Raw genomic sequence first — 49686 nt, 5'->3', positions numbered from 1 at the left:
GCATTTACTAATTAAGTTTAAACATACTGACAGTGGTGAAAGAAGTTTCTGCAGTCCTCATTAGTCAAAGAATCAAAACAGTCTGAAACTGCAATGATAAGATCATCCCATGTTCTTTTAGCTTCTTTGCGTCATAGAGCTTTAAATTTAGCAAAGGCCATTTCAATTGGATTAAGATCGGGGCTATAAGCCGGAAGATACACAAGTTCTCCACCCACAGCTTCTATTGCCTCCCTAGCACCTTTGACTTTATGGGCAGGCAGGTTATCACAGATAACGATATCACCCTCTTTTAAAGTGGGGCAAAGGTGTTGTTCGATGTAGCCCACAAACATTTTACCATCCATTGCTCCATCGATAAGTAATGGCGCAGTCATAGCGTTATATCTTAGAGCTGCCAGAAATGTAGAGCTATTCCAGTGACCATGAGCAACTTGATCATGACACCGCTCTGTTCTCAGAGCTCTTCCATAGAGACGGCTCATTTTAGTGTTTACTCCAGTCTCATCCAAGAAAACTAGTTTCCGGGGATTCCATAGGAGCTGGTCCCATCTCCATTGCTTACGCCTTGCTTCTATATCAGCACGTCCACGTTCGCTGGCCCGAAACGTTTTTTTTAAAGCTGTAGCCCATGTTAATGAGGTGATAGTGCAATGTGGCCAAACTAATGCTTAGCTCACATTGCTCTAAGAGTTTCTCTTGCATCTCTTCCAAAGTTATTCCTGGAGACTCTTTGATCCATTCTATGAGCTTGTTTTTGTAGGGTTGAAGTTTACTTTGAAGGTGGCCTCCATGTTGTTTGTAGTAAACTTCTCCTTTTTCATTATATCTTTTCCAGTAACCACAGACCGTTGTGCGGTTTACTCCAAATGTCATTGCGGCTCGGGTTTGACTCATCCCACCCATCAAGGCCTGTATAATTTTCTCTCTTAGATCTCTACTATAAGCTTTCATTTTTAAGCTTATATATCTCATTACGGAAAATGTACAGATTGTTGTTACTTAATTGAAAATTGCTCTAGTATAAGCTCAAGGATCCCAAATCCCGGAATGATTTGATTGAGATTGTTTTGGTCGCGGTTAAGGAATACAAGTGGCGTATTTTCTAATAGATTGGCAAATGTTCCTGATCGAACCTGTCCGTTATCCGAACTGACCAATCAAAACTTCTAGAAACCTGTGCCTAGTCCTGATGATACACTGATTCAGTCTTGATATCTGGAAATCAATACCCAGCAGAAAAATTATGAATACTTAGGCTCCCTGGGCACCTGGGGGTATGACGAACGTAAAGGTCAAATTTTAATTTAATTACGCCCCAAATACTAGTTTAGGTGGCCATGATAAAATATTTAACTAGACAATAAAGAAAGGGTTGAAGCTTAGGTTATCTCTAAAAGATTATCAATTGATAGCATTCTTGGGTATCTGAGGCACTCTAACCTTTATTAATAAACTTAATAGGCGAACCCTGCTGCCTTTGCATTTCTAGATGCTCCTCATCAGTGCACCCTCGATCTGTCGGAACGTCAGCTTGGGCATCAACCGGTTTTACAATTCCTTTTTCGAGCATGTAAGCTTCCACTTCTTCACCACTCACATCTGCTAAGATATGACCGTCAATTTCCACACAAGGTGACAATTCCTGGCCAGTTTTTTGAATCATTTCCATACGCTGTTCGGGACTGCCTATGATGTCTCGATCCTCAAACTCAAACTCATACTTTTTCATAATGGCTCTTACACCGTTACTCCATCCGCACCAAGGCTTAAGATAACAAATAATTTTTGGCTGACTCATATTATGTATATATTAACGCGCTTTTAGAAAAAAGCTAGCTTCGGATTGTTACTCTAAGATTTCAGTTACATAACGACGGACTGTTTTATAATCCGGCGCAGACAAAAACCTATGAATTTTAACATTCGAAAGTTTTCCATCCGCATAAATAGACTCAGAGAGAACATAGACACCCTTTAAATCGGGATTCTGCTGCCTGAGGATTGAAGCTTCTTCAGCTGGTGCGGGTGTAAAATCAAGCTTCCTGCTGATGTTGGTTGGACTATCTTTCAGTAGAAACCTCCAAACGGGGTCTAGCTTACCAACTGTATAATCGAAATACTCCTGTGAAGAAATCTTTCTACCCCCTGACAGTGGAATGAGTTCTCTTTCAAAGCTAGCCATGACATTTAGTCTGGAATCTTTACCCTCATTCTTTAAAGTTCTAAGACGCGCAATAAGTCTTTCAGCTTCGTCATGATTTCCTTTTCCTTGGTGCGACTTAATTCCAGCAATAAGACCTTCGGAATTCCTAGGCTCTAACTTTAAAAATGGATCTATGTTCTCTACAGCTTCCTCAAATTGTCCAAGCTCAACATAAGCAACCGCTGACATAAGCAATGAACCCTTAGCATTTGGATCTTCTCTAAGATTAGATTTAAAGAAAGATAAGGCATCAACGTACTTGCCCTGCTGCATAAACTGTAGGCCTTGCATAAATTGACCCCTTAGCTCCTCCTTTTTCTCCTCGCTAATGGGCTTCATGAAATCGCCTTGCGCTGCAGCTAAATTGTTAAAAGCGAAGAAACCAATTAAAGTAATAAGCACGCTAGAACGACTGCTAGCTTCCTTCCAAGTCTTGTATTGATGAATCAGTGTCAAGGTGTTTTCGTTTTGTTAGTTTTACGAGCTCCAACCCGAGCTTTCATATTAAGCCAACGATTGTAAGCATTCAAGTACGCTTGTGCACTTGCTTCTATGACATCTGTTGAAGCAGCTTTACCAGTAACCAAGTCTCCATCTTGAGTAAAATCAACCTTCAAAGTCACATCTCCGATAGCATCTTTACCCCTTGTTACAGCTCGAACTTGATAGTCTACCAAGACTCCTCGTTGACCCGTAATACGGTCAATGGTTTTCATGGCGGCATCAACAGCACCATCTCCAGTGCCAGCTTCCTTAAAAAGCTCTTTTCCTTTTTTCAAATTGACTGTAGCGGTTGGAATCATTCCGATACCCGAGCTAACCGTTAAGTACTCTAAGGTATAGGTCTCCTTAACAACCGCCATTTGGTTATCTACCAAGGCAATTAAATCCTCATCGTAGACAAATTTCTTTTTATCTCCTATTATCTTAAAATCTGCAAAAATCTTATCTATTTCTTTTTCTGAAAGCTGGAACGCCATCTGTTGAAGACGCCTCTTTAACGCATTGCGGCCACTATGCTTAGTGAGGGGCAGCTCTGTCTCACCCCAACCAATCTTCTTAGGGTCCATAATCTCATAGGTTTCGCGCTTTTTAATGATCCCATCTTGATGAATACCCGCACTATGAGCAAAAGCATTAGCTCCTACGATTGCTTTGTTACGTTGGACCAACATACCAGACATGCGTGAAACAAGTTTTGAGGTCTTGACTGTCTCCTTAAAGTTAACGTTGACCTTGTACCTTTTGTAACTATCGCGTCTTGTTTTTAGAGCCATGACCACTTCCTCTAGGGCCACATTACCTGCTCGTTCGCCAATTCCATTGATAGTACCTTCAACTTGCCTAGCCCCATTTTGGATAGCAGCTAGTGAGTTCGCAACCGCCAAACCTAAGTCGTCATGACAATGAACACTGATGATTGCATCGTCAACATTCTTTACATTATCCATCAAATACTTGATCAAAGCACCAAACTCATCTGGCACCGCATAGCCAACAGTGTCGGGAATATTTACCGTAGAAGCTCCAGCTGATATAACGGCTTCAGTAACTCTAGCTAAAAATTCAGGCTCGGTCCTAGATGCATCTTCTGGCGAAAATTCAACGTCTTTTACATATTTGCGAGCCCTCTTAACTCCTTCAACCGCAAGACGAATAATTTCATCTTGCGCCTTCTTGAATTTAAATTCGCGATGTATCTTAGAAGTCGCCAAAAAAACGTGGATACGACCCCGCTCTTTAGCAGGCTTAATAGCTAAGCCAGCTGCATCGATATCCTTATTCACGCAGCGGGCTAAGCCGGCAATTATAGGGCCCTTAATCTCTGTTGCTATCTGCTGAACGGATTCAAAATCACCATCACTGATAACGGGAAAGCCAGCTTCAATCACATCCACATTCCACCTGGCAAGCTGATGAGCAATTTCCATTTTCTGTCTGGGGTTCATACTTGCCCCAGGGCACTGCTCACCATCTCTTAATGTGGTGTCAAAGATGCGTATATTATCCATTGTAAAGATTTCTTAGTAGTCAGCTTGCGATCCTTTAAGATTCTTCTTGCTCATCCACGTCATCATAGAGCGCAACTTGGTGCCCACTTTTTCGATTGGATGCTTTGCTCCGGCTTTCATCAAAGCGTTATAGTTTTTACGACCTGACTTGTGCTCCTCTATCCATTCATTAGCAAACTGACCCTTTTGAATTTCCTTCAAAATCTTTTTCATACTCTTCTTCGTCTGACTAGTTACCACGCGAGGACCTCTCGTCACGTCACCATATTTGGCTGTCTCAGAGATTGAAAAACGCATCCCGCTAATCCCAGACTCATTGATCATATCGACAATCAATTTCAATTCATGAAGCACTTCAAAGTAGGCCATTTCGGGCTGATAACCCGCTTCTATTAAAGTTTCGTAACCCGCTTGAATTAATGCAGAAGTTCCTCCACACAGAACAGCTTGTTCACCAAATAAGTCAGTTTCCGTTTCCTCTTGGAAAGTGGTTTGAAAAACACCTGCACGAGTCCCTCCAATACCTTTTGCCCAAGCTAATGCAATTTTCTTCGCTTTGCGTGTTGCGTCCTGGTGAATCGCAATCAAGGTAGGAACTCCACGACCCATTTCATATTGGCTGCGAACAGTATGACCAGGTCCTTTAGGTGCCACCATAACCACATTCACATCTACGGGCGGGACAATCGTCTTATATAAAATAGCGAAACCGTGTGAGAATAACAGAGTCTTACCTTTGCTCAAGTTGGGCTCGATATCCTTGGTATAGACATCAGCTTGCAACATATCTGGCACAGCAATAAATATAACATCAGCTTTTTTCACTGCTTCTGCAGTTTCGTAAACTTTGAACCCTTTCTTCTTGGCTACTGCTGCTGACTTGCTTTTAGCATAGAGCCCAATGATCACATGAACGCCGCTTTCTTTTAAATTGAGCGCGTGCGCATGCCCCTGCGAACCAAAGCCGACTACTGCCATGGTCTTTCCTTTGAAGATGCTTAGATCAGCATCTTTTTCCTTATAGATTTTTGCTGCCATTTTCTTTCTTTCTAACTTTATTTACTGATAGTTAACTTGATAAATCCATTAGCTCCGTTCCAGGACAACTTGACCTGTTCGGACTAGATCAATAATCCCAAAATTAGACATCAAAGAGATAAATTTGGTGATCTTTCCTCCATTGCCTGTCATTTCTAAGGTCAATGATTCCGGCTGCACATCATCGATCTTTGCTCTAAAGATGTCACTGATCTGGATAACTTCAGAGCGCGTCTTACTGCTTACTTTGACCTTGCACAAGATCAACTCTCTATCCAAAAACTCACCATCCTTGTAGTCCTCTACGCGAATTACATCTACGAGGCGATTCAGTTGCTTGAGCACCTGATCCAATACTTGGTCATCCCCCACTACAACAATTGTCATGCGAGAATACTTGTCATCATGTGTTGGGCCAACATTAAGCGTATCAATGTTAAATCCGCGTCCACTAAATAGTCCTGTAATTCTGGTGAGGACTCCAAACTTATTTTCCACTAAAACTGATATTGTATGTCTCATTAAAAACCTGTCTTTCACTCATAAAAACAAAAAACCCATCCGCAGCTCTCTAGATGTCGGATGGGAACTCATTGACTTAGCAAGAGGTGACCCATCCTCGTCAGACGACGAGGAATAATTCCACCTTCACTTGCACATCAATATTCATGAATGAAACAGATTATCCAACACTCAAGGACAGTCAAACAAAAATATGGTAGTGTCCTCATTTCAATTACCCTTATTTCTTTAGCTCCGAAACAAAAAATACTCTCAAAGCAGTGGCCAGAGATTCAACAGGGGGAACATTTAGGACAGTGGCAACTCGTTTTTCTCCCTTATCATCAAATTCCCATACATAGATTTCAGATGCTTTCGCATTTCCATCTAGGTCAGATACGATTATATCACCATCCCGAAACTGTTCACCCTGAAAGGACTCATGAACACGCACCTTTTCGCTAAAAGAGCAGCGACAGGATTCATTATGTCCTATGGCTTTTTCTAATGCTTTAATATCCATAGCTATTTCAATGGTGATCATTACCTTCTTCCAGAGCACAACAGAGACTCTGTCAAGGTAACCAGCACCATACTCATGACACCCATTTGAAGGTTGAAGAAGACCGAAGCGTAGCGGAGGGTGACTTCAACCTTCAGAATCCCTTAACCCTTATAAGGTGTATCATTTTTAAATGATTGCTAGTGGGTCAAATCTACATGATTTTTACCGGGCTGTATTTGCCTTGCGCTCTAAAATCCGTAACAGAGTAAGTCTTTACAATCTGGCCGTAATCGACTTCAGAACTAAAGCTTGCTTCTATGGCATCGCCATAAGTTCGAAGTGAATCAGAACTTATTTGCATGCGATTCTTAACTCGACTAGCTAGATCATAGAGAAATGACTTGGCGTGGTATGTGTCACGCTTTCCAATAAAATAACTTAGAACAATTATATTTCCCCCGTTTAAGAGCTATGTAAGCTTAAGAGAGAACTGGTTGCAACTGCTTCGCCGCATTAAAAAAGACTTGAGATACCCGATTTTTTTGATCCTTCAGAACTATTGGCATACCTGAATCCCCGGCCTCCCGGGAAGGAATATCGATCGGCACCTGGGCTAGCAAAGGCACTTTGAGTCTTGCAGCTTCTGCTTTACCCCCGCCTTCTCCAAAAATGTAATATTCTTTATGATCACTTGGGCACAGAAAATAGCTCATATTCTCAATCATACCCAACACCCTCACATTCACCTTTTCGAACATCTTCACCGCTTTGCGCGCATCGATCAATGCCACCTCTTGAGGTGTCGAGACTACCACAGCTCCTGTTAGAGCTACTGTCTGGACAATAGTGAGTTGTATATCTCCAGTCCCGGGGGGCAAATCTAAAACCAAAATATCGAGTTGCCCCCATTCCACACTATTTAAAAACTGCTGGGTATATCGAGTGACCATTGGGCCTCGCAGAATCACAGGCGAATCATCTTCCACTAAGAACCCCATACTCATCAGGCGAATGCCATTTTTTACCACCGGGTTGATCTTGTCTTCTCCTGCCATAGTTGGGCGCTCATCAGCGCCAAACATCAGTCCCATGCTGGGACCATACATATCACAATCACAGAGCCCCACCTTTAGACCAAGAGTGTGAAAAGCCGCAGTAAGATTGGCTGCTACCGTGGACTTCCCTACTCCACCTTTTCCACTGCCAACTGCAATGATATGCTTTACACCTTCTATTCTATTTTTTTCAGCCTGCCCAGTTTGGGCAGCGACTTTAACAGGTGCCTGAACATTTGCATGCACTAATACCTCAGAAACCCCTTCTAATTTGCCTACTGCTTGCTTAACTCCTTCATCCAAGCTTCTGACTACAGCATCATCAGATGTCGTAACCTTGAGAGTCAAAGCAACCTGTTCCCCTGTAATTTTAACATCCTTTACTAAACCAAAGGAAATAATATCTCTGCTAAAGCCTGGATACTTGACGTCCTTCAAGGCTCCCATCACTTGTTCTTCCGTTACCATAAATTTTAGATCTTAAAGACTCCATAGGCTTTCGCTAGACAAATCACACGAATTTTTGATTTATTCAGAAGTAGTTGAGTAAAACATGCTTGAAGGCTGAAATTAAATACTGCATCCGAAACTAACAAAAATACAGGCCTTAGCTAAAACTGCAGCCTACTTGCTTATCTGACTAGTTTCTATTTTTACCACACTTAAAGATGCTAAAATAAATAGCGCCCATAATAACAATGGAAAAAGTCATGAGCGTACCTTTCAAATCGTACTTAATACCAGAGATAACTAGAAAAATACAGGATGCACAAAAGATGAAGGGTATAAAAGGATACAGCCACACTCGATATGGTCTGTCTGCCTTTTTGTCCTTCCAGCGAAATATGAATACGCTCAAACCTACCAATAAATAATAAAACCAAACAACAGCCGTCGTATAAACAAGCACCTTTTCGAAGGAGCCGGCTACTACAACAAATAAAGTGCTGAATACCCCTTGAACAATTAGAGCATTGACAGGGCTGTTTCGCTTTTCATTCCAGACTCCCAGTTTTGAAAAATGATGAAAGTCACCTCCTAGAGCATGAGAAATTCTCGCACCAGCTAAGATTAAGGCATTCAGTGAGCTCAAACAGCATAAAGCAATAACCCCTCCTACAATCACCTGGCCACCGACTGGCATCAATGCAGCCGCAGGAGCATCTGCACTCATCAAACACTGAAAGCCTAACGTCTGAATGTAAGAAAAATTAACAAGAAGATATAAGATAAGAACCAACGTTAAGCCGATTACAAGCGATCGTAATATTTTTTTCTCGGTTGAATAATTTCACCTGCTACAACGGCCAGCTCGCTCCATCCGCCATAACAAAATAAAACCAAAATCAGTGCTAACCCATAATTGAACTCAGGCGGTTTGATTTCAACAATATCCCTTTCCCCACTACCGATAACGCTTATGATCGCTATTCCAACCAAAAGCAAATAAGAAATGCTAGAAAAGAAGCGTTGAATTCCGCTGCCCCAAACAGCCTTACCTGTATTGAGTAGAGTTAGTATCAATATAGCAATTCCACAGATTACAATATCTGGTATTCCCTGAAGCCATTGCGGATAGAACACTTTGAAATAAGATGCAAATGGAAAAGATACCGCTGCAATAGACCCGGGGCGGATGAGTACTAGTTGCGCAAACCCGTAAGAAAACCTCAAAGTCGGACCATAAGCCTTGGTTAAAAAATAGTAGTCTCCACCATTATATGGATAGGTACTTGCTAACTCTGCATAGCATAATACACCAGCTAAGCTTAAAAGCGCACCAACTATCCATATGCTATAAAAAATAAATTCACTTCCAGAATTAGCTGCGACTATGGGAGAAACCTGAAAAATACCAATACCAAGCACAAGTCCTACTACCAGACTCAGCCCATCAAAAGTTGATAAATGCTTCTGGATCGACACATTCACCAAACTAATCAGAATCTAGAGAACTTATGGCCTTAATCTTAACAGCGACCTGCATGCCATCGCCTTTGGTATAACCTATGTAATCATACTCAACCTTATATTTTTCAACGAACTCCTGAAAAGCCCTAAACTCACCGTTATGCTTCCAATTAGGGAAATTGAAATACTCATCAAACTGAATGATTGTTCCAGGAGTCATTCTATCCGCCAAAAGATCAAGGACTGTTTTTGTTGATGAATATAGATCTGCATCGATGTGTAAAAACAAAATCGGACCTCTATATTTATTGATCCATGTAGGTAAAAATTCGCTAAACCAACCCTTGTGAAGAATGACATTATCTCGAACCCTAGGAAGCCCATTCATTTTAAACGCCACTTTTTGTACAGTAGATGTCCAGCTCTCTGGCAGCCCCTCAAAAGAATCAAACCCATTTATTTCCTTATCTATTCGGGCGGCGATAAAATTGATAGTTCCACCCGTATAAACGCCAAACTCACATAGTAGCCCCTCTTGAGTTACCTCAATGGCATCAATTGATTTCTCTTAATAACTGCAGTTTTCTTTCACCGATGAATTTCTTTTTCTGCTACTGGTTTTCTGATGCCAGCTACAAGCACGAAAACAGCTGCAAAGACTAAACCTCCAACTTCTCGTGTTCGCTCATCATCAATAGAAAAGTTGTCTATCTTAAAACTAATAGCGACCGCAATACAGAGACTGATGAAAGCAAAAATAAATGACAGCCATTTGATTGGGAGACTGAAGAAACCCAAAAGTAGAATAATGATAGCACTGGCATAGATAAGAACCCAAAGCCAAGTATCTACATCGTTAAACTGCACCCAGATGAAATAACAGAGAAAGATAGAAAAAATTAAATTAATATGTCGCGTCATCTTTAACTTTCTATCAATTCTTTTACAATAGCATAAACTTCTGTGGAAACTAGATAGTCTTTTCCTACTTGAGAGAACTCATTCTGGCTAATGAATAAAGGAAAATCACTCTTCTGTTGTGGAATAGCTCCGTGCGAACCCTTAACTAAAGACGCATCAAGTGGAACAATGTTCAGCAATCCACGCATCCCCAATGTTCTTCTCAGTAAGAAGTAAGCAACTTTAAGTTTCGGTAGCCCTATGCTGGGATTTATGAATAACTCGGCAGGGTCGTAACCAATTTTTCGATGGATATCAATGGCCCTAGCAAAATCTGGAGCAAATTGGTCGTTCTCCCAGTAATAATAAGTAAACCAAGCATAGCTCTTTGCCACAGCAATTAAATCTCCACTCCGCTTATGATTCATCCCGCAATCCGCAATTTCTTGGCTATCAAGAACTATCTCTATATCCTCATGCTCTAGTAAGCATGCGCGAACCTTATCCTTAATCTCAGAATTGTTGATATAGACATGTGCAATCTGATGATCCGTTAGGGCAAAAGTTTGGCTAGCCCCTTTATCCAAATATTCAAGATCCAAATCCTTCTTCAGTGCTAGCCATCCTTGCTCACGAAATAGCCGATTCAAATGAATTGGCTTATTGACTGAAACGATGCCATACTCTGATAAGAGAATTACTTGCACCGAATTTTTTTCAAAGAAGGTGATAAGCTCCCCGATGACCTGATCAATTTCACCCAAATCTTTGTTTATATCTGAATAACTTGGTCCTAAGCGTTGAAGATTATAATCTAAATGGGGTAGATAGATCAAACTTAGATGAGGAGAATATTTCTCCTCTATCCATTGTGAAGCTTGAGCAATCCATCTAGAAGATTTAATGTCAGCGAATGGCCCCCAAAAATTCATAAAAGGGAAATCACCTAGTTCCTTTTGTATCTCAAAACGAATTGGCGCAGGAGAAGTATAGATATCAAATACTTTTCCTCCGTCAGCCAAATAAATGGGACGTGGAGTAATCGAGTAGTCAGCTGAAGAATACATATTAAACCACCAAAAGAGTTTGGCACAGGTGAAATCGGGATGAGTCTCTCGTAACTCCTCCCACAATTTTTTGTGAGTAACTAAATGATTAGACTGGTTCCAGAAAAAATGCTCAGCATAGTCACGATCATACCAACCATTAGCAACTATGCCATGCTCATTGGGTCGAACGCCTGTAAGATAATCAGCTTGAGCAGTGCATGTGACAGCTGGGAATGCTGGCTTAATGATGGTGTGGAAGCCCTTCTCTAAAAAATTCCTGATATGAGGAGTGTGACTTCCAATGAGTGCTGAGGAAAGTCCTACTACATTAAGAATAGCTGTTCTTTTCATTTGCATAGAGTGTTCTGGGTCCAATTTTTCAAAAACTCCACAGAACTTACGATCTTTTCTGAGATCATTTGATGCGTTTCATAAGACTTTCCTAAATCATCCAGTAGAGTAATCGTCAGCTCCCCTCCAATGTGCTCTTGAAATTCCAATAAACCCTCTAGCAATTCTCCTTGCCCCAATTCTTCACAAAACAAGGGGAACCCAAGCTTAGACAACAAGGACAAAACCCTATTGAGCTTTCCCTCATTAAGATTTCCTAGAAGATGCCCGTAGATCGTGTCTAGAGCAATGCCGATTGCTACTGCATCGCCGTGACTCATTTCAAAGTCTGACATTTGCTCAAGTTTATGTGCTGACCAATGCCCAAAGTCCAAAGGCCTCGCAGAACCTGTTTCAAAAGGATCGCCATTACCTGTAATGTGTCGAATATGCAGCTCTGCGCTTCTTTGTATGAGATAAGCTATCGCTTTACCTTCAAAAGACTTAAGTTCATGAAGATTGTCTTCGATCCATTCAAAAAATTTAATGTCTTTGATGAGAGCAACTTTTATAGCTTCCGAAAGTCCTCCACGAGCATCTTTTTGTGGTAAAGTTTTGAGAAAATCAAGATCGTTAATAATAGCGTAGGGAGGAGCAAAGCTTCCAATAAAGTTTTTCTTATGGTTAAAATTGATGCCGTTTTTGACACCTACCCCTCCATCACCCTGGCTTAAACTGGTGGTAGGCATACGGAGGTGTCTTACCCCCCTATGAGCAGTCGCTGCAGCATAACCTACGAGATCAAGCAAAGCCCCCCCTCCTAATGCAATTACATAGGAATGTCGGCATAATCTAGCATCTTCAATTTTATGATATAGCAGCTTTAGATATTTATCATCGTTTTTCAGCAACTCACCGCCTGGCATAAGAATGAGATCTCTCAACTCCAATAAATCAGCGTTACTCTCCATATATGAATGGATAGACTGGAGTAGTTCAGAGCTTGCCCGTGCGACCTTTTCATCTACTGCAATAAGCACTTTACTTTTTTGATCAGCTTCACAAATCAAGTCTTGTAGAAGACTATTCTTGGCATTAAAGCTGTCTCTAGTGAAATACAACCGATGTTCATAAGTAACCGTAAATTTCTCACTAAAAAAGGCATCTATCATCTTACACTATCCTATTAATTGGCAGGAATCTTTCTTTGCGCCAATAAGCTAAGCAAAAAAAGCCCTATGAATATACTCCCAAAAGTTATCTCGATGCCTACAGACCACGATACTTTCAAAAAATCTAGCAAAATAATACCTGCAAGTAGCCCTTCTACAATTGTTCCCACAGAAATAGGCCTAGTCACAAAAAGAAAATATCCAGCACCCAATAGTAGAGCCACTAAAGAAATTATGCTCATCCCACTGATTTGCAAATCAGCAGTCAAAAAGACCAAAGTAATTGAAACTAAAATGAAACCAACGGAGACTATCTTTAAAACAGGTTGTGCATTAGAACTTCTTGCAACTCCAGAGAGACCAACAATATACAAAAACATCCCCAACCCTGCCCAAAAAATCTTCACTGAAACTTCAGCGCTAAAAATGCTTGCTGTCATGGGATAAATAAGGAATCGACACCCACCCATTGCCAAAATAGCCAAAGGAGTTTTTTTATGTATCCAGTTATAAATACAAACCATTGCAACCAATAGCGCCAGCCATGTCACACTAGTGTGTTCAAATAGAATCATAGTGATCAGAATAGCGCCAACCATCCAGAGCAAGCCAAGTACAAGCACCATAAGCTTATTGATTTTACCTGATGGGATAGGCCGTTCAGAACAATGTATTTCATCAAAATCTGCATCAAGATAATCGTTAAGATACATACCACCGATGTAAACGAGACTGATGATTAGAGCTATAAAAAAGAGATCTCTGGAAATAATTTGCTCACACAAAAACCAAGCACAGAGAATATTTGACCAAACTGTGGGAAGATTGGATATACGTCCAAGTATCAACAATGTGTGTAGCAACTTCATTTTTGATGACACGAGACCTAAACACAAAATTTATAGTTTCAATTTCTCCAAACACCATTGATATTCAGCAACCAGTTGTTCGACAACATCTGCACTTTTCATCTCTTGAGGTAATACTTCCCATGTATATGTTTCAAATTCCAGGTGCGAACACAGAGAGACGTTCTCTTTCAAAAGATATATCACTTTTAGTAAATGATCTGATGTATTTTTTAGAATTGGGTGATCTGGTGTATGCAAAGGAATGTGAAAATGGATCCGCCATTCTTCATGATTACTATATTCCTCTGGAGATAATAATAACGCTTCATCTAAATCAAAATATCGAGTAAGGCCACCTTCATTGTCTCTAGCTATTACCTGGTGTAAATAAACTTCATCTAGAAAATTTTGTAAATGTGCGATTGATTCCTGGTTTGGTCGCAATTTCAACGCAGAACTTAGGTGAATCTTGCTTAGACGAATTTGCTCATTATGTAGAGTTTCTATAGCCTGATTTGCATCCTCATACTCAATTGCCATATGGCACGTATCATAATTTACCCCTACCCGAAACCAAAGCTCCTCAGGTAATTGCTGACGCAGTCGTTCGAAAAATTGCTTGGTTTCATCAACCGTTTCTATCCATCCCAAAGGCTCAGGTTCTAAACCTAGATGTAAATCCGAGCCTTTGGAAATTTTGTCTATGTATTGAGCACAAGTGCTGATCTGACGATAGATCGCTTCTTCTTGTTCGCTTCTACGGATAAAAGATTTAAATGAACCAGGAACTGTGCTGACACTACCGCTCAATCCACTAGGCAATAACTCGACGAGAATATCAAACAAAGTTTTGGTGTACTCCAAACGTTCGTGGGTTGTCCAATCAGGTACATAGACCTTTTCTTTTACGCGTGAACCGTGAAAATTTCCATATGGGAAACCGTTTATTGTAAAGACATAACAACGATTCTTCTCCAACCACTTTTGAAAATTTAGCAACTCCTTGCCGTCACTTAGTTGGAATGCAGCTTGTGCGCTCAAGCGAAGGCCAATTGCATACCACTCATCTTGTGAACATACACGCTCTCTGACAGCGAGTGTGTATTTATCTAAGTTATTTAAGGTTTCTTCCCAGTCTTCGCCTCGGTGGATATTGGTGCAATAGGCCAGATGTTGTGTAGTAGCTAATCTCATAGGTATCAGACATAATTACTTATCCACCTCGGATCTACAAAATTAGACGACTGGCCAAGAAACTCGCAAGGATTATGCAAAACAAGTTTTTCGATGCTATCATTACCAAATCCACGCTTACGCATTTCCATCACGGCTTTAGGAACAGCTATTGGATCACTCACTCCCCAGTCACAAGCAGAATTCATCCAAATTCGCTCTTTGCCATATTGCTCAATCATATCCACTGCACGAGGAAACGTGCACTTAGATTCAGGATACAACGTAATCCCAGCCCAAAACCCTTTATCTAAAACTAATTGAACTGTATGTTCCTCAACGTGATCGATGATCACCTGCTCAGGCTTTACCTTAGAATAACTTAGTAGACAATCTATGATCAGCTTAGTTCCCTTGAGTTTATCTTCCAGATGAGGGGTATGAACCAGTATCAACTGGTCATACTTAATTGCTATCTCGATTTGCCTTTCAAGAATTTTTAATTCGTTTTTAGAATTTTTATTGAGACCTATTTCACCAATACCGAGTACATTGGACGCACCTATAAATTCTTGCATAACTTCCAATACCTCTTTCGCCAAAACTAAATTTTCAGCTTCTTTAGGATTTAGACACAGCCAGCAATAGTGAGGCAATCCAAATTTCGCTGCGCGCTGAGGCTCATACTTCGTTAACTGACAAAAATAATCATAGAATCCTGCTGATGAGCTTCTATCAAAACCCGCCCAAAAAGCCGGTTCGCAAACAGCCAAACAACCAGCCGTAACTAAAGAAACATAATCATCAGTCGTTCTGCTAACCATGTGCGCATGAGGCTCTATGTAATTCATGAAAAGTAATTCGCTTTATTTGGATTTGCCATCACTTTCAGGGTTCCATGCACCAGCTGCGCCTTTCATCCCTGCTTGGTCAATTGGCTCTATTGTGCGATCACTGAATATCTCTAAGACTTTCTTGGTTCTTGCCCCCTTGGACTCTCCGATTATAGCTTTTAAGGCTTGTTGGAAAGCTTCAAACCTGTAGTCATTTTCGCCTTTCAGCTCTACACGGTCCATAAATGCCGCTATATCAATCAATTTTGAACGAGCATCCATGAAATAGATATCTAAGTTTTTAGTCGTAGACATAATTCTCCTTTCACCCCTTTTTCAACTATATGATAGTATATCTTAAAACATAATAAAAATGTTCAATCTAACCAAACATCTTTACATCGAGACGTAACGAATGCTTCGAGCTAAAAAACTAGACCCAGACCCGAAATGCCACCACCTTAGCTAAGGCTATTTTACTACTAAAAGATTCCCTATCGAAACCACTTTAGTCGTCATTTTTTATTATTCTGGCATTTGTGAAGAATGGTGCTCTACGATTTTCCATCGCATTCCATTCCAGCGGTATACAAAAGTAAATCTCGCCTGCACAGATTGCCCATCCTTAAACGTAAAAGTGTAAACACCCGAATGAATGGCCATTTCACCAAAAGTTCTAATATTTGATTCATCAATTTTTCCCTTAGGACCCTTAGCCAGAAATTGAACAAAGTAATCTTCAATCTCTTCGTGGTTATGACGTACTTTATTGGAGACAGTCGGAAGTAATATTCCGTTACCTTCATAAAGAGCCGAAACCTTTTTGGGATCACCAGTCTGAAGTGCCTCATTCCAATTATCAAATAATTCGATAATCTCATTCTCAACCATAATGCTTGCCTTATTTCCTCCTTATCTATTCTGAAAATGATGATTACCATCAGAACATCGAATGTCAAAGCAAGATATAAATGAGATTAGATAAATTTCATGATTTCTAACCCTGTCTTTAAACTCAGCACCTCACCAACTTGGACCATGAGCCTAATCAATAAATAAATGGCCCCAAGTTCGTTTATTCGGCAAGCCTAAAGAATACGAATTTAAATCCACATTGTTTCTTAGAAATTGATCGAGATGAGGAAAGCTTGAGAGATCGAGTATTTGGAGACGAAGAGGTGCTATCAATCAAAATGTCTCGACATAGCTCTTACGGGAAAACGAAGGAGCAACTACTAAGCTCTGCCCAACGTCGACGTTTGTAGAGTAAGAACATGAGATCTAAAAGCTAATAACAGTAAAAGTAATTGAAGGGGCCGAAGTTCCATTTCTGGAACAGTCTGCAGAAATAGACGATTTTTGTTTTAAACACCAATATAAGTGGAAAGAAAGAGACCTACCATCAAGCAAAAGTCTAAAAAATAGAAGCAGGAGGCTAGGACTCCGTTTGAGTCATCTATCATCCAAAATTTTTCAACAAATTTTTTAAAAAATTAGTGCGAAAATAATGAAGCTCATTATGTGATTGTTCGGGCTACAATCTGTAAGACCAAATAAAACCCACCTGTTACTAAGATAATCATAGGACCTGTCGGCCATTGATAGCCAAAAATCATTCCCAAGAAAACAGATAAACTACAGATTAAGCTGGCCAGTGCTGCCATATGCCAAAGCTTTTTAGTAAATAAACCCGCTGCCGCCGCAGGAATAGTAAGTAGCGCAATAACCATGACAATCCCTACAATCTGGACCATAAGGGTTACGGTGATGGAAATCAATGCCATAAGCAAAAAGTATATCCACTTAACTGAAAGACCTCTGAGCCGGGCTTCGTCTTCATCAAAACAGGTCGTTATAATTTGATTCTGAAATAAAAGAAACAATAGAAGTATAGCGACATCTAGAATTAAAACACACCACAAGTCTTGGGAAGTTACTAGCAAGATATCTCCAAACAGATAGCTCATAGGGTCTACATATTTTGGAGTAAAATGAAAAAAAAGTAAACCGGCTGCCATGCCTACTGACCATAAGCAACTGATAGCTGTATCTTCGCGAACACCTCGAAACTTTAGCCATGTTAATATCGCTGCAGCTACTAACCCCATGGCTAAAGCACCGAATAAAGTTGAGACCCAACTGATCTGGTGGACCGCTTGCAAGTACTGAGCAAAACCTATTCCTGCTAATAGGCTATGAGAAATAGCGCCCGTGGTTGTAGTCAAGCGTCGAGTTACAACAAGCACCCCAACCAAACCAAATGCCACGCTGCCTAATAAACCTACCAAAAGTGCATTTCTCAAGAAAGCTAATGATGGATCAAACAGGTCTTGAAAAAACTCAGTAATGATCATGGTCGTGCTCTGTTGGAGGTAAGTGTCGCTCGTGGATCACTCTCCTCACTTTTGTTCCTAGAATATGGGCAATCTTATTAGCTCCTGTTTCTTCAGTGGGATGAACTTCAACCGTTCCATGCACACATACCACTTCCTTAACCAATGATGTCACGAACTCAACTTCGTGAGACACCAATACACAAGTCATATCATTCTTGATAGTGTGCAGCGTTTCATAAAGCTTCTCAGCATTGAGTGGATCAATATTGGCCGTTGGTTCATCAAGAAGCACTAAGTTGGGATGATTCACCAATGCTCTAGCAATCAAGACACGTTGTCTTTGACCTCCTGAAATCTCTGCAAATGGTTGATGAATACTATCTATGAGATCGACTTTTGCTAAGGCATCTTTTGCAGCCTGCTTGTCTGCAGAACGGTACCACCCCCACTTTCTGGTGCCGGATAATCCCATTAAGACTACATCTTCAACGCTCACCGGAAAGGCTAAGTCAAAGCGTAATTGCTGAGGCACATAACCTATCTGATTTCGTTGCTTCTGCGGACTTTCTCCAAAAATAGAGATGCTTCCCTTAGAGGGCTTTAAGAGTCCTAGTAGAAGTCTAAGCAGAGTTGTTTTGCCTCCTCCATTTGGCCCCACTACACAAGTCAATTCATTAGCAGGTAAATCTAGATTCACATCTTTGAGAACCCAGTTCTGTCCATAGGAAAAAGAAACATGATCTAAACAAATCGCAGGCGCATTCATCTCATAAAAGAGATACTATTAGATACCTTTCAATCCCGAGCAACACTAAATGAAAATAGGCTATGGCTCATATCATTCTTCATCTTGTAAACTTGAGTAATACCTAAAATGTGCAATCCTCGAATCACATGTTTTTACGCCTCATCATCGGGTCTCTATGGCTAGCTCTATCCTATCAAGCACTACATGGACAGGAATGGGCAAGGGCAATTGAACCAAGGGAGTGGACGTTTCCTAGGGATCACGGAGCTCACCCTGAATTTAAAACGGAATGGTGGTATTACACGGGAAATCTGAAATGCAGTGCTTCAGACAAACATTTCGGCTATCAACTAACATTCTTTCGTCAAGGCGTTCAACCGAGCCCCAGTGTCCTAGATAGCAGCTGGTCTTTACGAGACATTTACTTTGCTCACTTCGCAATTACAGACGTGTCCGACCAAAAGTTTTATTCAGCAGAAAAAGTATCACGAGGCAATTTAGATCAAGCAGCGTATAGTCAGGAGCAAATGGATATCCGTCTGAATAATTGGCAAATTCAACAACTTGATAAAGATCAATTTAAGCTAAGGGCTAAAGAGTCGGAATTTGCTCTAGAGCTTGAAGTAAACTCGGCAAAACCTATGGTCTTGCAAGGCCAGCGAGGTCTCAGCCGTAAGACCGATATTGAAGGAGAGGCCTCCTATTATTACTCCTACACGCGTTTACTAAGCCAAGGAACCATAAGAATTGGTGATCAAAACTACGAAGTACAAGGAAACAGTTGGTTCGATCACGAATTCATGACTAACGTTCTTTCAAGCAGTATAGTCGGCTGGGACTGGTTTTCTATCCAACTCGACAGTAATCAAGAGCTAATGCTTTACCAACTGCGAAACGATCTAGGCCAAGTAAAAAAATGGTCAAAGGGCGTTTTGATTCAACCAGATGGCTCATTAATTCAGCTAGACCCTAAAAGCATTACTTTCCATGTCATAGATACATGGAAGAGCTCTCATAACGGTGCCATATACCCATCCACTTGGAAGATTGAATATTCCCCCCTTGAGCTTGAACTCTTGATTAAGCCGCAAAAAAACGATCAAGAATTTTTGGTAACTCGTTTTCAATCAATGAGTTACTGGGAAGGAACATGCCAAATTTCCGGAAAAGTCCAAGGTCAGCAAACCCAAGGTTATGGCTATACCGAACTGACCGGTTACTCTTCACCTATTCGAGGCATGAGCAAATAAAAAGATTCCCCAAAAAATCAGCATCAGCTCATTTCGTCCTTGCGCAGCATATTCTCCTCATTAATATGTTGCTTTGTAATGAAGGAAAATGATCATACGCTTAGCTGTCCGCTAATTATCCTAGGACTAATCAAGCATTCTCTGACGTTAGCGATTGTGCTCTCGAGCATGATTCTGTTCTTCAGTCACAAGCTTTTCGCTCAAAGCTCCCAATTAACTTCTGCCGAGATCACTTTTCTTAAAAATGATGTCGCTAAGGCAAATGTAGCAGATCTAGAAAAAAGAAACCCTGCAAAGGAAGAGGCATCTAAAGGCGATGTTGTTAACCGCGAAGAAGCCGTTCTTACGGGAACGAAGTCTAAAGCTGAACTTTTCTTTAATGACGGAACAGTCACTCGCCTCGGCTCACATGCAGCATTCACCTTCAAACCTCAAAGTCGCGAAATCACCATGCAAAGAGGGTCCGCTCTTTTTAATATTCCGAAAGGAAGAGGGACTACTACCATCCGTGCCGCAGGTGTCACTGCCGCCATTACCGGAACAACCGTCGTCGTTCAGATCGATCCAAGCGGAAATGTTGCTATATTTATCTATGAAGGAACATGCACCATCGGTTCTGTTAAATTGAATCAAGGAGAAGTATTTATTGTAGGTTCTGATGGCGCAGGCGGTAAAGTCGAAGAGTTCGATGTAGAGCGTGGCCTTAGCACAATCGGTTTGATTCGAGAGTTTATAGGCTCTAGTTATCAAGATAGGATTCTCAGAGAGATCAAAGTCGCACTGAATACCAATAACCCAAACATTAACCCTGAGAATCGTAATGTGATTGAGGATATTATATCCCCGCAACAACCCATCGTTGCGGAAGGTCCTCCTCAAAACAATACACCGCCTCCGCCACCTCCCGCAATAGAAGTACCTGATACCATTACTCCTGATATTGATATTAATGGGCGTTAAACTCACGTTATATACTGACTTATCGGAGTATCATTTAACTGCCCTATTATGAGATCTTGGAAACTTACTATTATTTCAATTCTATTTCTCCTAACTCTAACTGCTTTATGGAGCCAGGCTCAGGATAACACAGTTGCCCAACAGCAAGAAGACCTTCGTCAATTAGGTCAAACAGCCCTTGATGGTTCACTTACCGACCTAAATAAGGATATCCAGGAGGAAATCTATGCAGATAGTGGAATGCTTGACCTTCTGATCGTGAAGGATTTCAAGACAAGAATGTTTCTGTCGCTTTTCAACGATCTTGAATATCACAGTAATGCTAACTTTGACGACGGTGATGGTGAAGGATCTTTCGTACATGATATTGCCATTCAGTTTTACACAACCACCAACATGCCTAACGAGACCTTCACCATTGATACCCTCACCCGTGTGAATAATCTGATATACGAAGGTGTAGATGAGCAAAACCGATGGGGTGTTTTCAACCGTATCTATGGAACTTACCACCCTGAATACAAATGGATACCCGACGTCTTCTTTGGTCCAGAAGTATTTCGCTACCAGTCATGGGATACTGGAAAAAGAACAAGTGCCTCTATAGGACCTACTATAGGTGTCAGTGACTACTTTACTTTAAACAGTAAAACAAATACGGGTATCTATTATCTCTATAAATATAACGCTCGTTTTTATCAACCTGGAGAGTTTGATCACCATAGTAACCTTGTTAACATTGGTATCCGCCAATTCTTTTTCGAAAATAAGCTAATGATTGAGCCTTATTATAGTTTCTACGTTTACGACTATATGCATAGCAACCGTTTAGATTTACAGCACTATGCAGGAATCAACGTTAGTTATCGCTTCTCTGATGAATTTACAGCAAAACTCGGTTTCACATGGACGAACAACGAGTCCAGTCTTGCTGATAATGAGGCAGATTATGAGGACTACTCCGGAGGTATGACCACAAGCCTTACTTATCGCTTCTAAAATGAACCTAACTGGATTTCCAGCTTGGTGACATACTGCGTAATTTACTGACACAGGCTTCTAAACGTTCGAGAAACTCTTCTATATCTTCGCTTGTAACGTCTATTCCGAGTCCTATGAGTATAGATGATTTAGCTAGCTCATCGGTAATGCCGATAGCCTGCGCTACATGAGAGCCTTTCATGCTTCCTGTTTGGCAACCCGTGCCACTCGTTACCGCAACCTTTCTGGTATCCAGTAATAGCATCAAGGCCTCTCCCTCTATACCCTCGAAAGTAAGATTCAAATGATGCGGCAATCGATTCATCCCTGGTAAAGGCCCAAGCAAACCAACCCCTTCAATTCTATTTTTAAGCAACTCAAATAACTGAGTCTGTTTGTCTCTAAGTTCAGAAATACTAGAAAATTTCTTAATGGCCTGTTCAACCGCATAGCCTGCACCCACAATAGCTGCTACATTCTCAGTACCCGCTCTTTTGGAAAACTCTTGTCGACCCCCATGAATAAGTGATTGTAACTCTAACCCTTCTTTGACATATAAAATGCCAACTCCTTTAGGTCCATAAAAACGGTGCGGGGATAGACTAAGTAAATCGACGCCTAGTTTGGTGACATCTATCTGTTGCCAACCAAATGAAAAAGCAGCATCGCAAAAAACCTTAGCGCCACATTCATGTGCTAAAGTGCCCATCTTTGAAATATCCTGTAGTGTTCCAAGATCGAAGTTGCCTTGATGAATACTGACCAACAAAGTGTCCTCTTTTAAGGCTTGGCTAAAACTATCTAGATCGATCCCACCATGGCTATCTACTAGAACTTGCGTCACTTCAAAACCTAATTGCTCCAAGAATAAAGTGGATTGCAAAACAGCAGGGTGCTCAATATTGGAAATGACAAGATGCTTTCGCTTATCTCTTTTAAATAACTCTGAAAAAGCGAGCCCTTTGATCGCGAGGTTAGCCGCTTCACTTCCGCTGCCACAAAATAGGATCTCTTCTACTTTTGCAGCAGCTATGCCTTGCCTAACTTTTTCCCTCGACTCAACAATGGCATCAGCAGCTAATAACGCCTTGCTATGCATCCCCCCCGCATTCGCAAATTTGTAATCTAAAAAAGGCACCATTGCCTCTTTCACCACCGGATCAAGGGGTGTTGTAGCTAAATGATCAAAATAGAGATACTTCTTCATGCAACTGTTATAAACAACGGCTATATATAATAGTTTATCATCAGGATACTCATTGTGATTTATGATTCTTTCGAAGTTGGAGTTCGCAAGCTATACCATGAACCATAGTCTGTGGGAGGATAAGAAAGAAAAAGGCGAAAAGAAATTAAACCTCTATGGGTTTTTCAAGCTGAAGAGAAAACCTCTCATGGGTAGCTTTTGCCGCTTCATCGGCGCTGGCTTCGTCTACCACTACAGAAATTTTGATTTCGCTCGTGCTAATCATCTGAATATTAATACCTTTATCCGCTAAGGCTGTAAACAAGCCAGCAGCAACTCCACTATGACTGCGCATTCCAATCCCCACCACCGATAACTTCGCGACACCTTCTTCAATGACAAGATCTCTGGCTCCTATTTCATTTGAAAATGCCCCGGCAATTTCTTTCAGAACACTCATGTCTGCCTTATTAAAAGTGAAAGTAATATCTGTTTGGTTATTCTCTACAGAGACATTTTGTACAATCATGTCTACATTGACATTTGCCCTAGCAATGTTGCTGAATAGCTTAGCAGCCTCACCTGGCTTATCCGGAACTCCAGCTATGGTTACCTTAGCTTGGTTCTTTTCAACACTCACGCCACGCACCACGACATTTTCCATACTTGCTGTTTCTTCTTTCACGATCGTTCCTTGGTTATCATTAAATGTAGACTTCACTTCGAATATAACACTAAATTTACTAGCAAACTCAACGGCTCTGGATTGCATGACCTTTGAGCCTAGGCTCGCCATTTCTAGCATTTCCTCATACGAAATCTCTGGAATCTTGCGAGCATCTTTGACGACTCTAGGATCAGCGGTATAAACACCGTCAACATCTGTGCATATCTGACATAGATCCGCATCAATAACGGCTGCCAAAGCAATGGCAGAAAGATCAGAACCACCTCTCCCAAGGGTTGTAATTTGCCCCTGCATAGTCTGTCCTTGAAAACCTGCCACAATGACAACATTTCCTGCATCGAGCAACTCATGAATTCTTGTAGGCGTAATATTGGCAATCCTTGCCTTGGAATGAACCCCGTCTGTTACAATACCGGCTTGGGCTCCTGTTAAAGAAATAGCAGGGACGTCCAGACTATGCAGCGCCATGGCTGTCAGAGCGATTGTTGTTTGCTCGCCTGTAGCAAGTAGCATATCCATTTCACGATCACTCGGAGCATCAGACACTTCAGCCGCCATTTTTATTAAGCGGTTGGTGACACCAGACATAGCAGATACCACCACAACTACCTGATTCCCTTCTGCACGACACGAAGCAACTCGCTCAGCGACGTGCCGAATTTTCTCTGTAGTGCCAACAGATGTGCCACCATATTTTTGAACGACCAATGCCATAACAAAAGAACTAAAATTATAGAGAATTATCTACATCTGTGCTATAAGAAAGTGATGGAATCTTTGAGCGACAAAGAAAAAAAGCTCCAAGAAATTTTAATGCAACTTGAAAAGCCTCTTATTGCTTACTCCGGAGGAGTAGATAGTAGCTTTTTGTTGTGGTCAGCTTGGCAGGCTCTTCCAAACAAAACCTTAGGCATACTTGCAGACTCTCCTAGCTTAGCCCGTTCCGAAAAAGAGGCTGCTCAAGCATTTGCCAAAGATCATCAAATTCCTATAGAGATTATCCAAACCCAAGAGCTCAAAGACCCTGACTATGCTGCAAACCCACTAAACCGCTGCTATTTCTGCAAGCATGAGCTTTTCAACCGCATGCAACAATTTGCTCTAGATAAAGGTTATTCAAAAATCTGCTATGGAGAAAATTTAGACGACCTAGCACAGGAACGTCCCGGAAATCTTGCTGCCAAGAAATTTCAAATCCTTGCTCCGCTTCGTCAAGCGGGCTTAAAAAAACAAGATATTCGAGCCCTAGCCAGGAAAGCTAGTCTCACTGTATCTAACAAAGTGGCATCACCCTGCCTATCCTCGAGAATCGTCTATGGGATTCGCGTGACGCCGGAAAGACTGCAACAAGTAGAAGCTGCAGAAGATATTCTGCGCCGAGAAGGTTTCCGCATCTTGCGTGTCAGACACCAAGGCCATGCAGCACTCCTGCAAGTATCTCCACAAGAGACTGCCAAACTTCTTCGACCCTCCTTACAAAAAAAACTAACACCTATGCTGCAAGAAATCGGTTTTCGAGAAATTCACTTCGATCCTGAAGGCTATCGAGGCGCTTCTCTCGAATCTATCCCTGAAACTGAGAACTTAAAATTGTGAGAGATAGTATTATCTCCAACGCAAACGATGGTCTACGTGGCGAGTCTGCTGCTCAGTTAATGGTTGGTAAGTAGGATTGATCATGCTTACTTCATGGGAAAGACACAGCTTTGCTTTTTCTTGCAACTCCCTCCACCGAACCAGATCTAACTCTGGCGCATGTATAATCTGCCGCAATAGACTTCGCCACTCCGTAAGCAAGCGGTCAATATCCCCAACCCCAGCAAATTCACCTTTCAATTGTCCCTTACGCTTTTCACCATAAAAGATCTTTTCAATGACCTCTGAGGCTCCGGCACCATAGTGAACTGGTACGCCCCACTGCAAGTAACCCTCTACAGAAAAACGCTTATAGGCCTTTTCGCATACAATAGCCAAACGTCCACCCCAACGTGACTCACTCTCACAAAAACGCTCTCCTCCAAATAAATTTGCTAGTTCAAAGACTAAATCATCAATGGGATACTTCTCATCTTCTAATGCCGCAGCTACAGCCAAACCTTCAGGTCCAAGAAATAATGCTGCCACCTTTCCACGATTCGTTAATTGAAGGTTGCGGGTTAGTAGGCCCGTCCTGACCCATTGCCATATCAGAGTTGCTTTCGGTTCTAGGGAGGAGCATTCTTTTCTTAGCGTGCAAGCTTTGCACATCTTAAAGGGACGTCTTTTCCTTCGAACTAAGCGTGCCCTAGCAGTAGGATTAAGATTCCCGCATGGAAAATCCGCTTCCCTTCTTATTTCATTAACATCATACCCAAGATCAAAATTCCCTTTGATAAAAAGTCCCCTTGCAAAGCGATCTGTAGCATTGGCGAGACTTTCCCCCTGGCTAAGCCACCTTAGCAAAATAGCCCAAGGCAAAACCTTTGCTCTTTGCAATTGCATGGGACGAGCATCGAGCTTCCTTGGAGAATTTTGACTATAAAGATAGTAACCAATCTGGTCTAGTCCACGCCTACCTGCGCGCCCCATCATTTGTAGCAATTCATGAGGCATGATATTAACAGGCACCTGTTGACGCATATACTGCGTCGCAGTAATCAAGACAGATCTTAACGAAAAGTTAATCCCGGCGCTTAGTCCTAACGTTGAATAAACTAACCGAAGCTGCCCGGCTTTAGCTAGAGGTTCAATCAAGCCCGCGCGCTGTGAATAGGTCAATCCGCTATGGTGGTAAGCTATCCTTTGCTCTAGTAAGCGGTGGAGTTTACTACCTGCTAAACGCCTTTGTTCATTGCTAAGAACTAAAGGATCGGGTTGGGGAAGCTGTCGCGCGGCTTGTCTAGCTAAACGCTCTGCATCGGCCCGATGCGGAGCAAAAACTAATATGGGCCCTAGCCCCTCTCTCAAAGCACCCGCCAGACGTTTAGTCCAAAAACCTTCCACAGCCAAAGGGACCGTTCTGGCTAAAGAATCAATATCGTATACTTCCAGAGGAACTGGACGCTCCTCATGTCTCACAATGAGAACTTTCCTGCCCAACCTTACCAGCCAATGGCCCACTGCTTCAGGGTTATCTACTGATCCGCTTAGAAGTAATAGCCGAACTTCTCTTGGCAGTGATAGCAAGACTCCTTCGTAGTGATTTCCACGAGCTTCGTCTCCTAGCCATTGGTATTCATCGATAACTAAGAGTGCTGGTAAAGGTTTCCTAAATGCAACACCTTGGACTGCTTCTAAAGTTGCAACAAGTATAGGAGCCTCTGTATCAACCGCTAAATCCCCTGTCGCTATGCCCACTCGCCACCCTTTAGCTAGCCATTCCATGTATTTATCGTTAGCCAAAGCTCTTGTCGGTACGGTGTAAATGGCCTGGCGATTGAGATTTGCGGTATCTATAAATTTTTCGAAAATGTATGTTTTGCCTGCCCCGGTTGGCGCATCGACAATGACATCATTCCTATCCCTAAGACCTGCTATCGCTTCTAACTGCCATTCATCAGGTAATACAAGCGACTGCAAAGCTTCTAAGGCATTTGAAGCCAAGCTCATTTACCTATAAGTTTACACGACACTCACCGTAATCAAGTAGCAGCAACTTCAGAAATTTGCTCAACGGCTTTTCTCACTACCCCCTCACTTACATCATCATATACCGCTGATTGACCAATTCTAGGACATAAGACCCATCTCAACCCTTGAGCAGTGGCTTTCTTATCCCTCGCCATAGCACACTTCAAAGACTCATAAGAAATTCCCTCAAAACTAGATGGTAAATCATTAGACTTGATTGCCTTCTTTAAGGCATCTACCTCACTTTGACTCAACCCTAGGTGCTCTTGGGAGATAGTTGCAGCAGCCATCATGCCAATAGCTACGGCCTCTCCATGTAACAATTTTCCATAGCCTGTTAGCTGCTCCAAGCCGTGTCCGACTGTGTGACCGAAATTTAATAACGCCCTCTTTCCACTAGTTTCTCGCTCATCTGCTTCTACAATTTCAGCCTTAATCTTGATACACCGGCTAATAATGGATTGCAAATCTTCTGGGACCCCGTTTCTGACTTCTTCAAATAAGTCTTTATCCCAAATCATGCCATATTTAATGATCTCAGCCATGCCCGCCGCTACTTCACGCCTAGGAAGGGTTTCTAAGGTTTGCAAATCTATCCAAACAGTAGCTGGTTGGTAGAATGCACCTACTAGATTTTTGCCCTCTGGCAGATTGACTCCTGTTTTTCCTCCTACACTGCTATCTACCATGGCTAATAAACTGGTAGGGATCTGGATCAATTCTACACCTCTCAAATAGCTTGCAGCCACAAAACCCGCCAAGTCGCCCACCACCCCTCCTCCGATAGCAAAAACTTTTGTTTTTCTAGTGAAATCCTCTTGCGCTAGCCCCGAACAAAGCTGTCCAAAAACATCAATCGATTTAGATTTTTCGCCAGCCTCAATCGTAAAGGATTTAAATTTTAATACATGAGTGCTAAGAGATTTAATTAATTCTTTAAACCACATGCATTCTGAGACATTACTGTCGGAAATGACTACAGCCTCCTGAATTTCACCAAGTCCCTCTATAAAAGCACTCAGCCATTTATTTCCTAGGGTAATTTCATAAGAACAATCCCCTAGACATAACTCAATTTTTTCAAGGCTCATAAAGGATTAGCATGCCACCTCACGGTTTTCTAACAAGTAAACTTAGAAGATAGTTCAGATTATCCTAAAACTAACTCTGTTTTCTCAAGTTCAAGAAAAAGAAGACGATACCCCTAAATTGAAAGAGGAGGTTCGCCTTTATGTCAGAAGAGCAAGCATTAGAAAAAATTGATCAGCTTCTTAGCCAATTTGCCACAGAAATCGTACTTACAGAGCCCAATAACAGCGCAGGACAATTACCTCTTAGAGATATACTTTTCACGCTTCAGGGAAGCACAGCTGGTAACGACGAATACAGCGACTTCTATGCCATAGCTACTGAAGCTATTAATCGAATCGACGCCTTACTAGATGTCCTAAAAGATTTTAGTGAAGAAGACATTATTTTTCTCAACGAATGCTTGGGTAAGCTTAAAAATTTACTTCGTATTAAGAAAGGTCTAGAGCCTGATGAAGGCTTTGTTTCACCCAGCAATGAAGGGGCAACAAGTCCTACTGAGATGCCTGCCATCGGTGCTCCCGGTGGTGAACCGCAAGAAGAAACTTCTCCAGATACTAGTGCATTTGAGCAAAATCCTGTGGATGCGAATCCATTTCCAGAGGAAAAGGTAGAAGAGGGCAACCCCTTCGAGCAAAATCCAGTTTCTACCTCCCCCGAGCCAGCTCCAAGCCCTGAACCCCCTGAACCAGAGGCACCAGCTGCCACGGAACCGGAAGAGCCACAAGAAGAGCCCGTCCTAGAATTTGACCCGGATGAAGATCAAGAACTGATTGTAGAATTTATCAATGAGGCCAACGAACACTTGCAAAACATCGAGCTTGGCGTACTAGAGTTAGAAACCAATCCAAAGAACGAAGAGACTCTTGCCTCTATTTTCCGAGCATTCCATACTTTTAAAGGAACATCCGGCTTTTTAAATCTTGTTCCCATTAAGAATTTAGCTCATGAACTCGAGTCTCTACTTGATCTTGCAAGAACAAATCAACTAGATATTACTCAACGAGAAATAGAGGTCATCCTTAAAGGTGGCGATACTCTTCGTGAATTTGTTACTGAAATTGAGGCTCAAATAAATGGGTCAAAAGCACAGGAACCCTTTACTAGACCTACCTTGGGACTTATTCGGGAAGTAAAGGCCATTTTAAATGGAGAGGCTCCACCGCCGCCAAGCACTCCTGCCTCTACTGCTGACCCAGATCCAACAAGTGAACCTTTACAAGCCGGCGCGCCAGAGACTACCGTAGACGCCGAAGCCACACCATCATCCGCCAGTTCCAACCAAGAATCTAAAGAAGCACTGGTAGAAGCTCAAAGTTCTCAGCCTAGCCCAAACGAAACACAACCCGTAAAAGCAGAAGAAGCCCCTAAAAAAGAATCAAAAGCACCAGAAGCTAAAGCCTCCGAACAACCCGCTCAAGCTTCCAAACAAGCCCAAAACCAAGCAACTGCCCCAAGGCAAGCCCTAAACAATGCTGTTGTAAAAGTTGACACCCTCAAATTGGATAGCCTCTTTGACTTAGTGGGTGAGCTTGTCATTGCCCAATCGCTTGTTGCACAAGATCCTAACATCATGGATATGAACAACCAGCGTATATCGCGCAATCTCAATCAATTGAGTCGTATTGTCAACGATCTTCAAAAGACTGTCATGTCGATCCGCATGGTTCCAATCCGTGCCACTTTCCAAAAAATGACTCGCGTTGTTCGGGACATTGCCGTCAAACAAGGCAAAAAGGTATCTTTAACCATGAGTGGAGAAGAGACCGAACTAGACCGCACCATTGTGGACGAACTTGCAGACCCTTTACTCCATATGGTTAGAAACTCTATTGACCATGGAATTGAATCTACTGAAGAAAGAAAAGCTAGTAACAAAAACGAAGAGGGCACTGTCCAACTAAATGCTTATCACCAAGGCGGCAATATTGTTATTGAAATCGTTGATGATGGTAAGGGCCTAGACCGTGATAAAATTTTAGAGAAAGCCATCGAACGTGGTCTGGCCCGTCCTGATGAAGAACTTTCTGACGATGAAGTATTTAAGTTCATCTTCAATCCTGGTTTTTCAACTGCAGAACAAGTCACGGATATTTCGGGTAGAGGCGTTGGTATGGATGTCGTCCTTCGGAATATTGAAAAGTTACGGGGCAAAATAGAAATCAGCTCTGCAGTTGGTAAAGGCACTACTTTCTCTATCTTTCTTCCACTTACTCTTGCTATCATCGAAGGCCTTATTGTTAAAGTCGCCTCCCATAAATATATTATTCCTACACTTTCGGTTCGTGAGTCATTTCGCCCAGAAAACAACCTCATCTCTACAGTCCATGAAAGAGGTGAAATGGTCAACGTCCGTGGCCGGCTTCTACCTCTCATAAGACTCTATGATTTTTTTGGTATCCAAGATGCCAACATGAATCCTGACGAAAGCATCATTATTGTCATCGAAACTGGTCATCAACAGAAATGCGTGCTTGTCGACGAACTAGTAGGAAAACAAGAAGTAGTAATCAAGAGCTTAGGAGAACACTTTAGTAGTGCAAGGGCACTTTCCGGAGCGGCTATTTTGGGAGATGGTCAAGTAGGTCTTATATTGGATGCATCTGCTTTGGAACTACAAGGCCGAAACTAGGATTTCGACCTAGTTTATACCTACCCTATTAACATCTCCCTAAGGACCTGCCAGGTAATAAAGGCGGTGCCCTTCCAACTATATAGAACTTCACCATTTTCACTGTTGGTATATTTTAACATTCCTATTTTAAGATTATAATCCATAGTTGATTTGAAGATCTCATCGAAAAATTCTTTAACATCCTTTTTTTGTTCATCCTCTGACCCCACTTTTACCTTGTTAATCTCTGTAAAAGCTTCGTGCTGAGCAATCAGCTCCTTAATACTGTCAGCTTCTAAGCATCTATAAAAACAGCAATGTGGAGGCATTTTAAACCCAAAAGGTAATGGATAATCCCAGGTAATCCATACGCTACCATCAGTTGCCCTTGAGCCCAACATCGTATAAACTAAATTTATACTACTTTGTTGAGCAACGGCTACTGCACCATAGAGAGGCTTTTCTCGGTGTTTTAGCAATCTAAAACCTCTATCTACAGCCGATGGCTTAAGCCAGTGATCCCCTTCAACACTAAAATTTTCTTGCTTGAATTCTTGAGTAATGAAATGCACCTCTTCAAATTCCTGAATATTGAGAATACCAGGCTTGAGTTGCCGCTCAGGAGAAAATCTCATCCTCCTAGACGCCATAAACGCCTGCCCTATAGGAAAGGCAAAATAGGATACAATAGCTGCAGTAGTAGCGATTCCACTGTTAGTTAAAAACCAAATAATTGCTCCGAAAGTGGCGATAAAAAACCAAACACCCAGCTTCCTTTTCCAAGTCTCCTGGTACTGCAACAAAATAGACCCAACCGCAATCAGCCCCAGTACAATCCCAATTTTTATTGCCCATAGCTCCATAATGTTCCTTTTCGTTTTATCAATACAAAGACAACTGACATACAAAGTTACATCAAACAAAAATAAAAGATACAGAATTTTCATAGATGCGTTGACAGAGTATATAGCTTGTGAGACTATATCCGATCCAAGACCGCGGGATGGAGCAGCCAGGTAGCTCGTCAGGCTCATAACCTGAAGGTCGCAGGTTCAAATCCTGCTCCCGCAATACTTCGCTAAGAGTATGAAGGGAGTTTCCAGCAAATCGCCGGATTTTAATACCATAAGCTTTTTTATCTTTAAAGTTAAGCCTCCCCCTCTAAAGCTCCGAGAATATAAGATTTCTGAGTTTCCAACTTAAGCACTTAGACCTCTAATTTTACACCAGCATCTCTTTAAATTCTGTCCGATGGCCCATTCTCTTTAAAGCTGTGAGTTTTTGCACCAAACACTCTTCAGCTTTTCTGTTTTATTTTCAGTGGTTTAAAAATCTTAACTTTTCAAGAATTTGATTTTTCGGCACTGCCATACAGCCGCTATGTGACACGAAATAATTGATAGAGAGTAGAGAGAGCCGCGATATGTTGACTGTTCTGGGTCTAGTCCTATATTTTATATAGCACTAACATCTAAGTAACTTATGATATGAACAAAATAGATAACACACCAAATTGTCCCGTCGCTAACACCCTGCGCGTCTTTGCAGGAAAGTGGAAACCAGAAATCCTCTGGCAACTTAGCCAAACGGATCGCCTGCGTTTTAATGAATTACAGCGCGCAGTCGGGGGCGTGTCAGCCAAAATGCTTGCGCAACAACTGCAAGAGCTGCTGCGAGATGGGTTGGTCAATCGTATTCAGCTTGAAACCATTCCGCCTCATGTCGAATATCAAGCTACGCCCTTGATTAAGACATTAAAGCCTTTGTTCGATATCCTAGAGCAATGGTACGTGGATAATGGTGTGGTGGTGCAAAAAGCCAATAAAAAATACGATACTGAAAACTCGCCATAGAGACGGGCTTTCTCATTTGCTTAAGGCTTGACACTATAATCGATATTAACGGGGGTTGGCCCTTCGGCTTCACCGATAAGCTGACGCATTTGCAATCTAAAGCGTTCTACCAAATTACGACGCATCATCCAACGGCGGAAGTCGCCTGGTGAGGTGTTGTGATACAGAACGGATTTATATCCACCTGGGGCTTCAATATCATAACGCACAGGGAATTGAAGCCATGTGCCTTGGAACTCCTCGGATAACATCCAATTCATGTAAAGCTTTGCAGCACCCTTGTTCTTAGCCTGTGTAGGGATAGCCGCTGTTTGAAACCACGTTAAGAAAAAATCTTTCTCTGGAATTTGAAACTTGGTCTTTTGATTGGGCAACGGCTCAAACGACCAGAACGTCGTAAAGCTTGCGCCATACCAGCCTTTATTGATCGCTTCATACGGCCATGCTGTGCCGCGCACCCATTTCGGATCGTTCGCCACTAATTTCTCAAGATAATCCCAGCCATATTGTTCTTTTAAATGCCAGAATTGATATAGTACCGCATCATCATCATGCGGATACGTCAAAATAAGCTTACCTTTAAGCGCGGGGTTTAAATAATCCAAGGCATCGCGAGGACTTTCGATATCACCCAACACTTCGGGGTTCGAATAGTTACTGAAAGTCACGCCATACATGCTCGTCCAGTATCCATTCGGGTCTTTGTGATCTGGGAAGACCGCATCCCAGTGCTTCGGCTTATAGGGTTCGATCAAGCCATGCTCTTTATAATATTCAAAGTCATGAAGCGTTTGAAATTGAATCACATCTGGCACATTCTTCTTACCGCCTGCTGCACGCGCATTATCATAGCGCGGGGCATGATTTAGGCTCACATCCACGCTATGGGTTACCTTTAACTTGGGAAAACGTGCTTTGAATTTATCCAGGTAGTAATCAATCTGGTCAGGCTTATCGCCGCCAGCGCGCAGTACGAATTCACCATTTTCTTTCAAAGCCTCAGCATACAGTTCATCTAGTGATCGTGTTTCTATATCTAAAGCCCATAAAGACATCGTCGCTATCACGTTGCACACAGCCATAACAGTTAGGGTTTTCATGAGTTTCACGGCACCATTCTCCTTTTCTTAATAATTGTTTGTTGTCTTAGTTTCTTAATAAGCTATAAATTAGTTAGCGCATTAAATTAGTTAGTAAAGATATAAAGTTAGTGCAAGAGGGTAGGAGATAATTATGTTAATTATTTTAAAAACCGTTCAGATACCCAACCAAACACGACAGCTAGTATCCCCTATTCTCAGCTCAATGACCAAGGCCCCGATGAGATAATGAATAAATAGCATGGATTCTGTTTCTCATAGACGAATGTCTTGAATTAAAAAAGCGACATCCATGTGCTAGGCACTCCCACTCTGGTGATGCATGACAGCATGGAGTATAATTATAATACTCTTACAGTCGGCCGTGAGTTCGTACATATCCATTCGCATCCTAACAATAGCAGCATGCATTTAAATCTTAGTAGTGAGGACGCACGAGAAATTACAAACAAAGGTTGGGACGAAGATCACTTCTTAGTGACAGAGGGCTGATTGCCTCATGATCTGGTAAAGGTATTCCCACCGCGTGATGATGAGGAATTAGAAAAAATCAAAGCGATTGTAAAGACATCTTATGAGCATACGGTTAGGTCAATTTATGAGCCCTGTAAACAAATAGCGTCAATTTCTCCGCGTCACGCACCAAGTGCACAACCATTTTCACAAACTCAAAGCAAACAACTTAACGGCTTTTTCTTGCCTAATCATGTAATTCTAGAAGTGTTTTACTTCAATCCTTCTCTTTAGAAACCAGTAAGTATACCTGTCTAATACAATCCCGCAAAGCTGGCAAGTCCTTCATCTTACTCCATAGCTAAGTCTTACAAGCTCTCTAAGATAAACCTAGCAGATTTACATGAATTCAAATAAGATCCGACTATGCACTTTCTTCGTACCAAACTAGCCATGATGATGTTTGCTCAATTCTTTATTTGGGGTGCTTGGTATGTTACCGCTCCCAATTACTTGAGCCAAATAGGATTCACTGGAGCAGACTTTGGATGGACCTATGCTGTTGGTCCCATCTCGGGGATGTTCACTCCCTTTTTCGTAGGCATGATTGCCGATCGCTTTTACGCGAGTCAAAAACTTCTTGGTGCCCTACATCTAGCAGGCAGTGCCCTAATGCTACTTGCTACTTGGTTCATGAAGACTGGCTCTGAGCCTTATACCATTAACATCATTTTTTTCACGTATACCCTCACCTATTTCCCAACTCTCTCACTCACCGCCGCCATCGCCATGAAGCATACAGATGCGAACAAAGATTTCCCCATCATACGAGTCTTTGGAACCGTCGGATGGATTATCGCAGGTTTGATCATCTCCTGGCTCACCTGGGATCGCAGTATCAACATGTTTTACCTTGCGGCCGGCTCGGCCTTTGTTCTGGGGGTCTTAAGTTTCTTCCTTCCACATACACCTCCAGCTAGCAGTGAAGAAAAAGTCTCCGTCGGGCAAATCTTTGGAATCGACGCCTTGGTTCTACTTAAAAACCGTTCCTACCTCATTTTCCTAATCAGCTCTTTCCTCATCTGTATCCCACTCGCCTTTTACTACCAACTGGCTAGTCGCGTAGTGGAGTTAAATGAACTGCCTATAGCTCAGACGATGTCTTACGGACAAATGTCAGAGATTCTTTTCATGCTCGCGATGCCCCTATTACTCAAACGCTTGGGGATCAAACGGATGTTACTTATCGGCATGTCGTGCTGGGTGCTACGTTACGCACTCTTTGCCATGGGAGCTTCTACAGAAGTCACCTGGATGATCATAGGTGGCATTCTATTACACGGTATCTGCTACGACTACTTCTTCGTCACTGGGCAAATCTACACCGATAAAATGGCATCAGAAAAAATCCGAACCCAAGCTCAAGGACTACTTGTTTTCGTAACCTTGGGTGCTGGTATGTTCACGGGAGCTAAACTTTGTGGCTATATCGAAACAATCAACACATCAGAAATCGCTATAGAATATAGTCAGAAGGTGCAGGCTTTATCTGCGCAGATTGAAAGTGTCCAAAGTAACCCAGTAGCTAGTAGCGAACAACTCGCCGTCCTGCAAACGCAACTCAGTCAAAATCGTAAAAAAGAGCTGCAGTCACTCAACTGGAAGAACATCTGGGGCATTCCAGCCATTATGGCCCTGGTCGTGTTGATCTTTTTTGCATTGTTATTTAGAGATAAGAAAAAAGGTACTCCTTAGTAATCACTAACAATTCCTATTCTTGCCGAACACTATTTCACATCCTATTTTACTTCGAATTTAGCAGAGGCATGCAAATAATGACAGGCATGCGAATTTGCTTAACCGCTTTTAGAACCGAGATAGTTCTGATGTAAATCCAGCTAAAACCTAGACCCCAGTATTTGCGGTGGCCTCTTGTTTCGGTCTAAATGCAGTATCCTTTACGGCCCCTTCAATTTGATCCAAATAACCCTCAAAGACCAGGGACCAGGGAATAGAGCAAGCTGTCTCACGAGCGTTTATTCTCAAATGGTTTAGCTCTTTCCATCTCTCGGCAATACTTAGGCTCGATTCAATAAAATGATCCTCATTACCCTTTTCTACTACAAAACCATTTTCCTCGTTGCGAATGAATTGTTGGCCTGCCGCATAGTTATAGGTCAAGACAATCAAACCACTACCCAAAGCCTCTGTCACAACATTGCCAAATGTTTCTGTCTCGCTTGCAAATAAAAATAAGTCCCCTGAAGCATAGTAAGTGGCTAATTCCTCATCGATTTTCCAACCGACAAAATCAACTTCAGGATACATTTTTTCCATTTGATGTTTTTTGGGGCCTCCTCCAACGAAAATAAAGCGGCTTGTTGGATGTGCCTGCTTGATCGCTCGAAAAGCACGCACAGATAAATCTACATTCTTCTCCACGGCCGTTCTACTTACTTGAACCACGAGAAGATCCTCCTCCTTCACGCCAAATTTTTCTCGTAATTTATTAGATCTCTTCCTCGGACTAAAGAGTTCTGTATCTACTCCTCTGCCCCAATATTTAACATTTTTAAATCCAGAGTTTTCCAATGATCGAATCAATTCTTGGTCTGGAGTTAGTGTAAGTCGCGTTAAATTATGGACTAACTTTAGGTACGATAATGCAAATCTTTGCAGCCAGCCTACTCCATAGTGTTTCCCGTACTCATGAAAATTTGTATGAAAGCTTGATATAACAGGAATTTTCATGAATTTAGCTGTTATGACAGCTTCAAACCCAAGCGGACCCTCTGTAACAACATGGACCACGTCTGGTCTATCCTTTTTCCATAATGACGATAAGTAGCCGAAAGTTGGTAATCCAATGACAACCTCTTTGTAGTATGGCAACGTATAGCCGGGAAGCCTTACTTCTTCCCAGATACCTAATTGACGCTCTTCACCATCCTCGTGAGGATTTGGCCGAATGACTTGCACTCGATGGCCGTATTCAGCTAGACGCTTGACTGTGCGCCTCATAGTCATGGCCACTCCATTCACTTCAGGATAAAAAGTTTCGGCTACAATCGATATCTTCACAGGACTTTAGATTTTATAAATAGGCAAATAATTGAGTTTATTAACTTTTATTCACCTAATGACCAGAATTTTTAAACTCAGGTTGACTTATTCCTCTCTTGGTAGTTAACAGGAAATCAATAAAATCCCTTATGTCTTGATTCTTTAAATGTGAATCATTTTGCATAGCCTCAATAGCCTGAACTCTATTGTAACCTGAATGGTAAAGTAGATTATAAGCTGTCTGTATTGCTTTACGCCTTGCAGTGTCTATGCCATTTCTCTTTAGGCCCACGCGATTTAATCCTTGCACTACATTTGTATCAACAGCCATGCAATAAGGGGGGACATCTAACCCTAAGCGAGTCTGCCCTCTAACCATCACAAATTTCCCAATTCTTGTATGCTGGTGCACCACAGCTGCACCACCCAAGAAGGCATGGTCAGCGATTTTTACATGTCCTCCAAGTAATACATTATTAACCAAAAAAACGTGGTTTCCTACATAACAGTTATGGGCAATATGGCAACCAACCATGAAAAAATTATCATTTCCAATTGCAGTATTTGATTCTTTGCCAGTAGCACAATGAATAGTTACATACTCACGAATGACATTACGATCTCCGATAGTAATGCCTCCATATTCTCCCTCCGCACTAATATCTTGCGGTTCTGCACCAATAATAGCCCCATATCCTATATGATTTTCAGAACCTATTTTAATAGAACCTGTCAACACAGCTCTGGCACAAACCTCACATTGCTCACCAATTTCAACTCCCTGTTCTATAAGAACCCAAGGACCTATTTTTGAGCCATTACCAACCTTAGCTGACGGATGAACGAGTGCGGTCGGATGTATCTCTGATTTTCCTTTCATTAAAATACTCAAACCGGGTTACTCATATTCCAATCAGAAAAACCTTAGACTAATCAGATTCTAGCCAATGCCCATAGGTGTATTCGCCCAATTTATTGATAACCGCAATAAATGGAAGATCCGGTTTAGTCTGAGCCAATGGTTTGCCACTATTAATACTAAAAGTTGTTTGCAGCGGGTTACTAGGGAGGTAAGCAGTCACTGGATGCTCCAATACACTTTCAATCTCGGGCTCAGTGATTTCTGTTCCTACTTCGGCATTGTTGACGACGACTTTTAGTTTTTGAGGAACTATATCTCTTTCCTTAAAGCTCTTGATAAGTCTCTGTAAGCTCAGTAGACGAGATAAATCTCTGGTGGTTACTAGAAAAATAACATCCGATTCATCTATGGCTGAAGCTGTGCTTGGTAAGTCATAAACACCTGTATCTACTACCAGATACTCAGTTAGACCTCTACATGTCTGCAAAATATTAGTACCTACCTCATAGTCACAAGCATAAAAATCAAAATCCTGATTGGGGCATGCCAAAAATTTAAAGCCTAAAGGATGATCAGCTACGAGGGTTTTTAATAATTGAAAGTCTAATTGATCTCCTTGAGTAATCGCATCTGCAATGGTGTTTCTAGGAACATGATCTAGCATGGTAAAAAAATCGCCTGCGTTCATGCTAAAGTCTAATAGTGAAACGTCGGCTCCTAACTTGCACATAGACAATGCCAGATTAGTTGCAAACACTGATTTGCCTACTCCTCCTCTGGCGCTTGCAACTGCAATCATGTAAGACTTTCCGCGAACATCACCAGCATTTTCAAAAGCCTCTTGAAGTTGTGCAGCCTTCATAGCTGCATTTTTTAGAATACTCTTTACTGAGACAACATCGGTAGGACCATTGATCACATCTCGCATATCAAGCTGCAATATTCTTTGCCATACATCACCACCCTCGTTGCCTTCAAGAATGGGCACAATACAAAGATCTGGGTACTTTTCCCTTAATTGGTCCATTAAACTAAAGCCATCAAGATCTTGAAGAGCTAATTGCAATAAAAGAACACGTATGGGGTTTGAAGAGAGGTAGAATATTGCATCATTACCCGTTGATACTTGACCCGCTAGATTGTGATCTGGCTCCTCGGCAATAGCCTGGGTTACGACACCCACCATTTCAGGATCTCGATGGACCAGAAAGAAATCTGTCATGCAAAGAGTATAATAGTTTCTCTACTGATCGCCATCAGTTTCTTCATCTCTAGGCACTATTTCTAGTCTAGAACCAGAAGTCGAAAAACTCTGAGATTGTTCACTATCTTCTGGCTCTAAATCTACTGCTTGAGAACTTTCTCCCGTGGCTTCGACGGCCTCAGGAATTTCTTCCTCAACTGAAGGACGCTGAGGGAGTTCAATAGACTCAAGTCCTTGAGGTTCTTCATAGGGTCGCACCATAAACTCACTTGCACTGACACGAGTCGGCTTTGCTTTCCTTACGACATTTTCTTCATAATCCAATATCATGTCTTGTAACTCTGATAATCTAGCATTCCCTTCAGTCAAGATACTTCTTTCATCAGATGACTCATCCATACCGATAAGAGTAGGTGTTATAATAAAAATAATCTCCTGCTTATCAGAGTCGTCTTGTCGATTTTTAAATAACTCTCCTACTAATGGTATTTTTTCTACAAATGGCACACTTTCTCGATTAGTCGTATCAGTTCGATCATATAGACCGCCTAAAACCAACGACTGATTCTCTCTAAGAGCAACTCGTGTTTCTATTTGCTGAACTGTTATACGAGGTTGGTCGTTGAATGTGCTTGAAAATGTATTGATAGAAGGCTGAACAAGTAATCTAATGATACCATTCTCATCAACAGTATTAACTGTTCTTCCATCCCCTACATCTTCTGCCCTGGTCCTTTCAAACTGCGAGATTCCTTGTGTAGGAAAAGTTCCATCTTCAAAAGGTCTGATTACATCCTCCTCAAAAAGAATGGGTGTGATTAGCAAAATAGTTCCAGTCTCAACAAATTCAATACTTTGAGTTTGCACCCCATCATCAACAGTAGTCGTGACTATAGGAATGTTTTCTCCAATTTGGACTTTTGCAGGCTGGCCATTTAACACAGTTAGAGTTGGCTCTTGAAGCACTTCAATTACCTGTTTCGTTTTTAGTAGATTGATAGTAGTTTCTACTGCGTTGTTACCTTGAACAACATCCCAGAATGGTGCGGCAGATGTAAATCCAGACGAAAGCAATGGCCATGAAAAACCATTAGTACTATTTGCTGTAAAACTATCTAATCCATCTGTTCCAGTATCCTGTGGTGCACCACCGGGCAATAGACCAGCCCGACTCTGTGATTCTGCATTCCCTCCTCTCCATTGTAAGCCTATGTTTTGGTCTTTATCATGAGTAACACTGAGAACTTTGACTCTAATTCTCACTTGCACCGCCTCTTTAACCGATAACAAGTCTACAACATTAGGTGAATAAGCATAAGCTATATTGAGAGCTTTAGTTTTGACAATATCATTGGCAACTTCACCCTCAAGAATGATAGTTGGTCTAAAGTCACTAGCTGCCACAAGGGCCTCTTGACTACTTCCAGCACCACCCCCAGTAGACGTGCCATCAGGGCTAAGAGATATAGTGGTTCCGCCTCCTTGGTCTGGAGCAAAAAGGTTAGCTGCAGCTTCTTCACCGAAAGCACCTGCTAAATTTCTTCCAACTATAGAACTTTGTGGTGGTAAAACCCTAACTTTTACACCCGGATCACCAATGAAAGCCTTAACCGCTTCTTCAATTTCTTTTTCAGTCTGGTTTTGCTTAACGCGACTCTCTACAATAATCCTATATTCTTTAATTTGTCCATTTTCAGTAATAGAAACCACGGCGACACCTGGCGCTCGAGCAGCCAGTAGCAGGACATTATTCACCGCTGGAGGTTGAGAATTAATAACCGGCTCCTCCAGAACTTGACCCAACTCATCTTTATATTCCCAATAACCATCTATCACTACATTCTTATTATCAATTTTAACTGTAGCAGAGTTATAATCTTCAACCTCAATCGGAATATTCTCATTTATGAAAGCTTGTATAATCGTAGCGTCTTGTGCGACAAGTAGATGTTTTGGGCTAACGCTTAGTAGAAGTACCAGCCAAATTAAAATCCTGATTTTTCTTTTCATTTAAGTTTCCTCTAAGAGAGATGAATTAAAATACTGTCTTTCTGGTTGGTGTTGGGGGAGGAGGTGGAAGGACTTCTTCTGATTCTTCAATGATAGGCTGAGGGGGTAGATATTCTTCGAGCACCGTCTCAACGTTCGTGCCGAGGCCAGTGACTTTCTCTTCATCATCGTAACGCCTAAGTACCATAGTAATACCACTAGCTCTAGACTCCGCTGCCAGTATCCTCTCTGCTATTTGTGGAGTTACTTCAAATGTGACAGTCGTTCCTCTAGCTACTCTAGGGTCCACTTGACTCTTGTTTTTATTGTTTGTTGGTGGAGGGGCAGGATTACCGTAAATTATATCGTAAACTTTTACATGTTGTAAAAAAGTGAATGTCACAGCAGTGTCTGTGACGCGATTCAAAGCAGTACGGCCTGCATCTGCTATAGTGAAGGTCCCAATAAGGTCAACATAATCACCATTCTTGATTAAGAATGCGGTGGCTTTGGTATCATTTACTGATGTAGTAACGAGACGCATCCCTGGAGTAATCTTCAAAGAGGCTCTTTGAATTTGTTCTCTTTCTTTCAACTTAGCATCTAGAATTAAATCGCCTTGAGGAATAAAATGAGCAGCTAATCTTCTTCCTAACTTATCAGCAGAGGTTAATGCCGTTTCGGGGACATATTCCTTAGGAACTTCCGCCATTTTCGTCATGCTCTCCTCTACGAGCGTGCCATGCTCAATATCAACATTAGCAGTAAGCACCTTAACTAGCTCAATCTTGGAGCTACCCGCTTCTTTTAGAGCCGCTTTTCTCGATTCTTCCTTAACATTATTAATATATTGAAAAAGTAAAAATATACAAAGTCCACCGATAACGATTGCAACAACAAATAAAATATTAAAAGCTTTACCGATTCCAGCCATAACTATTTACGTTAAAATACAGAAAAACTACCATATCGGTCAACTACAATATAAATATAATCGCCTCTATACTAAAAATTATAAGCCTAAAATTTTCATTCATACAAGTGCAATTAATTCTTTAATTGCTTGGATGGCCGGAAAGATTTGAGCTTAGCACCCACAGTAATGGAGCTAGCGCTTTTTTTTCTTGAGTCGTAAACCTTGAGCCTTTGCCCAACTTTTCAATCTAAGCGCATTAAGTCTAATAAAGCCAGTTGCGTCTGTTTGGTCGTATGCTCCGTCATCATCTTCCATAGTGGCCACTTCTGGACTATACAAGGAAACCGAGCTTTTGCGTCCCAAGGTAATGATATTCCCTTTGTATAGCTTCAATTTTACTGTGCCAGTCACATATTTTTGGCTGTCATCTATTGCCGCCTGTAAGAACAATCTTTCAGGGGCAAACCAGAATCCATTATAAATAAGTTCAGCATATTTAGGAATCAAACCATCTCGGATATGCATAAGTTCTCGATCTAAAGTAAGTGTTTCTAATTGGCGATGTGCTTGGTAAAGAATCGCACCTCCGGGTGTTTCATATACTCCTCTAGACTTCATACCAACAAATCTGTTTTCCACAATGTCAACTCGACCAATTCCATGCTTACCTCCAAGCTTATTAAGCTTTCTTAAAATACTTGCAGGTGTCATAGATTCCCCATTAATCGCCACGCAATTTCCCTTTAAAAAATCAAGTTCGACTATTTCACCTCTATTGGGAGCGTTCTCTGGCGAGACCGATAGCTTGAACATCTCCTCTTTTGGAGCAACCCAAGGGTCTTCTAAGATCCCACTTTCGAAACTCAAATGCAGAAGATTACGATCCATGGAGTACGGCTTTTTAGCGGTAACTGGAATCTCTATGCCTTTACTCTTAGCGTATTTGATAAGATCTTTGCGTCCCGTAAAATCCCACTCCCGCCATGGGGCAATGACTTGTAGCTCAGGAGCTAAAGCAGCGAAGGCTAATTCAAAGCGCACTTGATCATTACCCTTGCCAGTAGCACCATGGGCAACAGCTTGAGCCTTTTCTTGCTTTGCTATTTCGACTTGCCTCTTTGCAATTAGAGGTCGAGCTATACTTGTCCCAAGATAATACTGGCTCTCGTAGAGAGCATTAGCTCTTACCATTGGGTAAATAAAATCTGAAGCAAACTCCTCTGTTAAGTCGTCAACAAAACACTTGCTAGCTCCCGTTGATAAAGCTTTTTCCTCTAATCCATCGAGCTCTTCTTCTTGACCCACGTCAGCACAGTAGGCAATGACGTCAGCTTGATAATTCTCTTTCAACCAGAGAAGAAGGACGGACGTATCCAGCCCTCCGGAATAAGCGACGACTATCTTCATGAAATAAATACTCTAGGCTACTGCTACCGTACTGGGCTTGTTGGCCGCTTTCTTGGGCTTGATATGACTTAGGTAGGTCTTTGCTCTTTCAAGTGTCGCTTCTACCGAAAGTCCATATTTTTTTCTCAGCCCAGGCACCTTGCCATGCTCAATAAACTGATCGGGCCATCCAATCCTGACTACTGGCACCATCTTTTCCATTTCTTGGAGTTCCTCGAGCACCCCCGACCCAAAGCCGCCTTTTAATACATGATCTTCCATCGTAATAATCAAATCAGACGATCTAGCAAAGAATTCTAAAGTTCCTTGGTCAATTGGTTTAGCAAAGCGAGCATTGACAATCGAAGTAGCATAACCTTGTTTTTCTAATTCTTCAGCAACCTCGTGAGCCAGCTCTAACATAGATCCGAGAGCCCAGATACTCACCTGCTCACCATGTTTGATGACCTCCGCCTTGCCTATAGGAATCAACTCGGGTTGCTTTTTAACCTCAACACCTGTTCCATTACCTCTGGGATATCTGATGGCAATAGGGCCCGGATGATGCATAGCCGTAAAGAGCATGTCACTGAGCTCATCTTCGTCTTTAGGCGTCATATGAACGATGTTGGGAATACACCGCATATATGAGATATCAAAAACGCCATGATGTGTAGGTCCATCATCCCCAGATAAACTCCCCCTATCCATACAAAAAACTACAGGAAGATTCTGAAGACAGACATCATGCACGATCTGGTCAAAAGCTCTCTGTAAAAACGTTGAATAAATAGCACAGAAAGGCTTGTAACCTTTCGTTGCCATACCCGCAGCAAAAAGGACCGCATGCTCTTCCGCAATACCAACGTCATAGTAACGATCTGGATGGCGGGGTTGAAAACGATCCAAGGCGGTTCCATTAGGCATAGCTCCATTAATGGCGACTACCTTTTGATTCATATCCGCTAGATCACCTAGACAATCCGCAAAGACTTGTGAGTATGTTCTTTGATTTGCTTTAGCGGTTGCTCCTGTATCAGGGCAAAAAGGACTTGTTCCATGGAACTTTTTAGGGTTATCGATAGCGGGATTAAAGCCCTTACCTTTTTTCGTTAAAACATGAAGCAAGACTGGATGCTCTTGCTCTTTTAAAAACTCGAAGGTCTTAATCAAAGAACTCAAGTCATGGCCATCCATCGGTCCATAGTAAGTCAAGCCAAGCTCTTCAAAAATCACGCTGGGCAAAACTAAGCCTTTGACTGACTCTTCAACTTTTCTGGCGGCTTTAACCGCTGCCTTACCTCCTATTTTCTCTAAAAAGCGGCTCGCCTGATCATGTAGATGTGCGTAGTTAGGATTAGTCGTGATTTTATTAAAGTAACTTGCAATGGCTCCAACATTTTTACCAATAGACCATTCGTTATCATTAAGAATAACGATCAGCTTCTTGGTACTAGATGCCACATTATTCAAGGCTTCAAAAGTAATACCACATGTGAAAGCAGCGTCACCAGCAAGGACCACTACATTTTCATCCGTCTTACGTTGGTCTCTAGCAACTGCCATACCTAAGGCTGCAGATAACGCGGTGCCCGCATGCCCGGCACCATAACAGTCGTGGGGGCTTTCCGTTCTGAGCATAAAGCCATTGAGTCCATTGGGCTGCCTGATAGTATGAAATTCCTTGCGACGACCCGTCAAGAGCTTGTGGACATAGGCCTGGTGACTCACATCAAATACAAAATTATCTTTAGGCGTATCAAAGACATAATGCATAGCCAAGGTCATCTCCACTACCCCAAGATTGGGGCCTAAGTGACCCCCAGTCTGGCTAAGGACCTCTACTAGCTCCTGCCGAATTTCTTCAGCGAGACTTTGTAGCTGCTCAATAGATAATTTCTTAACGTCACTTGGACTTTCAATTGTATCTAGATAATTCGACATAGCTTCGTTTCCTTTTTCTTAAAAAATTATAGCAAGACCTCGTCTTGATCACTGTCTTTAGCTTTTTGTGATTTAAATGATGTGATTGATACTTTTCCCGACTTCTCTCGAGTTAACAACTCTATTCTTTTCCCTGCGTACTCTAGCTTATCTCTACAGATTGAGAGTAGCTCCATTCCATCCTCATATTTGTTGATAATCTGATCTAATGGCAACTCTCCATTTTCCATTTCCTCAACTATCTTTTCCAGTTGCCCCATTGCCTGTTCAAAGGCTATTTCCTTGGCTGCTTTCTTATCTCCCATCTACTATCTAATCAAGATTTGATGTCTTTTATGCCTATTTGGCCTTGTTAGGCGTAAAAGTGCTAACGGGCAAATTGCCGTCAAAAAACTCTAAAGTCAACTCCTGCTCTAAAACAATTTCATTCTTTCTCCTCAAAACCCTTCCATCTTTATCAAAAACGATCGTGTAGCCCCTTTCTAAAGTGGCTCTAGGAGACAAAAGTCTTATTTTTTCGCTCAATACGTCTATTTTTGTTTGTAATTGCACTATTTGCTGCTTTGGATCACAAATTTCTAAGCGGTGCCTTAACTCATTGCAAATCTGTCCCCTACTTTCCAAACCTAACCACGTTTGTTGTTCAAGTTTTTCTTGGCATTCATCGAGCCTCTGCATGGATTGCTCGACCAGGCGTATAGGCTCTCTGAAAACATAGTGCCCGGCAAAATTACTTAACTTCCAGCTTAGCTCTTTTATGATGGCTGCCACTCCTCTCCCTAATCGAGTCTCTAACGCTCCCAGTTCCTGAATCCAAGCCAGATCCTCAGTACTGATGAGCTCAGCAGCCGCGGATGGAGTAGGCGCTCTAAAATCTGCGACAAAATCACTAATCGTAAAATCAACTTCATGACCTATGGCAGAGACTACCGGTATTTCTGAATCTGCAATTGCCCGCGCTACAGCTTCTTCATTAAAAGACCATAAATCCTCTAAGCTTCCCCCACCTCGCGTGAGAACAAGAAGATCCACCTCTGCCCTTTGGTTAAACTCCTCTATGGCATCCACAATGTCCTCAATAGCCTCGCTACCTTGCACATGAACGCCAAAAATCTGTATATCTAATCTAGGGCACCTTCGAGTAATCACCCGCAAAAAATCTTGAACGGCAGCGCCCGTCGGAGAAGTAATAACTCCAATCTTTTGAGGGAAAAGAGGTAATTTTTTTTTCTTTTCCTGATCAAAGAGACCCTCTCCGCTCAACTTGAACTTCAAAGCTTCAAACTGTTCTTGCAAAGAACCCTGGCCTTTGGGCCTCATATTGAAAACGCGTATTTGATACTCTCCCCGAGGCACATAAACCGTGATCATGCCCTTAACCAAAACCTCATCACCATCTCCTGGCGAAAAAGATAAATTAGCAGCATCTCCACGAAACATCACCCCACGCAACTGAGACTGTGAGTCCTTTAAAGTAAAATAACAGTGTCCCGAGGAATGTTGCCGGTAGTTCGAAAGCTCACCAACCAACCATACTGTTCCGATCTGATCCTCTAAAAGGCTACAAACCGAATGAGTTAGCTCTGCTACAGTCAAAGGCAGAGATTCATCTTTTCCTTTTTCAAATAAATCTAAGGACTTACTCATTTAAATTTATTAGTTTTATTTAGCCCCTATCATTGCACTAAGCAATCAATAAGCTTCTAAGCAAGACGCCCACAAACCTATTTTAACTCCTAATTATAATGGCCCTTGCCTAACACTTTGACCACTCAGGCATCCACTAACTTAATTCTATCTTACAGCTAAATTAGGCTTAAACTATCCTAAAATTTAATGAATATTCAGCCCAGACGGTGCACGGATGAGCAGAATTCAATAAGATCTGCAAAATCGAGCTCTGTGATTGAGCAGAGAGGTTTTCCCCAGTGAATTGAGCAGTTACCATTGCAATACACTGCCCATAATCGGGATTTAAGCTTATTCCAAGCATCTATAATAAAAAATTTTTAATCTTTTTCGCTCCATACATGTAGAAAAGGTCATGAGAAACGCTATGATATCAAAATTTTTAACCCCAGACTGATTAGAAGTTTATAAAAATGCCTAAAAGCTTAAACAGACGAGAAGGTCTGACAAAGGAGGATGACAACAAGGCTCTCTGTTTACCGACAAGCGTAGCCAGACGTAGCCAATGAACAATGGAGGTGCGTGGGAGGAAGCTGGCGTGGTCTATGCGGGAGCCAGAAGACTTCCGTGGGCAACGGCTCTGCGCACAATACGCCGGTATGTCATCATAGGGGCTAAGGCTGGAGGCCTCCCCCCGGAGAGCAGCCGCTAAGAGCCTATGTGGCATACTGGCCTGTTGTGAGAATGTCTCCCCAAGCAAGCACTAGACCATGACAGCTTCCTTTCCTCACATGCAACGGGGAGGATTAAGCTAGTTGTCAATAGCAAGGACTGAGACGGTGCATGTTGGCATTCATAGGTCAGACCCGGTGCACGCCAGGAGCTTCGGATTTTGCTAACCAACTTTTGGTTTTACCAAAATAAGTCTGCTCATAGCAGATTGTTCACTGTTATACTCAATGTGCATTGAGCAATCTGATAGGTAATACTTCTCGCTAGCAGGCACTTCTAAACCAAAAAGGTTTTGCTTTTCTTTTACTTCTGAGGGCCCACCTAATATTTGCATAACTCCCTCTTTTGATAATTCAAAAGTTAATTCTTTGGGTAGATTTCCATTATAATAGTTACCCGCTTCATTTCTGTGATTTTGTGAATAAAAGAAAACTGTATCAAGAAGACCTTCTTCATCAAAAACCAAATCTATTCCCGCATCAGACAAAACACAGTAATAACCTGCTTCATCCTTATCAAAAGAATAGTCGTTCGCGCATTTTTTAATCAAAGCAATGAGTGAATTATCATCCTTAGATTTAGCCAAAAATAGTATTAGCTCATCACCTTGTATCATTTAATGTTACGCTCCCTATTTTTTTCTCTAATTTCCTTAGTTGCTTTAGCTATATCGTCTCTTTTAAATCCAGCTTCTTTAGCAGTTTCAACGAACGACTTAGTATCTCTTCTTGCTGCTGCACCTAAATCAGCAGCATCGTTGTCTACTTATGTCTTAGTGTTTTTACCACCTGTAGTAGGCTGCTGCTTATGCATTTCTTTAGGTATTGCAACTGAGGTATTCTGCTTTTGCAATTCTCTTGCTTCTTGAGGTGATAGTTTACGGCCTAGCTAATTTTCAACATTTTTCTGAATTGCTGCTTTAGAAGGTATTTCATGATGCTCTAAATTATCACCCTTAACAGCTTTTTTATCTAAGGCACCTTTACCATCAACTTCTAAGGCTTTGACTGCTTGCTTAGTTTCTTTAGCAGTTTGTTTAGCACTGCCTGAGGCAACATCAGAAGCACCTTCTAAGACATTACCTAAAGCTTTACCACCTAGCTTAGCTAAAGCTTGTCCTCCTTTAGTCGCCGCAACACCAGCTATCACAGCGTCCTCAGGTCCTGGCGTGATTAATCCAACACCAGCTAGGAAGATCTGATTGTTTAGATTAGCTTGTGGAGTGCTAAAGAGATCTCTTGAATAGCTATCATAAACCTAGCTTCCTCCATATGATCCATAAAGTCCCTTCTTGCTTGTTCCCTCTGTGCTGGTGTTGCAGCAGCACTTTGAGCAAACGCATTCAACCCTCTTGGGTCGAACTTTGTCCAGGGGTTTTGGATGACATAGGTGTAGACATTCGGTCCATCGACAAAGCCGAGCGGATCTCTGGTGATGAAGACCCCGGCTTCGAGGTCGCGGTAACGGAAGCCTTCGTTAAGGAGACCTGTTGGGTCTTCATCCTTGGAGTTGGCCTTCTGGCGATCTTCGGTAGAGCCAAATTCTTCGGTGCGTGTTC

At 41.8% G+C, this 49686-nt stretch carries 47 protein-coding genes, 1 tRNA gene and 1 pseudogene; 9 read left to right on the top strand and 40 right to left on the bottom strand.

What is annotated here, in order from left to right:
- Positions 1–131: 131 nt before the first annotated feature.
- From AAGA18_11535 to AAGA18_11430, 22 genes and pseudogenes are all read right to left on the bottom strand, one after another.
- Complete coding sequence (locus AAGA18_11535) at positions 132–578, bottom strand: IS630 family transposase (GenBank protein ID MEM9445968.1); 447 nt, start codon at positions 576–578, stop codon at positions 132–134.
- A 1-nt stretch (position 579) separates the two neighbouring features.
- On the bottom strand, positions 580–954 hold the full coding sequence (locus tag AAGA18_11530; GenBank protein MEM9445967.1) for an IS630 transposase-related protein: 375 nt from the start codon (positions 952–954) through the stop codon (positions 580–582).
- 484 nt (positions 955–1438) lie between these two features.
- A complete protein-coding gene (locus AAGA18_11525) occupies positions 1439–1801 on the bottom strand; it encodes a glutaredoxin (GenBank protein ID MEM9445966.1) in 363 nt (120 codons plus the stop codon).
- A 48-nt stretch (positions 1802–1849) separates the two neighbouring features.
- On the bottom strand, positions 1850–2662 hold the full coding sequence (locus AAGA18_11520; protein MEM9445965.1) for a tetratricopeptide repeat protein: 813 nt from the start codon (positions 2660–2662) through the stop codon (positions 1850–1852).
- Positions 2659–4218 carry a 2-isopropylmalate synthase gene (locus tag AAGA18_11515; GenBank protein MEM9445964.1) on the bottom strand — a complete coding sequence of 520 codons (1560 nt, stop codon included), beginning with the start codon at positions 4216–4218 and terminating at the stop codon, positions 2659–2661. Before AAGA18_11515 ends, AAGA18_11520 begins: the two co-directional genes overlap by 4 nt.
- Positions 4219–4230: 12 nt before the next feature.
- A complete protein-coding gene (gene ilvC / locus AAGA18_11510) occupies positions 4231–5256 on the bottom strand; it encodes a ketol-acid reductoisomerase (GenBank protein MEM9445963.1) in 1026 nt (341 codons plus the stop codon).
- A gap of 48 nt (positions 5257–5304) precedes the next feature.
- Positions 5305–5778: an acetolactate synthase small subunit gene (ilvN, locus tag AAGA18_11505; GenBank protein ID MEM9445962.1), complete on the bottom strand. Its 474-nt coding sequence runs from the start codon at positions 5776–5778 to the stop codon at positions 5305–5307.
- 220 nt (positions 5779–5998) lie between these two features.
- On the bottom strand, positions 5999–6301 hold the full coding sequence (locus tag AAGA18_11500) for a hypothetical protein (GenBank protein MEM9445961.1): 303 nt from the start codon (positions 6299–6301) through the stop codon (positions 5999–6001).
- A gap of 172 nt (positions 6302–6473) precedes the next feature.
- The gene (locus tag AAGA18_11495) at positions 6474–6623 is read right to left on the bottom strand and encodes a hypothetical protein (protein MEM9445960.1); all 150 of its coding nucleotides are present in this window, start codon (positions 6621–6623) and stop codon (positions 6474–6476) included.
- Positions 6624–6741: 118 nt separating this feature from the next.
- The gene (locus AAGA18_11490; GenBank protein ID MEM9445959.1) at positions 6742–7785 is read right to left on the bottom strand and encodes an Mrp/NBP35 family ATP-binding protein; all 1044 of its coding nucleotides are present in this window, start codon (positions 7783–7785) and stop codon (positions 6742–6744) included.
- Between the two features lie 172 nt (positions 7786–7957).
- Positions 7958–9186: pseudogene (locus tag AAGA18_11485) on the bottom strand (amino acid permease).
- 67 nt (positions 9187–9253) lie between these two features.
- A complete protein-coding gene (locus AAGA18_11480) occupies positions 9254–9778 on the bottom strand; it encodes a TylF/MycF/NovP-related O-methyltransferase (GenBank protein ID MEM9445958.1) in 525 nt (174 codons plus the stop codon).
- Positions 9779–9816: 38 nt separating this feature from the next.
- Entirely contained in the window at positions 9817–10149 is a 333-nt protein-coding gene (locus tag AAGA18_11475; GenBank protein MEM9445957.1) for a transmembrane 220 family protein, read from the bottom strand.
- Between the two features lie 2 nt (positions 10150–10151).
- Positions 10152–11528 carry a nucleotide pyrophosphatase/phosphodiesterase family protein gene (locus AAGA18_11470; protein ID MEM9445956.1) on the bottom strand — a complete coding sequence of 459 codons (1377 nt, stop codon included), beginning with the start codon at positions 11526–11528 and terminating at the stop codon, positions 10152–10154.
- The gene (locus AAGA18_11465; protein MEM9445955.1) at positions 11525–12679 is read right to left on the bottom strand and encodes a 3-dehydroquinate synthase; all 1155 of its coding nucleotides are present in this window, start codon (positions 12677–12679) and stop codon (positions 11525–11527) included. Before AAGA18_11465 ends, AAGA18_11470 begins: the two co-directional genes overlap by 4 nt.
- Positions 12680–12693: 14 nt before the next feature.
- Entirely contained in the window at positions 12694–13560 is an 867-nt protein-coding gene (locus tag AAGA18_11460) for a UbiA family prenyltransferase (protein ID MEM9445954.1), read from the bottom strand.
- Positions 13561–13578: 18 nt separating this feature from the next.
- The gene (gene eboE / locus AAGA18_11455) at positions 13579–14724 is read right to left on the bottom strand and encodes a metabolite traffic protein EboE (protein ID MEM9445953.1); all 1146 of its coding nucleotides are present in this window, start codon (positions 14722–14724) and stop codon (positions 13579–13581) included.
- Positions 14725–14729: 5 nt separating this feature from the next.
- Positions 14730–15554 (bottom strand): TatD family hydrolase, encoded by an 825-nt coding sequence (locus tag AAGA18_11450; protein MEM9445952.1) that lies wholly within the window; start codon positions 15552–15554, stop codon positions 14730–14732.
- Positions 15555–15569: 15 nt separating this feature from the next.
- On the bottom strand, positions 15570–15851 hold the full coding sequence (locus AAGA18_11445) for a hypothetical protein (protein ID MEM9445951.1): 282 nt from the start codon (positions 15849–15851) through the stop codon (positions 15570–15572).
- Between the two features lie 210 nt (positions 15852–16061).
- On the bottom strand, positions 16062–16427 hold the full coding sequence (locus AAGA18_11440) for an SgcJ/EcaC family oxidoreductase (protein ID MEM9445950.1): 366 nt from the start codon (positions 16425–16427) through the stop codon (positions 16062–16064).
- Positions 16428–17053: 626 nt separating this feature from the next.
- The gene (locus AAGA18_11435; protein ID MEM9445949.1) at positions 17054–17890 is read right to left on the bottom strand and encodes a metal ABC transporter permease; all 837 of its coding nucleotides are present in this window, start codon (positions 17888–17890) and stop codon (positions 17054–17056) included.
- Entirely contained in the window at positions 17877–18638 is a 762-nt protein-coding gene (locus AAGA18_11430) for a metal ABC transporter ATP-binding protein (protein MEM9445948.1), read from the bottom strand. The genes AAGA18_11435 and AAGA18_11430 overlap by 14 nt, the downstream gene beginning before the upstream one ends.
- Before the next feature lie 110 nt (positions 18639–18748).
- On the opposite strand from AAGA18_11430, the gene AAGA18_11425 reads away from it, so the two are divergent.
- From AAGA18_11425 to AAGA18_11415, 3 genes are all read left to right on the top strand, one after another.
- Positions 18749–19870 (top strand): lipocalin-like domain-containing protein, encoded by a 1122-nt coding sequence (locus tag AAGA18_11425; protein ID MEM9445947.1) that lies wholly within the window; start codon positions 18749–18751, stop codon positions 19868–19870.
- A 78-nt stretch (positions 19871–19948) separates the two neighbouring features.
- Positions 19949–20830, top strand: coding sequence for a FecR domain-containing protein (locus AAGA18_11420; protein ID MEM9445946.1), 882 nt, complete (start codon positions 19949–19951; stop codon positions 20828–20830).
- 48 nt (positions 20831–20878) lie between these two features.
- The gene (locus AAGA18_11415) at positions 20879–21829 is read left to right on the top strand and encodes a hypothetical protein (protein MEM9445945.1); all 951 of its coding nucleotides are present in this window, start codon (positions 20879–20881) and stop codon (positions 21827–21829) included.
- Positions 21830–21836: 7 nt separating this feature from the next.
- Here the strand turns inward: AAGA18_11415 and AAGA18_11410 are convergent, their stop codons facing one another.
- Together AAGA18_11410 and AAGA18_11405 are read right to left on the bottom strand one after the other, a co-directional pair.
- Entirely contained in the window at positions 21837–23018 is a 1182-nt protein-coding gene (locus AAGA18_11410; GenBank protein MEM9445944.1) for a cysteine desulfurase family protein, read from the bottom strand.
- A gap of 145 nt (positions 23019–23163) precedes the next feature.
- On the bottom strand, positions 23164–24399 hold the full coding sequence (locus AAGA18_11405; protein MEM9445943.1) for an aspartate kinase: 1236 nt from the start codon (positions 24397–24399) through the stop codon (positions 23164–23166).
- 54 nt (positions 24400–24453) lie between these two features.
- On the opposite strand from AAGA18_11405, the gene larE reads away from it, so the two are divergent.
- A complete protein-coding gene (gene larE, locus AAGA18_11400) occupies positions 24454–25281 on the top strand; it encodes an ATP-dependent sacrificial sulfur transferase LarE (protein MEM9445942.1) in 828 nt (275 codons plus the stop codon).
- Between the two features lie 9 nt (positions 25282–25290).
- Here the strand turns inward: larE and AAGA18_11395 are convergent, their stop codons facing one another.
- Positions 25291–27273 (bottom strand): DEAD/DEAH box helicase, encoded by a 1983-nt coding sequence (locus AAGA18_11395; GenBank protein ID MEM9445941.1) that lies wholly within the window; start codon positions 27271–27273, stop codon positions 25291–25293.
- A gap of 32 nt (positions 27274–27305) precedes the next feature.
- Positions 27306–28385: a 3-dehydroquinate synthase gene (aroB, locus tag AAGA18_11390; protein ID MEM9445940.1), complete on the bottom strand. Its 1080-nt coding sequence runs from the start codon at positions 28383–28385 to the stop codon at positions 27306–27308.
- 140 nt (positions 28386–28525) lie between these two features.
- Between aroB and AAGA18_11385 the strand changes: the two genes are divergently transcribed.
- Positions 28526–31015 carry a chemotaxis protein CheA gene (locus tag AAGA18_11385; GenBank protein ID MEM9445939.1) on the top strand — a complete coding sequence of 830 codons (2490 nt, stop codon included), beginning with the start codon at positions 28526–28528 and terminating at the stop codon, positions 31013–31015.
- A 20-nt stretch (positions 31016–31035) separates the two neighbouring features.
- On the opposite strand, the gene AAGA18_11380 is transcribed toward AAGA18_11385, so the two are convergent.
- Positions 31036–31860 carry a hypothetical protein gene (locus AAGA18_11380; protein MEM9445938.1) on the bottom strand — a complete coding sequence of 275 codons (825 nt, stop codon included), beginning with the start codon at positions 31858–31860 and terminating at the stop codon, positions 31036–31038.
- Between the two features lie 134 nt (positions 31861–31994).
- Between AAGA18_11380 and AAGA18_11375 the strand changes: the two genes are divergently transcribed.
- Both AAGA18_11375 and AAGA18_11370 read left to right on the top strand, forming a co-directional pair.
- A tRNA-Met gene (locus AAGA18_11375) sits at positions 31995–32068 on the top strand.
- A gap of 416 nt (positions 32069–32484) precedes the next feature.
- Positions 32485–32850 (top strand): helix-turn-helix domain-containing protein, encoded by a 366-nt coding sequence (locus tag AAGA18_11370; GenBank protein ID MEM9445937.1) that lies wholly within the window; start codon positions 32485–32487, stop codon positions 32848–32850.
- A gap of 20 nt (positions 32851–32870) precedes the next feature.
- Here the strand turns inward: AAGA18_11370 and AAGA18_11365 are convergent, their stop codons facing one another.
- On the bottom strand, positions 32871–33950 hold the full coding sequence (locus tag AAGA18_11365) for an ABC transporter substrate-binding protein (GenBank protein MEM9445936.1): 1080 nt from the start codon (positions 33948–33950) through the stop codon (positions 32871–32873).
- Between the two features lie 879 nt (positions 33951–34829).
- Between AAGA18_11365 and AAGA18_11360 the strand changes: the two genes are divergently transcribed.
- The gene (locus AAGA18_11360) at positions 34830–36158 is read left to right on the top strand and encodes an MFS transporter (protein ID MEM9445935.1); all 1329 of its coding nucleotides are present in this window, start codon (positions 34830–34832) and stop codon (positions 36156–36158) included.
- A 150-nt stretch (positions 36159–36308) separates the two neighbouring features.
- On the opposite strand, the gene AAGA18_11355 is transcribed toward AAGA18_11360, so the two are convergent.
- From AAGA18_11355 to xseA, 9 genes are all read right to left on the bottom strand, one after another.
- Complete coding sequence (locus AAGA18_11355; GenBank protein ID MEM9445934.1) at positions 36309–37484, bottom strand: glycosyltransferase family 1 protein; 1176 nt, start codon at positions 37482–37484, stop codon at positions 36309–36311.
- Between the two features lie 55 nt (positions 37485–37539).
- Positions 37540–38358: an acyl-ACP--UDP-N-acetylglucosamine O-acyltransferase gene (gene lpxA / locus AAGA18_11350; protein ID MEM9445933.1), complete on the bottom strand. Its 819-nt coding sequence runs from the start codon at positions 38356–38358 to the stop codon at positions 37540–37542.
- A 37-nt stretch (positions 38359–38395) separates the two neighbouring features.
- Positions 38396–39550: a P-loop NTPase gene (locus AAGA18_11345; GenBank protein ID MEM9445932.1), complete on the bottom strand. Its 1155-nt coding sequence runs from the start codon at positions 39548–39550 to the stop codon at positions 38396–38398.
- Between the two features lie 21 nt (positions 39551–39571).
- Complete coding sequence (locus tag AAGA18_11340; protein ID MEM9445931.1) at positions 39572–41542, bottom strand: type II and III secretion system protein; 1971 nt, start codon at positions 41540–41542, stop codon at positions 39572–39574.
- A gap of 25 nt (positions 41543–41567) precedes the next feature.
- A complete protein-coding gene (cpaB, locus tag AAGA18_11335; protein ID MEM9445930.1) occupies positions 41568–42455 on the bottom strand; it encodes a Flp pilus assembly protein CpaB in 888 nt (295 codons plus the stop codon).
- Positions 42456–42629: 174 nt separating this feature from the next.
- Complete coding sequence (locus AAGA18_11330; protein MEM9445929.1) at positions 42630–43844, bottom strand: argininosuccinate synthase; 1215 nt, start codon at positions 43842–43844, stop codon at positions 42630–42632.
- A gap of 12 nt (positions 43845–43856) precedes the next feature.
- The gene (dxs, locus tag AAGA18_11325) at positions 43857–45767 is read right to left on the bottom strand and encodes a 1-deoxy-D-xylulose-5-phosphate synthase (GenBank protein MEM9445928.1); all 1911 of its coding nucleotides are present in this window, start codon (positions 45765–45767) and stop codon (positions 43857–43859) included.
- Between the two features lie 26 nt (positions 45768–45793).
- The gene (xseB, locus tag AAGA18_11320; GenBank protein ID MEM9445927.1) at positions 45794–46072 is read right to left on the bottom strand and encodes an exodeoxyribonuclease VII small subunit; all 279 of its coding nucleotides are present in this window, start codon (positions 46070–46072) and stop codon (positions 45794–45796) included.
- Between the two features lie 34 nt (positions 46073–46106).
- Entirely contained in the window at positions 46107–47414 is a 1308-nt protein-coding gene (xseA, locus tag AAGA18_11315) for an exodeoxyribonuclease VII large subunit (GenBank protein ID MEM9445926.1), read from the bottom strand.
- Between the two features lie 547 nt (positions 47415–47961).
- On the opposite strand from xseA, the gene AAGA18_11310 reads away from it, so the two are divergent.
- The gene (locus AAGA18_11310; protein MEM9445925.1) at positions 47962–48108 is read left to right on the top strand and encodes a hypothetical protein; all 147 of its coding nucleotides are present in this window, start codon (positions 47962–47964) and stop codon (positions 48106–48108) included.
- A gap of 183 nt (positions 48109–48291) precedes the next feature.
- On the opposite strand, the gene AAGA18_11305 is transcribed toward AAGA18_11310, so the two are convergent.
- The 3 genes from AAGA18_11305 to AAGA18_11295 form a co-directional block, all read right to left on the bottom strand.
- Positions 48292–48744 carry a hypothetical protein gene (locus tag AAGA18_11305; GenBank protein ID MEM9445924.1) on the bottom strand — a complete coding sequence of 151 codons (453 nt, stop codon included), beginning with the start codon at positions 48742–48744 and terminating at the stop codon, positions 48292–48294.
- A 272-nt stretch (positions 48745–49016) separates the two neighbouring features.
- Positions 49017–49277: a hypothetical protein gene (locus AAGA18_11300; GenBank protein MEM9445923.1), complete on the bottom strand. Its 261-nt coding sequence runs from the start codon at positions 49275–49277 to the stop codon at positions 49017–49019.
- Between the two features lie 56 nt (positions 49278–49333).
- A partial coding sequence (locus tag AAGA18_11295) for an RHS repeat-associated core domain-containing protein (GenBank protein MEM9445922.1) occupies positions 49334–49686 on the bottom strand: 353 nt, incomplete at its 5' end.

The sequence above is a fragment of the Verrucomicrobiota bacterium genome, assembly GCA_039192515.1.
Taxonomy (GTDB): Bacteria; Verrucomicrobiota; Verrucomicrobiia; order Methylacidiphilales; family JBCCWR01; genus JBCCWR01.
The sequence above is the reverse complement of the archived record's forward strand: the minus strand, read 5'-3'. Positions and strand labels throughout refer to the sequence as shown.

Coding starts and splice junctions, on each gene's coding strand:
- AAGA18_11525 (MEM9445966.1), bottom strand. CDS start 1,801: ATGAGTCAGCCAAAAATTATTTGTTATCTTAAGCCTTGGTGCGGATGG.
- AAGA18_11465 (MEM9445955.1), bottom strand. CDS start 12,679: ATGATAGATGCCTTTTTTAGTGAGAAATTTACGGTTACTTATGAACAT.
- eboE (MEM9445953.1), bottom strand. CDS start 14,724: ATGAGATTAGCTACTACACAACATCTGGCCTATTGCACCAATATCCAC.
- cpaB (MEM9445930.1), bottom strand. CDS start 42,455: ATGGCTGGAATCGGTAAAGCTTTTAATATTTTATTTGTTGTTGCAATC.
- AAGA18_11360 (MEM9445935.1), top strand. CDS start 34,830: ATGCACTTTCTTCGTACCAAACTAGCCATGATGATGTTTGCTCAATTC.
- AAGA18_11530 (MEM9445967.1), bottom strand. CDS start 954: ATGAAAGCTTATAGTAGAGATCTAAGAGAGAAAATTATACAGGCCTTG.
- AAGA18_11450 (MEM9445952.1), bottom strand. CDS start 15,554: ATGAATTACATAGAGCCTCATGCGCACATGGTTAGCAGAACGACTGAT.
- dxs (MEM9445928.1), bottom strand. CDS start 45,767: ATGTCGAATTATCTAGATACAATTGAAAGTCCAAGTGACGTTAAGAAA.
- AAGA18_11495 (MEM9445960.1), bottom strand. CDS start 6,623: ATGCAAATAAGTTCTGATTCACTTCGAACTTATGGCGATGCCATAGAA.
- ilvC (MEM9445963.1), bottom strand. CDS start 5,256: ATGGCAGCAAAAATCTATAAGGAAAAAGATGCTGATCTAAGCATCTTC.
- AAGA18_11420 (MEM9445946.1), top strand. CDS start 19,949: ATGAAGGAAAATGATCATACGCTTAGCTGTCCGCTAATTATCCTAGGA.
- AAGA18_11470 (MEM9445956.1), bottom strand. CDS start 11,528: ATGAAAAGAACAGCTATTCTTAATGTAGTAGGACTTTCCTCAGCACTC.
- AAGA18_11405 (MEM9445943.1), bottom strand. CDS start 24,399: ATGGCATTGGTCGTTCAAAAATATGGTGGCACATCTGTTGGCACTACA.
- AAGA18_11380 (MEM9445938.1), bottom strand. CDS start 31,860: ATGGAGCTATGGGCAATAAAAATTGGGATTGTACTGGGGCTGATTGCG.
- AAGA18_11330 (MEM9445929.1), bottom strand. CDS start 43,844: ATGAAGATAGTCGTCGCTTATTCCGGAGGGCTGGATACGTCCGTCCTT.
- AAGA18_11490 (MEM9445959.1), bottom strand. CDS start 7,785: ATGGTAACGGAAGAACAAGTGATGGGAGCCTTGAAGGACGTCAAGTAT.
- AAGA18_11445 (MEM9445951.1), bottom strand. CDS start 15,851: ATGTCTACGACTAAAAACTTAGATATCTATTTCATGGATGCTCGTTCA.
- AAGA18_11370 (MEM9445937.1), top strand. CDS start 32,485: ATGAACAAAATAGATAACACACCAAATTGTCCCGTCGCTAACACCCTG.
- larE (MEM9445942.1), top strand. CDS start 24,454: ATGGAATCTTTGAGCGACAAAGAAAAAAAGCTCCAAGAAATTTTAATG.
- AAGA18_11430 (MEM9445948.1), bottom strand. CDS start 18,638: ATGAATGCGCCTGCGATTTGTTTAGATCATGTTTCTTTTTCCTATGGA.
- AAGA18_11415 (MEM9445945.1), top strand. CDS start 20,879: ATGAGATCTTGGAAACTTACTATTATTTCAATTCTATTTCTCCTAACT.
- AAGA18_11435 (MEM9445949.1), bottom strand. CDS start 17,890: ATGATCATTACTGAGTTTTTTCAAGACCTGTTTGATCCATCATTAGCT.
- AAGA18_11385 (MEM9445939.1), top strand. CDS start 28,526: ATGTCAGAAGAGCAAGCATTAGAAAAAATTGATCAGCTTCTTAGCCAA.
- ilvN (MEM9445962.1), bottom strand. CDS start 5,778: ATGAGACATACAATATCAGTTTTAGTGGAAAATAAGTTTGGAGTCCTC.
- AAGA18_11340 (MEM9445931.1), bottom strand. CDS start 41,542: ATGAAAAGAAAAATCAGGATTTTAATTTGGCTGGTACTTCTACTAAGC.
- aroB (MEM9445940.1), bottom strand. CDS start 28,385: ATGAGCCTTGAAAAAATTGAGTTATGTCTAGGGGATTGTTCTTATGAA.
- AAGA18_11365 (MEM9445936.1), bottom strand. CDS start 33,950: ATGAAAACCCTAACTGTTATGGCTGTGTGCAACGTGATAGCGACGATG.
- AAGA18_11410 (MEM9445944.1), bottom strand. CDS start 23,018: ATGAAGAAGTATCTCTATTTTGATCATTTAGCTACAACACCCCTTGAT.
- AAGA18_11475 (MEM9445957.1), bottom strand. CDS start 10,149: ATGACGCGACATATTAATTTAATTTTTTCTATCTTTCTCTGTTATTTC.
- AAGA18_11395 (MEM9445941.1), bottom strand. CDS start 27,273: ATGAGCTTGGCTTCAAATGCCTTAGAAGCTTTGCAGTCGCTTGTATTA.
- AAGA18_11515 (MEM9445964.1), bottom strand. CDS start 4,218: ATGGATAATATACGCATCTTTGACACCACATTAAGAGATGGTGAGCAG.
- AAGA18_11345 (MEM9445932.1), bottom strand. CDS start 39,550: ATGACAGATTTCTTTCTGGTCCATCGAGATCCTGAAATGGTGGGTGTC.
- AAGA18_11310 (MEM9445925.1), top strand. CDS start 47,962: ATGAACAATGGAGGTGCGTGGGAGGAAGCTGGCGTGGTCTATGCGGGA.
- AAGA18_11440 (MEM9445950.1), bottom strand. CDS start 16,427: ATGGTTGAGAATGAGATTATCGAATTATTTGATAATTGGAATGAGGCA.
- xseB (MEM9445927.1), bottom strand. CDS start 46,072: ATGGGAGATAAGAAAGCAGCCAAGGAAATAGCCTTTGAACAGGCAATG.
- AAGA18_11500 (MEM9445961.1), bottom strand. CDS start 6,301: ATGATCACCATTGAAATAGCTATGGATATTAAAGCATTAGAAAAAGCC.
- xseA (MEM9445926.1), bottom strand. CDS start 47,414: ATGAGTAAGTCCTTAGATTTATTTGAAAAAGGAAAAGATGAATCTCTG.
- AAGA18_11305 (MEM9445924.1), bottom strand. CDS start 48,744: ATGATACAAGGTGATGAGCTAATACTATTTTTGGCTAAATCTAAGGAT.